The sequence below is a fragment of the Herbidospora solisilvae genome (genome assembly GCF_009901565.1).
GTDB lineage: Bacteria > Actinomycetota > Actinomycetes > Streptosporangiales > Streptosporangiaceae > Herbidospora > Herbidospora solisilvae.
Genome location: NZ_WXEW01000008.1, coordinates 392,346 through 447,859 on the forward strand (window position 1 = coordinate 392,346; position 55,514 = coordinate 447,859).

The 55,514-nt window shown below is 67.8% G+C and carries 66 protein-coding genes and 1 tRNA gene (1 of these 67 only partly in view); 61 read left to right on the plus strand and 6 right to left on the minus strand.

Annotated elements, in window-relative coordinates; genetic code table 11:
• Positions 1-222: 222 nt before the first annotated feature.
• Positions 223-1,422, minus strand: a complete 1,200-nt coding sequence (locus tag GT755_RS27795; RefSeq protein WP_161482547.1) for a pyridoxal phosphate-dependent aminotransferase — start codon at positions 1,420-1,422, stop codon at positions 223-225.
• A gap of 182 nt (positions 1,423-1,604) precedes the next feature.
• Here GT755_RS27795 and GT755_RS27800 point away from each other — a divergent pair.
• The 50 genes from GT755_RS27800 to truA all read left to right on the plus strand — a co-directional run bounded on the left by GT755_RS27800 (position 1,605) and on the right by truA (position 39,402).
• Positions 1,605-1,677 (plus strand) — tRNA-Trp (locus tag GT755_RS27800).
• A gap of 72 nt (positions 1,678-1,749) precedes the next feature.
• A complete protein-coding gene (secE, locus tag GT755_RS27805; protein WP_030451517.1) occupies positions 1,750-2,004 on the plus strand; it encodes a preprotein translocase subunit SecE in 255 nt (84 codons plus the stop codon).
• 44 nt (positions 2,005-2,048) lie between these two features.
• On the plus strand, positions 2,049-2,816 hold the full coding sequence (nusG, locus tag GT755_RS27810) for a transcription termination/antitermination protein NusG (RefSeq protein WP_161482548.1): 768 nt from the start codon (positions 2,049-2,051) through the stop codon (positions 2,814-2,816).
• A gap of 124 nt (positions 2,817-2,940) precedes the next feature.
• A complete protein-coding gene (rplK, locus tag GT755_RS27815) occupies positions 2,941-3,372 on the plus strand; it encodes a 50S ribosomal protein L11 (protein WP_030451515.1) in 432 nt (143 codons plus the stop codon).
• A gap of 180 nt (positions 3,373-3,552) precedes the next feature.
• Entirely contained in the window at positions 3,553-4,266 is a 714-nt protein-coding gene (rplA, locus tag GT755_RS27820; protein WP_161482680.1) for a 50S ribosomal protein L1, read from the plus strand.
• 142 nt (positions 4,267-4,408) lie between these two features.
• Positions 4,409-5,230, plus strand: a complete 822-nt coding sequence (locus GT755_RS27825) for an LppX_LprAFG lipoprotein (RefSeq protein WP_161482549.1) — start codon at positions 4,409-4,411, stop codon at positions 5,228-5,230.
• 241 nt (positions 5,231-5,471) lie between these two features.
• Entirely contained in the window at positions 5,472-5,996 is a 525-nt protein-coding gene (gene rplJ, locus GT755_RS27830) for a 50S ribosomal protein L10 (protein WP_161482550.1), read from the plus strand.
• An 81-nt stretch (positions 5,997-6,077) separates the two neighbouring features.
• Positions 6,078-6,470, plus strand: a complete 393-nt coding sequence (gene rplL, locus GT755_RS27835) for a 50S ribosomal protein L7/L12 (RefSeq protein ID WP_062345068.1) — start codon at positions 6,078-6,080, stop codon at positions 6,468-6,470.
• A 137-nt stretch (positions 6,471-6,607) separates the two neighbouring features.
• The gene (locus GT755_RS27840) at positions 6,608-7,117 is read left to right on the plus strand and encodes a hypothetical protein (protein WP_161482551.1); all 510 of its coding nucleotides are present in this window, start codon (positions 6,608-6,610) and stop codon (positions 7,115-7,117) included.
• On the plus strand, positions 7,117-7,623 hold the full coding sequence (locus GT755_RS27845; RefSeq protein WP_161482552.1) for a hypothetical protein: 507 nt from the start codon (positions 7,117-7,119) through the stop codon (positions 7,621-7,623). The genes GT755_RS27840 and GT755_RS27845 overlap by 1 nt, the downstream gene beginning before the upstream one ends.
• A gap of 446 nt (positions 7,624-8,069) precedes the next feature.
• The gene (gene rpoB, locus GT755_RS27850; protein WP_161482553.1) at positions 8,070-11,534 is read left to right on the plus strand and encodes a DNA-directed RNA polymerase subunit beta; all 3,465 of its coding nucleotides are present in this window, start codon (positions 8,070-8,072) and stop codon (positions 11,532-11,534) included.
• Between the two features lie 15 nt (positions 11,535-11,549).
• Positions 11,550-15,425, plus strand: a complete 3,876-nt coding sequence (locus GT755_RS27855) for a DNA-directed RNA polymerase subunit beta' (protein WP_161482554.1) — start codon at positions 11,550-11,552, stop codon at positions 15,423-15,425.
• A gap of 430 nt (positions 15,426-15,855) precedes the next feature.
• A complete protein-coding gene (gene rpsL, locus GT755_RS27860; protein ID WP_030451506.1) occupies positions 15,856-16,230 on the plus strand; it encodes a 30S ribosomal protein S12 in 375 nt (124 codons plus the stop codon).
• Entirely contained in the window at positions 16,230-16,700 is a 471-nt protein-coding gene (gene rpsG / locus GT755_RS27865; protein ID WP_030451505.1) for a 30S ribosomal protein S7, read from the plus strand. The genes rpsL and rpsG overlap by 1 nt, the downstream gene beginning before the upstream one ends.
• A 39-nt stretch (positions 16,701-16,739) precedes the next feature.
• On the plus strand, positions 16,740-18,833 hold the full coding sequence (gene fusA / locus GT755_RS27870) for an elongation factor G (RefSeq protein ID WP_285585470.1): 2,094 nt from the start codon (positions 16,740-16,742) through the stop codon (positions 18,831-18,833).
• Between the two features lie 85 nt (positions 18,834-18,918).
• Positions 18,919-20,112, plus strand: a complete 1,194-nt coding sequence (tuf, locus tag GT755_RS27875) for an elongation factor Tu (RefSeq protein ID WP_030451503.1) — start codon at positions 18,919-18,921, stop codon at positions 20,110-20,112.
• 164 nt (positions 20,113-20,276) lie between these two features.
• On the plus strand, positions 20,277-20,585 hold the full coding sequence (gene rpsJ, locus GT755_RS27880; RefSeq protein ID WP_012887830.1) for a 30S ribosomal protein S10: 309 nt from the start codon (positions 20,277-20,279) through the stop codon (positions 20,583-20,585).
• Positions 20,586-20,599: 14 nt separating this feature from the next.
• On the plus strand, positions 20,600-21,253 hold the full coding sequence (rplC, locus tag GT755_RS27885; RefSeq protein ID WP_062337781.1) for a 50S ribosomal protein L3: 654 nt from the start codon (positions 20,600-20,602) through the stop codon (positions 21,251-21,253).
• Positions 21,250-21,900, plus strand: a complete 651-nt coding sequence (gene rplD / locus GT755_RS27890) for a 50S ribosomal protein L4 (RefSeq protein WP_161482555.1) — start codon at positions 21,250-21,252, stop codon at positions 21,898-21,900. The genes rplC and rplD overlap by 4 nt, the downstream gene beginning before the upstream one ends.
• On the plus strand, positions 21,900-22,202 hold the full coding sequence (gene rplW, locus GT755_RS27895; RefSeq protein ID WP_161482556.1) for a 50S ribosomal protein L23: 303 nt from the start codon (positions 21,900-21,902) through the stop codon (positions 22,200-22,202). The genes rplD and rplW overlap by 1 nt, the downstream gene beginning before the upstream one ends.
• Before the next feature lie 186 nt (positions 22,203-22,388).
• The gene (gene rplB, locus GT755_RS27900; RefSeq protein ID WP_161482557.1) at positions 22,389-23,225 is read left to right on the plus strand and encodes a 50S ribosomal protein L2; all 837 of its coding nucleotides are present in this window, start codon (positions 22,389-22,391) and stop codon (positions 23,223-23,225) included.
• 11 nt (positions 23,226-23,236) lie between these two features.
• Positions 23,237-23,515, plus strand: a complete 279-nt coding sequence (gene rpsS / locus GT755_RS27905; RefSeq protein WP_030451498.1) for a 30S ribosomal protein S19 — start codon at positions 23,237-23,239, stop codon at positions 23,513-23,515.
• Positions 23,516-23,545: 30 nt separating this feature from the next.
• On the plus strand, positions 23,546-23,899 hold the full coding sequence (gene rplV, locus GT755_RS27910) for a 50S ribosomal protein L22 (RefSeq protein ID WP_030451497.1): 354 nt from the start codon (positions 23,546-23,548) through the stop codon (positions 23,897-23,899).
• Entirely contained in the window at positions 23,899-24,750 is an 852-nt protein-coding gene (gene rpsC, locus GT755_RS27915; RefSeq protein WP_030451496.1) for a 30S ribosomal protein S3, read from the plus strand. The genes rplV and rpsC overlap by 1 nt, the downstream gene beginning before the upstream one ends.
• A gap of 2 nt (positions 24,751-24,752) precedes the next feature.
• A complete protein-coding gene (rplP, locus tag GT755_RS27920) occupies positions 24,753-25,172 on the plus strand; it encodes a 50S ribosomal protein L16 (RefSeq protein WP_030451495.1) in 420 nt (139 codons plus the stop codon).
• Positions 25,172-25,408 carry a 50S ribosomal protein L29 gene (gene rpmC, locus GT755_RS27925; protein WP_030451494.1) on the plus strand — a complete coding sequence of 79 codons (237 nt, stop codon included), beginning with the start codon at positions 25,172-25,174 and terminating at the stop codon, positions 25,406-25,408. The genes rplP and rpmC overlap by 1 nt, the downstream gene beginning before the upstream one ends.
• A complete protein-coding gene (gene rpsQ / locus GT755_RS27930; protein ID WP_030451493.1) occupies positions 25,401-25,694 on the plus strand; it encodes a 30S ribosomal protein S17 in 294 nt (97 codons plus the stop codon). Before rpmC ends, rpsQ begins: the two co-directional genes overlap by 8 nt.
• A gap of 189 nt (positions 25,695-25,883) precedes the next feature.
• Entirely contained in the window at positions 25,884-26,252 is a 369-nt protein-coding gene (rplN, locus tag GT755_RS27935; protein ID WP_030451492.1) for a 50S ribosomal protein L14, read from the plus strand.
• Between the two features lie 9 nt (positions 26,253-26,261).
• Complete coding sequence (gene rplX, locus GT755_RS27940; RefSeq protein ID WP_202610623.1) at positions 26,262-26,525, plus strand: 50S ribosomal protein L24; 264 nt, start codon at positions 26,262-26,264, stop codon at positions 26,523-26,525.
• The gene (gene rplE, locus GT755_RS27945; protein WP_030451490.1) at positions 26,522-27,091 is read left to right on the plus strand and encodes a 50S ribosomal protein L5; all 570 of its coding nucleotides are present in this window, start codon (positions 26,522-26,524) and stop codon (positions 27,089-27,091) included. Before rplX ends, rplE begins: the two co-directional genes overlap by 4 nt.
• A 5-nt stretch (positions 27,092-27,096) precedes the next feature.
• The gene (locus GT755_RS27950; RefSeq protein WP_030451489.1) at positions 27,097-27,282 is read left to right on the plus strand and encodes a type Z 30S ribosomal protein S14; all 186 of its coding nucleotides are present in this window, start codon (positions 27,097-27,099) and stop codon (positions 27,280-27,282) included.
• 69 nt (positions 27,283-27,351) lie between these two features.
• Complete coding sequence (gene rpsH, locus GT755_RS27955; RefSeq protein ID WP_030451488.1) at positions 27,352-27,750, plus strand: 30S ribosomal protein S8; 399 nt, start codon at positions 27,352-27,354, stop codon at positions 27,748-27,750.
• 18 nt (positions 27,751-27,768) lie between these two features.
• Entirely contained in the window at positions 27,769-28,311 is a 543-nt protein-coding gene (rplF, locus tag GT755_RS27960; RefSeq protein ID WP_030451487.1) for a 50S ribosomal protein L6, read from the plus strand.
• Between the two features lie 2 nt (positions 28,312-28,313).
• Positions 28,314-28,691 carry a 50S ribosomal protein L18 gene (gene rplR, locus GT755_RS27965; protein WP_161482558.1) on the plus strand — a complete coding sequence of 126 codons (378 nt, stop codon included), beginning with the start codon at positions 28,314-28,316 and terminating at the stop codon, positions 28,689-28,691.
• 37 nt (positions 28,692-28,728) lie between these two features.
• Positions 28,729-29,361: a 30S ribosomal protein S5 gene (rpsE, locus tag GT755_RS27970; protein ID WP_030451485.1), complete on the plus strand. Its 633-nt coding sequence runs from the start codon at positions 28,729-28,731 to the stop codon at positions 29,359-29,361.
• Positions 29,362-29,363: 2 nt separating this feature from the next.
• Positions 29,364-29,546, plus strand: coding sequence for a 50S ribosomal protein L30 (rpmD, locus tag GT755_RS27975; RefSeq protein WP_030451484.1), 183 nt, complete (start codon positions 29,364-29,366; stop codon positions 29,544-29,546).
• A gap of 2 nt (positions 29,547-29,548) precedes the next feature.
• Positions 29,549-30,004, plus strand: a complete 456-nt coding sequence (gene rplO / locus GT755_RS27980) for a 50S ribosomal protein L15 (protein ID WP_030451483.1) — start codon at positions 29,549-29,551, stop codon at positions 30,002-30,004.
• Between the two features lie 215 nt (positions 30,005-30,219).
• Entirely contained in the window at positions 30,220-31,536 is a 1,317-nt protein-coding gene (secY, locus tag GT755_RS27985; RefSeq protein WP_030451482.1) for a preprotein translocase subunit SecY, read from the plus strand.
• Complete coding sequence (locus GT755_RS27990) at positions 31,536-32,210, plus strand: adenylate kinase (RefSeq protein ID WP_161482559.1); 675 nt, start codon at positions 31,536-31,538, stop codon at positions 32,208-32,210. Before secY ends, GT755_RS27990 begins: the two co-directional genes overlap by 1 nt.
• Before the next feature lie 185 nt (positions 32,211-32,395).
• A complete protein-coding gene (gene map / locus GT755_RS27995) occupies positions 32,396-33,199 on the plus strand; it encodes a type I methionyl aminopeptidase (RefSeq protein ID WP_161482560.1) in 804 nt (267 codons plus the stop codon).
• 49 nt (positions 33,200-33,248) lie between these two features.
• Complete coding sequence (locus GT755_RS28000; RefSeq protein WP_235967402.1) at positions 33,249-33,674, plus strand: DUF1707 SHOCT-like domain-containing protein; 426 nt, start codon at positions 33,249-33,251, stop codon at positions 33,672-33,674.
• 128 nt (positions 33,675-33,802) lie between these two features.
• Complete coding sequence (locus GT755_RS28005; protein WP_161482562.1) at positions 33,803-34,270, plus strand: hypothetical protein; 468 nt, start codon at positions 33,803-33,805, stop codon at positions 34,268-34,270.
• Between the two features lie 498 nt (positions 34,271-34,768).
• Positions 34,769-34,990, plus strand: a complete 222-nt coding sequence (gene infA, locus GT755_RS28010) for a translation initiation factor IF-1 (protein ID WP_030451477.1) — start codon at positions 34,769-34,771, stop codon at positions 34,988-34,990.
• Positions 34,991-35,005: 15 nt separating this feature from the next.
• On the plus strand, positions 35,006-35,119 hold the full coding sequence (rpmJ, locus tag GT755_RS28015) for a 50S ribosomal protein L36 (protein ID WP_003956441.1): 114 nt from the start codon (positions 35,006-35,008) through the stop codon (positions 35,117-35,119).
• Positions 35,120-35,331: 212 nt separating this feature from the next.
• Positions 35,332-35,712 (plus strand): 30S ribosomal protein S13, encoded by a 381-nt coding sequence (gene rpsM, locus GT755_RS28020; RefSeq protein WP_062345037.1) that lies wholly within the window; start codon positions 35,332-35,334, stop codon positions 35,710-35,712.
• A gap of 37 nt (positions 35,713-35,749) precedes the next feature.
• Positions 35,750-36,154: a 30S ribosomal protein S11 gene (gene rpsK / locus GT755_RS28025; RefSeq protein WP_020542285.1), complete on the plus strand. Its 405-nt coding sequence runs from the start codon at positions 35,750-35,752 to the stop codon at positions 36,152-36,154.
• Between the two features lie 20 nt (positions 36,155-36,174).
• Positions 36,175-36,801 carry a 30S ribosomal protein S4 gene (gene rpsD / locus GT755_RS28030; protein ID WP_030451475.1) on the plus strand — a complete coding sequence of 209 codons (627 nt, stop codon included), beginning with the start codon at positions 36,175-36,177 and terminating at the stop codon, positions 36,799-36,801.
• Positions 36,802-36,911: 110 nt separating this feature from the next.
• Entirely contained in the window at positions 36,912-37,928 is a 1,017-nt protein-coding gene (locus GT755_RS28035; protein WP_030451474.1) for a DNA-directed RNA polymerase subunit alpha, read from the plus strand.
• An 84-nt stretch (positions 37,929-38,012) separates the two neighbouring features.
• On the plus strand, positions 38,013-38,525 hold the full coding sequence (gene rplQ / locus GT755_RS28040) for a 50S ribosomal protein L17 (protein WP_161482563.1): 513 nt from the start codon (positions 38,013-38,015) through the stop codon (positions 38,523-38,525).
• Between the two features lie 73 nt (positions 38,526-38,598).
• A complete protein-coding gene (gene truA / locus GT755_RS28045; RefSeq protein ID WP_161482564.1) occupies positions 38,599-39,402 on the plus strand; it encodes a tRNA pseudouridine(38-40) synthase TruA in 804 nt (267 codons plus the stop codon).
• Here the strand turns inward: truA and GT755_RS40705 are convergent.
• The 3 genes from GT755_RS40705 to GT755_RS28060 form a co-directional block, all read right to left on the minus strand.
• Entirely contained in the window at positions 39,392-41,860 is a 2,469-nt protein-coding gene (locus GT755_RS40705) for a hypothetical protein (protein WP_161482565.1), read from the minus strand. The genes truA and GT755_RS40705 overlap by 11 nt on opposite strands.
• Before the next feature lie 61 nt (positions 41,861-41,921).
• The gene (locus tag GT755_RS28055) at positions 41,922-42,641 is read right to left on the minus strand and encodes a hypothetical protein (RefSeq protein ID WP_161482566.1); all 720 of its coding nucleotides are present in this window, start codon (positions 42,639-42,641) and stop codon (positions 41,922-41,924) included.
• Positions 42,642-42,667: 26 nt separating this feature from the next.
• On the minus strand, positions 42,668-43,252 hold the full coding sequence (locus GT755_RS28060; protein WP_161482567.1) for a CAP domain-containing protein: 585 nt from the start codon (positions 43,250-43,252) through the stop codon (positions 42,668-42,670).
• A gap of 394 nt (positions 43,253-43,646) precedes the next feature.
• Here GT755_RS28060 and rplM point away from each other — a divergent pair, with 394 nt between their 5' ends.
• The 3 genes from rplM to glmM are packed head-to-tail and all read left to right on the plus strand — an operon-like array spanning position 43,647 to position 45,976.
• Positions 43,647-44,090 carry a 50S ribosomal protein L13 gene (gene rplM / locus GT755_RS28065; RefSeq protein ID WP_030451467.1) on the plus strand — a complete coding sequence of 148 codons (444 nt, stop codon included), beginning with the start codon at positions 43,647-43,649 and terminating at the stop codon, positions 44,088-44,090.
• Positions 44,091-44,121: 31 nt separating this feature from the next.
• Positions 44,122-44,643 carry a 30S ribosomal protein S9 gene (rpsI, locus tag GT755_RS28070; protein WP_030451466.1) on the plus strand — a complete coding sequence of 174 codons (522 nt, stop codon included), beginning with the start codon at positions 44,122-44,124 and terminating at the stop codon, positions 44,641-44,643.
• A gap of 1 nt (position 44,644) precedes the next feature.
• A complete protein-coding gene (gene glmM / locus GT755_RS28075; protein ID WP_161482568.1) occupies positions 44,645-45,976 on the plus strand; it encodes a phosphoglucosamine mutase in 1,332 nt (443 codons plus the stop codon).
• Between the two features lie 23 nt (positions 45,977-45,999).
• On the opposite strand, the gene GT755_RS28080 is transcribed toward glmM, so the two are convergent.
• Positions 46,000-47,406 carry an alkaline phosphatase PhoX gene (locus GT755_RS28080; RefSeq protein WP_161482569.1) on the minus strand — a complete coding sequence of 469 codons (1,407 nt, stop codon included), beginning with the start codon at positions 47,404-47,406 and terminating at the stop codon, positions 46,000-46,002.
• Positions 47,407-47,446: 40 nt separating this feature from the next.
• Positions 47,447-49,282, minus strand: coding sequence for a glutamine--fructose-6-phosphate transaminase (isomerizing) (gene glmS / locus GT755_RS28085; protein ID WP_161482570.1), 1,836 nt, complete (start codon positions 49,280-49,282; stop codon positions 47,447-47,449).
• A 93-nt stretch (positions 49,283-49,375) separates the two neighbouring features.
• Here glmS and coaA point away from each other — a divergent pair, with 93 nt between their 5' ends.
• The 8 genes from coaA to GT755_RS28125 all read left to right on the plus strand — a co-directional run.
• Positions 49,376-50,299 carry a type I pantothenate kinase gene (gene coaA, locus GT755_RS28090; RefSeq protein WP_161482571.1) on the plus strand — a complete coding sequence of 308 codons (924 nt, stop codon included), beginning with the start codon at positions 49,376-49,378 and terminating at the stop codon, positions 50,297-50,299.
• A gap of 179 nt (positions 50,300-50,478) precedes the next feature.
• On the plus strand, positions 50,479-51,435 hold the full coding sequence (locus GT755_RS28095; protein WP_161482572.1) for a DUF389 domain-containing protein: 957 nt from the start codon (positions 50,479-50,481) through the stop codon (positions 51,433-51,435).
• A gap of 53 nt (positions 51,436-51,488) precedes the next feature.
• A complete protein-coding gene (locus GT755_RS28100) occupies positions 51,489-52,379 on the plus strand; it encodes an ABC transporter ATP-binding protein (RefSeq protein ID WP_161482573.1) in 891 nt (296 codons plus the stop codon).
• Positions 52,376-53,242 (plus strand): ABC transporter permease, encoded by an 867-nt coding sequence (locus GT755_RS28105; RefSeq protein WP_161482574.1) that lies wholly within the window; start codon positions 52,376-52,378, stop codon positions 53,240-53,242. The genes GT755_RS28100 and GT755_RS28105 overlap by 4 nt, the downstream gene beginning before the upstream one ends.
• On the plus strand, positions 53,239-54,147 hold the full coding sequence (locus GT755_RS28110; RefSeq protein ID WP_161482575.1) for an ABC transporter ATP-binding protein: 909 nt from the start codon (positions 53,239-53,241) through the stop codon (positions 54,145-54,147). Before GT755_RS28105 ends, GT755_RS28110 begins: the two co-directional genes overlap by 4 nt.
• Positions 54,144-54,860 (plus strand): ABC transporter permease, encoded by a 717-nt coding sequence (locus GT755_RS28115; RefSeq protein WP_161482576.1) that lies wholly within the window; start codon positions 54,144-54,146, stop codon positions 54,858-54,860. Before GT755_RS28110 ends, GT755_RS28115 begins: the two co-directional genes overlap by 4 nt.
• Positions 54,857-55,291, plus strand: a complete 435-nt coding sequence (locus GT755_RS28120; RefSeq protein ID WP_161482577.1) for a holo-ACP synthase — start codon at positions 54,857-54,859, stop codon at positions 55,289-55,291. The genes GT755_RS28115 and GT755_RS28120 overlap by 4 nt, the downstream gene beginning before the upstream one ends.
• Before the next feature lie 174 nt (positions 55,292-55,465).
• Positions 55,466-55,514: the 5' portion of an NAD(P)H-hydrate dehydratase gene (locus GT755_RS28125; protein WP_161482578.1), read on the plus strand. It continues 1,412 nt past the right edge of the window; only the first 49 of its 1,461 coding nucleotides appear in the window; the start codon lies at positions 55,466-55,468; its stop codon lies beyond the right edge, outside the window.

The window sequence follows — 55,514 nt, forward strand, 5'->3', positions numbered from 1 at the left end:
GAGAAGGCCTGCCGCAACTGGTCCCGGCCCCCGCCGACGACGTCGGGCTGCGCCACGTGCCCATGGACGGCCTGCGCACCCTGCTGGGGGAGGAGGCGAAAGTGCTTCGCCGACGACGAGCTTCGCGAGGTGGTCGCCGGCAGCGGGGTTCGCGCCTCTCAGGACACCCGAGCCCGGCCTCGCGATCGCGGTCATCGTCATGGGCGAGGCCGGCCTGGACTACTAGCGGGCCTCGCCGAAGAGCTTGCCCAGCCGGGTGACCCCTTCGGCGAGGTCGTCGTCGCCCAGGGCGTAGGAGAGGCGGAAGTACCCCGGCGTGCCGAACGCCTCGCCCGGGACCACCGCGACCTCGGCCTCCTCCAGCACCAGCTCGGCCAGCTCGACCGAGGACGCCGCCCGGCGTCCCCGGATCTCCTTGCCGATCAGCTCCTTGACCGACGGGTAGACGTAGAAGGCGCCGAACGGCTCGGGGCAGACCACGCCCGGGATCTCGTTGAGCATCCGGACCATGGTCCGCCGCCGCCGGTCGAACGCGGTCCGCATCTCGGCCACCGCCGACAGGTCGCCCGACACCGCCGCCAGCGCCGCCGCCTGGGCCACGTTCGACACGTTGGACGTCGAGTGGGACTGCAGGTTGGTGGCGGCCTTCACCACGTCGGAGGGGCCGATCAGCCACCCCACCCGCCAGCCGGTCATCGCGTAGGTCTTCGCCACGCCGTTCAGCACCACGACCTTGTCGGCCAGCTCGGGGACGGCCGTCGCGATGCTGGTGAAGGTGGCGGAGCCGTACACGAGATGCTCGTAGATCTCGTCGGTCACGACCCACAGGTCGTGCTCGACCGCCCAGCGGCCGATCGCCTCGACCTGCTCGGGGGAGTAGACCGCCCCCGTGGGGTTGGACGGCGACACGAACAGCAGCGCCTTGGTCCGGTCGGTCCGGGCCGCCTCCAGCTGCTCCACCGACGCCAGATAGCCGCTGTCCTCGTCGGTGACCACGTCGACCTGGACGCCCCCGGCCAGCTTGATCGCCTCGGGGTAGGTGGTCCAGTAGGGCGCCACGACCAGCACCTCGTCACCCGGGTCGAGCAGCGTCGCGAAGACCGCGTAGACGGCGTGCTTGCCGCCGTTGGTGATCAGCACCCGGCCCGCGTCGACCTCGAACCCCGAGTCGCGCAGCGTCTTGGCCGCGATGGCCTGCTTCAGCTCCGGCAGCCCTCCCGGCGGCGTGTACTTGTGGAACCGGTCCTCCGCGCAGGCCGCCACGGCCGCCTCGACGATGTAGCCGGGCGTCGGGAAGTCGGGCTCCCCGGCGCCGAACCCGATCACGGGCCGGCCGGCGGCCTTCATCGCCTTCGCCCTGGCGTCGACGGCGAGGGTGGCTGACTCGGAAATGGCGGCGACACGCGCGGAGATTCGGCTCATGCGCACATGTTTTCAGACGGGTATCCGGCCCCCCCGCCATATCCACGATGCGGACGGTGCCGCTGACCTGCGCGGTCGTACTGGTTCGACGAAGTGACCGAACCTGCGTACACTTCCACGTCTAGTGGCCCACAACGGCGGTGAACAGTTCGCCTGTTCTCCTGTAGTGTGGTGCACGGCTTAGGGCACTAGCGCAATTGGTAGCGCACCGGTCTCCAAAACCGGCGGTTGGGGGTTCGAGTCCCTCGTGCCCTGCGGAGTGCGGTCCGCGCACTAAGGGCGTATGAGCCGCCGGTTGCGATGGACACGACGGATCAGGTGAGGACTGTGGCGATCGACACGCGCGGCGAGGCCGCGGCTCAGCCGGAAAAGCCGAGTGGCGAGAAGAAGGCCAAGCGCACCACCCCTGCCCTTTTCTATCGGCAGGCAGTAGCGGAGCTCCGCAAGGTCATCTGGCCTACGCGCAAGGAGCTGATCAACTACACCATCGTGGTCCTCGTTTTCTGCCTGATCATGGTCGGAATCGTGTCCGCACTAGACTTCCTTTTGACGCAGGGTGTGCTGGCGGTCTTCGGTTCCTGACCCGCCCAGCACAGTAAAACCCGACGGAAAGAGGAATAGCCATCGTGTCCGAGTCCCCGCTGCCGGCCGACGACTCCCGCGACGAGTGGGACGACGAGGCCGTTGAAGAGGTCGACGAGGCCGCTGACGACGCTGCGGAAGCCGACGAGGCCACCGATGTCAAGGCTTCCGCCGCCGACTCAGACGACGAGAACGTCGACGAAGACGGCGACATCCTCCCCGACGTCGACCCCGTCGAGGAGTTCAAGCGCCAACTCCGCGGCCAGCTCGGCGAGTGGTATGTGATCCACTCCTACGCCGGCTACGAGAACCGCGTGAAGCAGAACATCGAGAGCCGCACCGGCAGCCTCAACATGGAGGACTACATCTTCCAGGTCGAGGTGCCGACCCACACGGTGACCGAGTTCAAGGGCGGCAAGAAGACCCCGATCAAGGAGCGCGTGCTGCCGGGCTACGTCCTGGTCCGCATGGAGCTCACCGACGAGTCCTGGGCCGCGGTCCGCAACACCCCGGGTGTCACCGGATTCGTGGGCCTGTCCAACAAGCCCAGCCCGCTGAACCTCGACGAGGTCGCCAAGCTGCTGGCGCCCGAGCCGACCGAAGAGGTCAAGAAGGCCGCCACCAAGTCGGCCGCCTCGACCGTCGAGTTCGAGATCGGCGAGTCGGTCACCGTCATGGACGGCCCGTTCGCCACGCTCCCGGCCTCGGTCAGCGAGATCAGCCCCGAGTCGCAGAAGCTCAAGGTGCTGGTGTCGATCTTCGGTCGCGAGACCCCCGTTGAGCTGTCGTTCAACCAGGTCTCGAAGATCTGAGGCGGTCGCCTACAATTAGACGTTCGGCTAGAGCCGCTCCTTCGCGAAGGGCGGCTCGCCGACATGTTCCCCCTCCGATTCGCCGGGGGAACGCTTCATCGAATAACAGGACCCGGAGAGAGTCATGCCTCCCAAGAAGAAGATCGCGGCGTTGGTGAAGGTCCAGCTTCCCGCTGGCCAGGCCACCCCCGCCCCGCCGGTCGGTACCGCCCTCGGTCCCCACGGCGTCAACATCATGGAGTTCGTCAAGCAGTACAACGCTGCGACGGAGTCCCAGCGGGGCAACATCATCCCCGTCGAGATCACCATCTTCGAAGACCGCACCTTCCAGTTCGTCACCAAGACGCCCCCGGCGCCCGAACTGATCAAGAAGGCCCTCGGTCTGAAGAGCGGCTCGAACAACCCGCTGAAGACCAAGGTCGGCCAGCTCTCCAAGGAGCAGCTGCGCGCCATCGCCGAGCAGAAGATGCCCGACCTGAACGCCAACGACATCGAGATGGCCGAGCGCATCATCGCCGGCACCGCCCGTTCGATGGGCATCACGATCGCCGAGTAATCCCGCGAGGGAGCGCCGGTTTCTGGACTGAGGAGCGCAGGGGAGCGCAGCGACCCGGAGCGACGAGGGAAGAAACCGGATCACAGCGACCGAGCCGCCGTGCCGAAGGCGCGGCAATTGTCCACAGTGGAAGGGTCGAGCGCGGCCCGCACCACGAACTCCCTCTCAGGAGAGATCGCAGTGAAGCGCAGCAAGAGCTGGAAGAACGCGGCCGCTCAGGTCGACCGCGACGCCCTGCTGGCCCCCATCGAAGGGGTCCGCCTGGCGAAGAAGACCGCGACCACCAAGTTCGACGCCACCGTCGAGGTCGCCCTGCGTCTGGGCGTCGACCCGCGCAAGGCCGACCAGATGGTCCGCGGCACCGTCAACCTCCCGCACGGCACCGGTAAGACCGCCCGGGTCCTGGTCTTCGCGACCGGTGACCGTGCCGAGGAGGCGCGCGCCGCCGGTGCCGACATCGTCGGCGCCGACGAGCTGATCGACGAGGTCGCCAAGGGCCGCCTCGACTTCGACGCGGTCGTGGCCACGCCCGACCTCATGGGCAAGGTCGGCCGCCTGGGCCGCGTGCTCGGTCCCCGTGGCCTCATGCCCAACCCGAAGACCGGCACCGTCACCCCGGCCGTCGGCAAGGCCGTCACCGACATCAAGGGCGGCAAGATCGAGTTCCGCGTGGACCGTCACGCGAACCTCCACTTCATCATCGGCAAGGCGTCCTTCGACGAGCGTCAGCTCCTCGAGAACTACGCCGCCGCCCTCGACGAGGTGCTGCGTCTCAAGCCGTCGGCCGCCAAGGGCCGCTACCTCAAGAAGGTCACCTTCGCGACGTCGATGGGCCCCGGCATCCCGGTCGACCCCAACGTCACCCGCGGGATGACCGCCGAGATCGACGCCTGATCCACTGCTTGGCCGATCAGGCCTACCCAACCCCCGTCCGGGTACCGGACGGGGGTTGTGTCTTTTCTGTGCGAATCCTGAGGACAGGAACGCGCGCCAGAACGGCCCCACGTAGGCTCGGGCCGACGAAGGGATTGACAAGATGCGCAGATTCTTAGTGGCCGCCGGGGTCGTCGCCGCCCTGGCGGTGGCCGGTTGCGGGACCACGACTGCCCAGCCGCTGGGGGACGTCAAGCTCTCCGCCGCCGAGGCCATTCAGCAGACGGCACAGAAGGCCGAGTCGATCGACTCCTACAGCGCCGACATCGTGCTCGACTTCGCCGACCCCAAGGGCCAGAAGGGCAGCGTCCAGGGCAGCATGCTGTTCCAGCAGAAGCCCACCCTCGCCTCCGACGTGACCCTGAGCCAGGTGTCCTTCGGCGGTCAGACCGTGCCGGGCGGGTTGCGGGTGATCCTGGCCGACGAGGTCGCCTACGTGAAGATGGACATGCTCAAGACCCTCCTCGGCACCGACAAGCCGTGGGTGAAGGTCGACCTCAAGGAGGTCGGGGGCGCAGAAGCCGCCGGGCAGTTCCTCGACCAGGCCCAGCAGATCGACCTGAAGACGAGCGTCACGCTGCTGACGGCGTCCAAGGACGTCAAGGCCGTCGGCACCGAGTCGGTGAACGGGGTCGACACCACCCACTACTCGGGCAGCTTCCCCGCCGACGCGGCCGTGCTGCTGCTGCCCAAGGAGACCCAGGAGCGGGTCAAGGGCCAGCTCGCCTCGCTGAAGAACGTGAAGTTCGACGCCTGGATCGACGCCGACGGGCTGCCGCGCAAGATCGGCCTCAACGGCGCCGAGAGCGGTGCCAGCTTCTCCGCCACCCTGCTGTTCAAGTCGTTCAACGAGCAGCTTCAGATCGCCGCGCCGGCCGCCGACCAGGTCGGCGAGCTGCCCAAGAACATGCCCGTGGGCGGCTGATTTGGTGTTGCGGGCTTGACACCGTACTCTTAGTCCTGCCAAAGACCGCCGGTCGTCTCCGGGTGCCTATCCCGGTGACCGAAGGTCCCACGTTTGTGGGCGACCCGCGCAGGTGTGACTTGAGAGCCTCTGACAAGCCTTTTCTGGAGCTTGCTGAGAGCCCCGTGCGCCCTGCGCCCGGGGCTCGTCTGTTTTCTTGGGGCCTTCATCCCTTCCGGCGGCGACATCTGGAAGGAGGCCCATGGCGAAGACGGAGAAGGCCGGCGCGGTCGACGAACTCAAGGCTGAGTTCGACGGCAGCAGCGCCGCCGTTCTGACCGAATACCGCGGGCTCACCGTCGCCCAGCTCAAGCAGCTGCGCGTCTCTCTCGGTGGGCATGCGAAGTTCGCCGTGGCGAAGAACACGCTGGCCAAGATCGCGGCGAACAACGCCGGGATCACGGTCCTCGACGACCTGCTCTACGGCCCGACCGCGATCGCGTTCGTCAAGGGCGACGTGGTGGAGGCCGCCAAGGGTCTGCGTGAGTTCGCCAAGGCCAACCCCCTTCTGGTGATCAAGGGCGGTGTCGTCGACGGCAAGTCGATGACGCCCGCCGAGATCTCCAAGCTCGCTGACCTCGAGTCGCGTGAGGTGCTCCTCGCGAAGCTGGCCGGCGCCCTGAAGGCCAAGCAGTCCACGGCTGCCGCCACCTTCGCCGCGCTGCCCACGCAGATGGCTCGTCTGGCCGAAGCTCTGCGCGCCAAGCGCGAGGAGTCCGGAGAGTAAGCAGGTCCGCGCGAGCGGGGGGAAACGCAAACCGCGGTCCCTTTTCACGTTATTCAGCACGATCCTTATGGAGGAACCATCATGGCGAAGCTCAGCACCGACGAGCTGCTCGACGCTTTCAAGGAGATGACCCTCCTTGAGCTGTCCGACTTCGTGAAGCTGTTCGAGGAGACCTTCGACGTCAAGGCCGCCGCCCCGGTCGCGGCCGTGGCCGTCGCCGGCCCCGGCGGCGCCGCTCCGGCCGAAGAGGCCGAGGAGCAGGACGAGTTCGACGTCATCCTCGAGGCCGCCGGCGACAAGAAGATCCAGGTCATCAAGGAGATCCGCGCGCTCACCAGCCTGGGCCTGAAGGAGGCCAAGGACCTGGTCGACGGCGCTCCGAAGGCGGTCTTCGACGGCAAGGTCAACAAGGAGCAGGCGGAGAAGGCCAAGGCTGCCCTCGAGGGCGCCGGCGCCAAGGTCACCGTCAAGTAAGTGGCTTCACCCCGCGAAGCGGTCTGCCCCAGGTGCCTGGGCGGGCCGCTTCCGGCTTTTTCCGGGGCGGTCCGGGTCTCAGACCGATTTGATCGCTTTCCGCCGGCGCCCCGGCACGGCCCACGTACAATCCGCCCGTGGCCAGGATCCGCCGTGAGGCCCCCCGCCGTCTCAACCTGGCCCTGCTGGCCCTGGTCCTCCTGCTGGGCGCCGCCGCCGGGTGGGTGTGGACGCTGAGAGCCTCGGCCTTGGCCCGGGAGGCCGACGAGGCCGACGCCGTCGCGGCCGCCTCCACCCACGCCGTCAGCCTGATGTCGCTCGACCACCGCACCTTCGACACCGCCTTCCGGGGCGTGGTGTCGACGTCGACGGGGGAGACCCGGGCCCGCTACGAGCGCGACCAGGTGGCCGCCCGCGAGGCGGTGATGAAGGACAAGGTCCTCCAGACGGGGGTGCTCCGGGGCGCCGGGCTGGCGTCCATGAACGCCGAGGGGACCCGCGCGCAGGTGCTCGTGGTCGCCGACGTCCTGGTCGACTTCACCGGACGGAAGGACGACCGGCTCGAAGACCGCTTCTACCGCTGGCGCATGGACCTGGCCAAGGAGAACGGCCGCTGGCTGGTCGCGAACGCGGAGTTGGTGTCGTGATGGCCGTCGTCCAGCGCGCGCTGCGGCTGACCTCCCTGCTCGTCGTGCTGGCCGTGCTGGCGCTGGGCGCGCTCGGGCGGCTCTACCTGGACCTGAAACGAGTCCAGGACACCGCGGCGGCCGCCGCGGAGGCGCGGCAGGCGGCCCGGGCGTACGCCGCCGACATGCTCTCCTATGATCACCGCACGATCGAGGCCGATCTCGCGCGGGCCCGTGGTCACGCCACCGGACCGCTGGCCGAGCACTACGCCAACCTGGCGGGCACGTTCGTCCCGCAGGTGCGCCGGGAGCGCAAGGTCCAGCAGGCGACGGTGGCCGCCGTGGCGGTCGAGGAGGCCAGCCCCGAACGGGTCAAAGTGCTGGTTTTCCTGAACACCACCACAAGCCGGACAGAGGGGCCGGCGGAGGTCGTGCAGAACAGGGCACGCCTGGTCATGGTGGTTACGGACGGTCGCTGGCTGGTGTCCGGGCTCTCGACGTTGATCGGCAACACGCCCATCCGCTGAGCCGCGAGACCCAATTGTTAGTCACGTTTGTGTTTTGGTTTCGCGGGCCCAGGGAATGTCCAGGGCGTTGGAAGGTCGATCAACGGTCATCGTTGGGCCTTCCGTGTGACAGAGCGTTAGCGGACTCGGGTCCAGGGTATCGACTGGGCTCGGCGGGTTGTCGATAGGGCTTCGCAACCGGCGGTCGTCTCACGGAAGGGAAAAACCCAGCGTGCTGGCCATTGGTTAGCCGAAATGTCGTCTCTCGGGCTTGACGTTTGAGCCCAGACGGGTGATGCTGCCAGCAACGTGGAGCGCAGAGCGAGAGCGGAGTGGACAGGTGTATGCCCATCGGCTACACTGCCCCTTTGCGCTGCCCTTTGACGACCGTTTCTCTGAGTAACCTCGCTTTCCTTGGTCGTCTGGCGTGCGTGTAGTCAGTCCGCGAGCCCTCGGAAGGACATCTGTTGGCAGCCTCGCGCAACGCCTCCGCCGTACCCGCCGGTCCCCGCACCGTGTCGTTCGCACGTATCCAGGAGCCTCTGGAAGTTCCTGATCTACTAGCTCTGCAGACCGAGTCCTTCGACTGGTTGCTCGGCAACGAGAAGTGGAAGGCCCGGGTCGAGGCGGCCCGCCAGGCGGGCCGCCGCGATGTGCCGGCCCAGTCGGGTCTCGAGGAGATCTTCGAGGAGATCAGTCCCATCGAGGACTTCTCCGGCACCATGTCCCTCTCGTTCCGGGATCACCGGTTCGAGCCGCCCAAGTACTCGGTCGACGAGTGCAAGGACAAGGACATGACCTACTCCGCCCCGATGTTCGTCACGGCGGAGTTCATCAACAACACCACCGGTGAGATCAAGAGCCAGACCGTGTTCATGGGCGACTTCCCGCTCATGACCTCGAAGGGCACCTTCATCATCAACGGCACCGAGCGTGTCGTGGTGTCCCAGCTCGTCCGTTCGCCCGGTGTCTACTTCGAGCGCACCGTCGACAAGACGTCCGACAAGGACCTCTACGGCGCCAAGGTCATCCCGTCGCGGGGTGCCTGGCTCGAGTTCGAGATCGACAAGCGCGACAGCGTCGGCGTCCGCATCGACCGCAAGCGCAAGCAGGCCGTCACGGTCCTGCTCAAGGCGCTCGGCTGGACGACCGACCAGATCCTGGAGCGCTTCGGCCAGTACGAGTCGATGCGCGCCACCCTGGAGAAGGACCACACCTCCGGCCAGGACGACGCGCTGCTCGACATCTACCGCAAGCTGCGTCCGGGCGAGCCCCCGACCAAGGAGTCCGCGCAGGCGCTGCTCGAGAACCTCTACTTCAACCCCAAGCGGTACGACCTCGCGAAGGTCGGCCGTTACAAGATCAATAAGAAGCTCGGCTGCGATTCCGAGATCACGCAGGGCACCCTCACCGAAGACGACATCGTCGCCGCCATCGAGTACATCGTCCGGCTCCACGCCGGCGAGGAGTCGATGGGCGACAACGGTCAGGTCATCGTCGAGATCGACGACATCGACCACTTCGGCAACCGCCGCCTGCGCACCGTCGGCGAACTGATCCAGAACCAGGTCCGCCTGGGCCTGGCCCGCATGGAGCGCGTCGTGCGCGAGCGCATGACGACCCAGGACGTCGAGGCGATCACGCCGCAGACCCTGATCAACATCCGCCCGGTCGTGGCGTCGATCAAGGAGTTCTTCGGCACCTCGCAGCTGTCGCAGTTCATGGACCAGACCAACCCCCTCGCGGGCCTGACCCACAAGCGCCGTCTGTCGGCGCTGGGTCCCGGTGGTCTGTCGCGTGAGCGGGCCGGCTTCGAGGTCCGTGACGTGCACCCGTCCCACTACGGCCGCATGTGCCCGATCGAGACGCCGGAAGGCCCGAACATCGGCCTGATCGGCTCGCTCGCGTCGTTCGGCCGGATCAACTCCTTCGGGTTCGTCGAGACGCCCTACCGCAAGGTCGTCGACGGCAAGGTCAGCGACCAGGTCGACTACCTGACGGCCGACGTCGAGGACCGCCACGTCGTGGCCCAGGCCAACACGCGCCTGAACACCGACGGCAGCTTCGCCGAAGACCGCGTGCTCGCCCGCCGCAAGGGCGGCGAGTTCGAGGCCGTGCACCCGTCCGAGGTCGACTACATGGACGTCTCGCCGCGCCAGATGGTGTCGGTCGCGACCGCCATGATCCCCTTCCTTGAGCACGACGACGCCAACCGCGCGCTCATGGGTTCGAACATGCAGCGCCAGTCGGTGCCCCTGCTGAAGAGCGAGGCTCCGCTGGTCGGCACCGGCATGGAATACCGTGCGGCGACCGACGCCGGCGACGTCATCAGCGCCGAGAAGGCCGGTGTCGTCGAGGAGGTCTCCGCCGACTACGTCACCGTGATGAACGACGACGGCACCCGCACCACCTACCGCGTCGCCAAGTTCAAGCGGTCCAACCAGGGCACCTGCTTCAACCAGAAGCCCATCGTCGCCGAGGGCGACCGGGTGGAGTCGGGTCAGGTCATCGCCGACGGCCCCTGCACCGACACCGGTGAGATGGCGCTCGGCAAGAACCTGCTCGTGGCGTTCATGCCGTGGGAGGGCCACAACTACGAGGACGCGATCATCCTGTCGCAGCGCCTCGTGCAGGACGACGTCCTGTCCTCGATCCACATCGAGGAGCACGAGGTCGACGCCCGCGACACCAAGCTCGGCCCGGAGGAGATCACTCGGGACATCCCGAACGTCTCCGAGGAGGTCCTGGCCGACCTCGACGAGCGGGGCATCATCCGGATCGGCGCCGAAGTGGTCACGGGTGACATCCTCGTCGGAAAGGTCACCCCCAAGGGTGAGACCGAGCTGACCCCCGAGGAGCGCCTGCTCCGCGCGATCTTCGGTGAGAAGGCGCGCGAGGTGCGCGACACCTCGCTGAAGGTGCCCCACGGCGAGTCGGGCAAGGTCATCGGCGTCCGCGTGTTCAGCCGCGAGGAGGGCGACGAGCTTCCTCCCGGCGTCAACGAGCTGGTCCGCGTCTACGTGGCCCAGAAGCGTAAGATCACCGACGGCGACAAGCTGGCCGGCCGCCACGGCAACAAGGGCGTCATCTCCAAGATCCTTCCGGTCGAGGACATGCCGTTCCTGGAAGACGGCACCCCGGTCGACATCGTGCTCAACCCGCTGGGCGTGCCCGGCCGAATGAACGTCGGCCAGGTGCTGGAGACACACCTCGGGTGGATCGCCGCCAGAGGCTGGGACGTCTCCGGCATCGAGGAGGCGTGGGCCGAGCGGCTGCGCGAGAAGGAGATGGGCGAGGTCAAGCCCTGGACCAAGGTCGCGACGCCGGTGTTCGACGGCGCCCACGAGGAGGAGATCGTCGGCCTCCTCAACAGCACCCTGAAGAACCGCGACGGTTCCCGGATGGTCCAGGAGAACGGCAAGGCCCGGCTCTTCGACGGCCGCTCCGGCGAGCCGTTCCCGCACCCGATCTCGGTCGGCTACATCTACATCCTCAAGCTGCTGCACCTGGTCGACGACAAGATCCACGCCCGTTCGACCGGTCCTTACTCGATGATCACCCAGCAGCCGCTGGGCGGTAAGGCGCAGTTCGGCGGCCAGCGCTTCGGCGAGATGGAAGTGTGGGCCCTGGAGGCCTACGGCGCCGCCTACGCGCTGCAGGAGCTCCTCACGATCAAGTCGGACGACGTCCTCGGCCGTGTGAAGGTCTACGAGGCCATCGTCAAGGGCGAGAACATCCCCGAGCCCGGCATCCCCGAGTCCTTCAAGGTCCTCATCAAGGAAATGCAGTCGCTGTGCCTGAACGTCGAGGTGCTCTCCAGCGACGGCATGTCCATCGAGATGCGCGACACCGACGAGGACGTCTTCCGCGCGGCGGAGGAGCTCGGTATCGATCTGTCCCGGCGTGAGCCGAGCAGCGTGGAAGAAGTCTGAGGGGGAATTTAGTACATGCTGGACGTCAACTTCTTCGACGAGCTCCGGATCGGCCTGGCCACCGCCGACGACATCCGCCAGTGGTCTCACGGCGAGGTCAAGAAGCCGGAGACGATCAACTACCGGACCCTCAAGCCCGAGAAGGACGGACTCTTCTGCGAGAAGATCTTCGGTCCGACCCGGGACTGGGAGTGCTACTGCGGCAAGTACAAGCGCGTGCGCTTCAAGGGCATCATCTGTGAGCGCTGCGGCGTCGAGGTGACCCGTGCCAAGGTGCGTCGTGAGCGGATGGGCCACATCGAGCTGGCCGCCCCGGTCACCCACATCTGGTACTTCAAGGGTGTTCCCTCGCGTCTGGGCTACCTGCTCGACCTCGCCCCGAAGGACCTGGAGAAGGTCATCTACTTCGCGGCGTACATGATCACGCATGTCGACACCGAGATGCGCGACCGCGACCTGTCCTCGCTCGAGGCCAAGATCTCGGTCGAGCGTCAGCACGTCGAGCAGCGCCGTGACGCCGACATCGAGGCCCGGCAGAAGAAGCTCGAAGCCGACCTGGCCGAGCTGGAGGCCGCCGGGGCCAAGGGCGACCAGCGCCGCAAGGTGCGTGAGGGCGCCGACCGCGAGATGCGTCAGCTCCGCGACCGGGCGCAGCGTGAGCTCGACCGGCTCGAGGAGGTCTGGAGCCGCTTCAAGAACCTCAAGGTCCAGGACCTCGAGGGTGACGAGCTGCTCTACCGCGAGATGCGCGACCGGTTCGGCCGCTACTTCCGCGGCGGCATGGGCGCGCAGGCGATCCAGGAGCGGCTGCAGAGCTTCGACCTCGACCAGGAGGCGGAGAACCTCCGCGAGACGATCCGCAGCGGCAAGGGCCAGAAGAAGGCCCGCGCCCTCAAGCGGCTCAAGGTCGTGGCGGCGTTCCTGAACACCCGCAACTCGCCCGCGGGCATGGTGCTCGACTGCATCCCGGTCATCCCGCCGGACCTGCGGCCGATGGTCCAGCTCGACGGTGGCCGCTTCGCCACCTCCGACCTGAACGACCTCTACCGGCGAGTGATCAACCGGAACAACCGCCTCAAGCGGCTTCTCGACCTCGGCGCCCCCGAGATCATCGTCAACAACGAGAAGCGCATGCTCCAGGAGGCCGTCGACGCGCTGTTCGACAACGGCCGCCGCGGCCGCCCGGTCACGGGCCCCGGCAACCGCCCGCTGAAGTCCCTCAGCGACATGCTGAAGGGCAAGCAGGGCCGGTTCCGCCAGAACCTGCTGGGCAAGCGAGTCGACTACTCCGGCCGTTCGGTCATCGTCGTCGGCCCGCAGCTGAAGCTGCACCAGTGCGGTCTGCCCAAGCAGATGGCGCTGGAGCTGTTCAAGCCGTTCGTGATGAAGCGCCTGGTCGACCTGAACCACGCGCAGAACATCAAGAGCGCCAAGCGCATGGTCGAGCGGGCCCGCCCGGTCGTGTGGGACGTGCTCGAAGAGGTCATCACCGAGCACCCCGTGCTGCTGAACCGTGCTCCGACGCTGCACCGCCTGGGCATCCAGGCCTTCGAGCCGCAGCTGGTCGAGGGCAAGGCCATCCAGATCCACCCGCTCGTCTGCACGGCGTTCAACGCCGACTTCGACGGCGACCAGATGGCCGTGCACCTGCCGCTGTCGGCCGAGGCCCAGGCCGAGGCGCGCATCCTGATGTTGTCGACCAACAACATCCTGAAGCCCGCCGACGGCAAGCCCGTGACGATGCCCACCCAGGACATGGTCATCGGCCTCTACTCGCTCACCACCCAGGCCGAAGACGCCGAGGGTGAGGGCCGGGTGTTCGCGTCGGTCTCCGAGGCCCTCATGGCCTTCGACCGTCACGAGCTCGACCTGCAGGCGAAGATCCAGGTCCGGCTCAAGGACGTCGCCCCGCCGCGCGGCTGGGAGGCGCCCGAGGGCTGGGAGGCCGGCGACCCGCTGCGCCTGGAGACCACGCTCGGCCGCTGCCTGTTCAACAACACGCTGCCCGCGAACTACCCGTTCGTGAACTACCAGGTCGGCAAGAAGCAGCTGTCCGCGATCGTGAACGAGCTGGCCGAGACCTACCCCAAGGTCGAGGTCGCCAACGCGCTCGACGCGCTCAAGGACGCCGGCTTCTACTGGGCCACCCGCGCCGGTGTGACCATCTCGATCGACGACGTCATCGCGCCCCCGAACAAGGGCACGATCATGGAGTCGTACGAGAAGCAGGCCGACAAGGTCCAGCGCGAGTACGACCGCGGTCTGATCACCGACGAGGAGCGCCGTCAGGAGCTCATCGAGATCTGGACCAAGGCCACGAGCGACGTGACCCAGGACATGCAGGACGCCTTCGGGAAGACCAACCCCATCTGGATGATGGTCCAGTCGGGCGCCCGAGGAAACCTCATGCAGGTCCGTCAGATCGCCGGCATCCGCGGCCTGGTGTCCAACACCAAGGGTGAGACGATCCCGCGTCCGATCAAGTCCTCCTTCCGCGAGGGCCTGTCGGTGCTGGAGTACTTCATCTCCACCCACGGTCAGCGGAAGGGTCTGGCCGACACCGCGCTGCGTACCGCCGACTCGGGTTACCTGACCCGTCGTCTGGTGGACGTCGCGCAGGACGTCATCGTGCGCGAGATCGACTGCGGCACCGACCGCGCGGTCCCGCTGCACGTCGGTGAGCGCGACGCCTCGGGCAACCTGGTCAAGGCGGAGAACGCCGAGTCCAACGTGCACGGCCGGATCCTGGCCGAGGACGTCGAGGTCGACGGCAAGCTCATCGCCGCGGTCGGCACCGACATCAACGACATCACGGTCACCGCGCTGGTCGAGGCCGGCATCGAGACGGTCCGCACCCGCAGCACGCTGGTGTGCGAGGCCAAGATCGGTGTCTGCGCCACCTGCTACGGCCGGTCGCTGGCCACCGGCAAGCTCGTCGACGTCGGCGAGGCGGTCGGCATCATCGCCGCCCAGTCGATTGGTGAGCCCGGCACCCAGCTGACGATGCGGACCTTCCACACCGGTGGTGTGGCGGGCGCCGACATCACCCACGGTCTGCCGCGTGTCCAGGAGCTCTTCGAGGCCCGCATCCCCAAGGGTGTGGCCCCGATCTCCGAGGTCACCGGCCGGGTCCGGATCGACGAGACCGACAAGACCCGCAAGATCGTCATCACCCCCGACGACGGCAGCGACGAGATCGCCTACCCGGTCTCGATGCGGTCGCGGCTGCAGGTCTCCGAGGGGCAGCACATCGAGGTGGGCCACCAGCTCATCGCCGGTGCCCGCAACCCCAACGAGGTGCTGCGCATCCTCGGCCCGCGCCAGGTCCAGCTGCACCTCGTCGAAGAGGTCCAGCAGGTCTACCGCTCGCAGGGTGTGTCGATCCACGACAAGCACATCGAGGTCATCGTCCGGCAGATGCTCAAGCGCGTGAACGTGCTGGAGTCGGGCGACACCGAGATGCTGCCCGGTGAGCTGGTCGAGCGTCCGAGGTTCGAGCGCATCAACCGTGAGTGCGTCGCCGAGGGCGGGCAGCCGGCCTCCGGCCGTCCGGTCCTGATGGGCATCACCAAGGCCTCGCTCGCCACCGAGTCGTGGCTGTCGGCGGCGTCCTTCCAGGAGACGACCCGGGTGCTCACCGACGCGGCGATCCACGCCAAGTCGGACAGCCTGCTCGGCCTCAAGGAGAACGTCATCATCGGTAAGCTCATCCCGGCCGGTACGGGCATGCCCCAGTACCGCAACATCCGGGTCGAGCCGACCGAGGAGGCCAAGGCCGCGATGTACACGGTCGGCGGCTACGACGGCTCCGCGGCCGACTACACCTTCGGTTCGGGCAGCGGCGAGGCCGTCCCGCTGGAGGAGTACGACTTCGGTCAGTACGGCCGCTAGTCACCAGAGGTTCATCACGGAAGCCCGGCCTCGTGCCGGGCTTCCGGCTTTTTCACTTGCCATCGCGCGGTATAGTTGACACGGACTCAATCACGGCCTGCGTTTGAAAGGTGGGCCGCGGGACTCAAGGTGCGAATCCCGACGACCCGTACTCGCGACCGTTTTGACGTGTCGCTACCGGCTGGGTAGTCTTCTCTTTCGTGCCCATGGGTTCATGGGCCCAACACGCGTGCGCGCAGCTTGCCAGCGAAGCGCGCCGTGTGCCCCTGGTTCCCGATTTCCAGGTCCGGGGTGTTGCGCCACCAGTGCGCGACACGCCCGACCGCGTGGGTCGGCGGAGAGGGAAAACCAGCAGGTCATGACACCGGCAGTACCTGCGAATAAGCATGTTCACGATTCACCGGCCAAGGCACGAAACGGAGTTGTCGTAGTGCCCACGATTCAGCAGTTGGTCCGAAAGGGCCGGCAGGACAAGGTCTCCAAGACCAAGACTCCTGCGCTCAAGGGCAGCCCTCAGCGGCGCGGTGTCTGCACCCGCGTCTACACCACCACCCCGAAGAAGCCGAACTCGGCGCTTCGTAAGGTCGCGCGTGTTCGCCTGACCAACGGCATCGAGGTCACCGCATACATCCCCGGCGTCGGCCACAACCTCCAGGAGCACAGCATCGTGCTCGTTCGTGGCGGTCGTGTGAAGGACCTCCCCGGCGTTCGCTACAAGATCATCCGCGGCTCGCTCGACACCCAGGGCGTCCGCAACCGCAAGCAGGCTCGTTCCCGCTACGGCGCCAAGAAGGAGAAGAAGTAATGCCTCGCAAGGGTTCTCCTGGCCGCCGCCAGCTCATGGCCGACCCGGTGTACAACTCGCCGCTGGTCACCGCCCTGATCAACAAGGTGCTCCTCGACGGCAAGCGCTCGATCGCCCAGTCGATCGTGTACGGCGCCCTCGAGGGCTGCAAGGACAAGACCGGCAACGACCCGGTCGTCACGCTGAAGCGCGCCCTGGACAACGTGAAGCCGACCCTCGAGGTCCGCAGCCGCCGTGTCGGTGGCGCGACCTACCAGGTCCCGGTCGAGGTCCGCGCCGCGCGCAGCACCACGCTGGCCCTCCGCTGGCTGGTGCAGTACTCGCGTGCACGCCGCGAGAAGACCATGACCGAGCGCCTCATGAACGAGCTCCTCGACGCCAGCAATGGCCTCGGGGCGAGCGTGAAGAAGCGCGAGGACACCCACAAGATGGCCGAGTCCAACAAGGCCTTCGCCCACTACCGCTGGTAGTCGGCGGAATTTCGACGAGACGACGAGGACGCGAGAGCAGTGGCGACCACGCTTGACCTGGCCAAGGTCCGCAACATCGGGATCATGGCCCACATCGACGCGGGCAAGACCACCACGACCGAGCGCATCCTGTTCTACACCGGTATCAACTACAAGATCGGTGAAGTCCACGAGGGCGCTGCCACGATGGACTGGATGGAGCAGGAGCAGGAGCGCGGCATCACGATCACGTCTGCCGCGACGACCTGTGAGTGGCTCGGCCACACCATCAACATCATCGACACGCCGGGCCACGTCGACTTCACCATCGAGGTGGAGCGCTCGCTCCGCGTGCTCGACGGTGCCGTCGCGGTGTTCGACGGTGTCGCCGGGGTGGAGCCGCAGTCGGAGACGGTCTGGCGGCAGGCCGACCGCTACGACGTTCCCCGCATCTGCTTCGTCAACAAGATGGACCGGGTCGGCGCGGAGTTCCACCGGTGCGTCGACATGATGATCAGCCGGCTGGGCGCGACCCCCGCGGTCATCCAGCTTCCCTGGGGCGTCGAGGCCGACTTCAAGGGCGTCATCGACCTGGTGAAGATGAAGGGCCTGATCTGGAGCGCCGAGGCGGCCAAGGGCGAGATGTACGACACCGTCGACATCCCCGCCGACCACGCCGAGACCGCCCGTGAGTGGCGCGACCGCCTGGTCGAGACCGTGGCCGAGAACGACGACGAGCTGATGGAGCTCTTCCTCGAGGGTGTCGAGCCCTCCGAGGAGCAGCTGGTCGCGGCCATCCGCCGCGCCACGCTGTCGAGCTCGATCAACCCGGTCCTGTGCGGCACCGCGTTCAAGAACAAGGGCGTGCAGCCCCTGCTCGACGCGATCGTCGCCTACCTCCCGGCGCCGACCGACATCCCGGCCTTCAAGGGTCACGCGGTCAACGACGAGGAGAAGGTCATCGAGCGTCGTCCCGACGCCTCGGAGCCGTTCTCCGCGCTCGCCTTCAAGATCATGAGCGACCCGCACCTCGGCAAGCTCACCTACATCCGCCTCTACTCCGGGACTCTCGAGTCCGGCACCACCGTGATCAACTCGGTGAAGGGGAAGAAGGAGCGGATCGGCAAGATCTACCAGATGCACGCCAACAAGCGTGAAGAGCGGCCCTCCGCCATCGCTGGTCAGATCGTCGCCGTGATGGGCCTGAAGGACACCACCACCGGTGACACCCTGTCCGACATCCAGAACCAGGTCGTCCTCGAGTCGATGACGTTCCCGGCGCCGGTCATCAGCGTCGCGATCGAGCCGAAGACCAAGGGCGACCAGGAGAAGCTCGGCACCGCGATCCAGCGTCTGGCGGAGGAGGACCCGTCCTTCCAGGTCCGCCGCGACGAGGAGACCGGCCAGACCGTCATCCACGGCATGGGCGAGCTTCACCTGGAGATCCTGGTCGACCGCATGCGCCGCGAGTTCAAGGTCGAGGCGAACGTCGGTCGTCCCCAGGTCGCGTACCGTGAGACGATCCGCCGCAAGGTGGAGAAGATCGACTACACGCACAAGAAGCAGACCGGTGGTTCCGGCCAGTTCGCCAAGGTCCTCATCGACCTTGAGCCGCTGGGCGAGGGCAACGACGGTTACGAGTTCGAGAACAAGGTCACCGGTGGCCGCATCCCGCGGGAGTACATCCCGTCGGTCGACGCGGGCGCCCAGCAGGCCGCCGAGTTCGGCGTCCTGGCCGGCTACCCGATGGTGGGCGTCAAGGTCACCCTTCAGGACGGCGCCTACCACGAGGTCGACTCGTCCGAAATGGCCTTCAAGATGGCCGGCTCGATGGTCTTCAAGGAGGCCGCGCGCAAGGCCGACCCCGTTCTTCTCGAGCCGATGATGGCCGTTGAGGTCACCACGCCCGAGGACTACATGGGTGACGTCATCGGCGACCTCAACGGTCGTCGCGGGCAGATCCAGGCCATGGACGAGCGGGCCGGCGCCCGGGTCGTCAAGGCCCTTGTTCCGCTCTCCGAGATGTTCGGCTACGTGGGCGACCTCCGTAGCAAGACGCAGGGGCGCGCGAGCTACAGCATGCAGTTCGACTCCTACGCGGAGGTGCCCCCGGGCATCGCCAAGGAGATCGTCGCGAAGGTCCGCGGCGAGTAACACCGTCGCTAGCCGCCGGCCCCGTCCGGGGCCGGTGGGACCGTGCGATTGAAGTCAAGTCAGAAATCTCTAAGGAGACAGAGCAGTGGCCAAGGCCAAGTTCGAGCGGACTAAGCCGCACGTGAACATCGGCACCATTGGGCACATCGACCACGGCAAGACCACTCTGACCGCGGCGATCACCAAGGTGCTTCACGACCGTTACCCGCACCTCAACGAGGCGACCCCGTTCGACAAGATCGACAAGGCTCCCGAGGAGAAGGCGCGCGGCATCACCATCTCCATCGCGCACGTCGAGTACCAGACCGAGCAGCGTCACTACGCTCACGTCGACTGCCCCGGTCACGCCGACTACGTGAAGAACATGATCACGGGTGCGGCGCAGATGGACGGCGCGATCCTGGTCGTGGCCGCCACCGACGGCCCGATGCCGCAGACGAAGGAGCACGTGCTCCTCGCCCGCCAGGTCGGCGTGCCCTACATCGTCGTGGCCCTCAACAAGGCCGACATGGTCGACGACGAGGAGATCCTGGAGCTCGTCGAGCTCGAGGTCCGCGAGCTGCTCTCGGCTCAGGAGTTCCCCGGTGACGACCTGCCCGTCGTCCGCGTCTCGGCGCTCAAGGCGCTCGAGGGCGACGAGAAGTGGGGCGACTCGATCATCGAGCTCATGACCGCCGTCGACGAGAACGTGCCGGAGCCCACCCGCGCGATCGACAAGCCGTTCCTGATGCCGATCGAGGACGTGTTCTCGATCACCGGTCGTGGCACCGTCGTGACCGGCCGTATCGAGCGCGGCATCGTCAAGGTCAACGAGACCGTCGACATCATCGGCATCAAGGAGAAGCACACCACGACGACCGTCACCGGCGTCGAGATGTTCCGCAAGCTCCTCGACGAGGGCCAGGCCGGTGACAACGTCGGTCTGCTCCTCCGTGGCATCAAGCGCGAGGACGTCGAGCGCGGCCAGTGCATCATCAAGCCGGGCACGACCACCCCGCACACCGAGTTCGAGGCCCAGGTCTACATCCTGAGCAAGGACGAGGGCGGCCGCCACACGCCGTTCTTCAACAACTACCGTCCGCAGTTCTACTTCCGTACGACTGACGTGACCGGTGTCGTGAACCTGCCCGAGGGCACCGAGATGGTCATGCCCGGTGACAACACCGAGATGACCGTCCAGCTCATCCAGCCCATCGCGATGGAGGACGGCCTCAAGTTCGCCATCCGCGAGGGTGGCCGCACCGTCGGCGCCGGCAACGTCACCAAGATCATCAAGTAGTACCCGATGGCCGGGTCCCCAAGGACCCGGCCATCACCTTGCTTCACCCGCCGTGATCCCGCAGCCGCTTCGGGCCTCCGAAGTGACTGCCGGATCACGGACACATAGCGGCAACCTGCCGCACGTTACTTGTTCAGACGACAGCGAAGGACACCGAGGCCATTATGGCGGGACAGAAGATCCGCATTCGGCTCAAGGCCTATGACCACGAGGTCATCGACAGCTCGGCCAAGAAGATCGTCGAGACGGTGACGCGTACGGGCGCCAAGGTCGCGGGCCCGGTGCCCCTGCCGACCGAGAAGAACGTGTACTGCGTGATCCGTTCGCCGCACAAGTACAAGGACAGCCGCGAGCACTTTGAGATGCGTACGCACAAGCGGCTGATTGACATCATCGACCCGACGCCCAAGACCGTCGACTCGCTCATGCGTCTCGACCTGCCTGCCGGCGTCGACATCTCGATCAAGCTCTGAGGGAACGCACTGACATGGCTAACCAGATCAAGGGCGTCCTGGGCAAGAAGCTCGGCATGACCCAGGTCTTCGACGACGGCAACCGGATCGTCCCGGTCACCGTCGTGGAGGCCGGTCCGTGCGTGGTGACCCGGGTCCGCACTCCCGAGCGTGACGGCTACTCCGCCATCCAGCTCGGCTTCGGTCAGATCGACCCGCGCAAGGTGAACAAGCCGCTGGGCGACTACCTGCGCAAGCACGACATCACCCCGCGCCGTTACTTCGTCGAGGTCCGCACCGACGACGCCTCCGAGTACACCCTCGGCCAGGAAGTCACCGCCGGCACCTTCGAGGCCGGCCAGTTCGTGGACGTCACCGGCAAGAGCAAGGGCAAGGGCTTCGCGGGTGTCATGAAGCGTCACGGCTTCAAGGGCCTGGGCGCCTCGCACGGTACCCAGCGCAAGCACCGCTCGCCCGGCTCCATCGGTGGCTGCGCCACCCCGGGCCGCGTCTTCAAGGGCCTGCGCATGGCCGGTCGGATGGGCAACGTCCGCACCACCATCCAGAGCCTGAAGGTGCACGCCGTCGACGCCGAGAAGGGCCTCATCCTGATCAAGGGTGCGATCCCCGGCGCCAACGGCAGCCTGGTCCTCATCCGCACCGCTGCCAAGAAGGGGGCTGCCAAGTGAGCACCATTGACGTCCTCGACGCGAGCGGCGCCAAGACCGGCGACACCGTCGACCTGCCCGAGAGCATCTTCGGCGCCAAGGTCAACGTGCCGCTGATCCACCAGGTCGTCGTGGCCCAGCTCGCGGCTCGCCGCCAGGGCACCCACGCCACCAAGACCCGCGGCGACGTGTCCGGCGGTGGCAAGAAGCCGTACCGCCAGAAGGGCACCGGCCGGGCCCGTCAGGGTTCGACCCGCGCGCCGCAGTTCACCGGCGGTGGCACCGTCCACGGTCCGCAGCCGCGCTCCTACGTGCAGCGCACGCCCAAGAAGATGAAGGTCGCGGCCCTGCGCCAGGCCCTGTCGGACCGGGCCGGCGGCAACCTCGTGCACGTCGTCAGCTCGCTGGTCACCGGCGACACGCCCAAGACCAAGACCGCCCTCGAGGCGCTCCGTAAGATCACCGGCTCGCGCAGCGTGCTCGTGGTCGTCACCGAGCACGACGAGCTCACCTGGCTGAGCCTGCGCAACGCCCCGGAGGTCCACCTCCTGGACGCCGGCCAGCTCAACACGTACGACGTGCTGTGCAGCGACGCCGTCGTCTTCACCAAGGAGGCCTACGACGACGTCGTGGCCCGCCTGGAGAAGAGCGGGAAGGAAGACGCCTGATGGACAAGATCACCGACCCGCGCGACATCATCATCAAGCCGATCGTCTCTGAGAAGAGCTACGGCCTGATCGACGAGCACAACAAGTACACGTTCCTGGTCAAGCAGGGTGTGAACAAGACGCAGGTGAAGATCGCCATCGAGCAGATCTTCGGTGTGAAGGTCACCGGCGTCAACACCATCAACCGCCAGGGCAAGCGCAAGCGCACCAAGTTCGGCTACGGCGAGCGCCCGGGTACCAAGCGAGCGATCGTCAGCCTTGCCGAGGGCGAGCGCATCGACATCTTCGGCCAGATCGGCTGATAAGGGCTTCACCGCGATGGTTGCGGTAAGGCCAGACGTGTAGGTGGTTGTTTGGCCGCGCGGGTGTCTGGACTGAGGAGCGCAGGGGAGCGAAGCGACCCGAAGCGACGAGGGAAGACACCCGCTGAAAGCGGCCAAACCCGCCGCGCCGGAGGCGCGGCAATTAGACAGGGATGAACGAAAAAGATGGGCATCCGTAAATACAAGCCGACGACCCCCGGTCGCCGCGGCGCGAGCGTCTCGGACTTCTCCGAGATCACGCGCAGCACGCCCGAGAAGTCGCTGCTTGCCCCCCTGCACAGCAAGGGCGGCCGTAACGTCCACGGGCGGGTCACCGCCCGGCACCAGGGTGGCGGCCACAAGCGGGCGTACCGGATCATCGACTTCCGACGCCACGACAAGGACGGGATCCCGGCCAAGGTCGCTCACATCGAGTACGACCCGAACCGCACCTCCCGCATCGCCCTGCTGCACTACGCCGACGGCGAGAAGCGCTACATCCTCGCGCCGACCGGCGTCAAGCAGGGGGACCGCATCGAGAACGGCCCCGGCGCCGACATCAAGCCGGGCAACTGCCTGCCGCTCCGCAACATCCCGACCGGTACCTTCATCCACGCGGTGGAGCTCCGTCCGGGTGGTGGCGCCAAGCTCGGCCGCAGCGCCGGCGCGCAGATCCAGCTCCTCGCCAAGGAGGGCATGTACGCCACGCTGCGTATGCCGTCCGGCGAGATGCGCCAGGTCGACATCCGCTGCCGGGCGTCGATCGGCCAGGTCGGCAACGCCGAGCAGGCCAACATCAACTGGGGTAAGGCCGGCCGTATGCGGTGGAAGGGCAAGCGCCCGACCGTCCGTGGTGTCGCCATGAACCCGGTCGACCACCCGCACGGCGGTGGTGAGGGCAAGACCTCCGGTGGTCGCCACCCGGTGAACCCGAAGGGCAAGCCCGAGGGCCGCACCCGCCAGGCCAACAAGGCCAGCGACCGCCTGATCATCCGGCGTCGGAGCAAGAGGAAGAAGCGGTAGGAGCAGCCGAAATGCCACGTAGCCTTAAGAAGGGTCCCTTCGTGGACGACCACCTTCAGAAGAAGGTGGACGCCCAGAACGAGAAGGGCACCAAGAACGTCATCAAGACGTGGTCGCGGCGCTCCATGATCGTGCCCGACATGCTCGGTCACACGATCGCCGTCCACGACGGCCGCAAGCACGTCCCGGTGTTCGTCACCGAGTCGATGATCGGCCACAAGCTCGGCGAGTTCGCGCCCACGCGGACCTTCCGCAGCCACGTCAAGGAAGACCGCCGCAGCCGGCGGTAAGCGTCCTTCGAAAAGCAATAGGAGACAGCGATGGAAGCCAGGGCACAGGCGCGGTACGCGCGCCACACGCCCCGGAAGGCCCGCCGCGTGGTGGACCTCATTCGCGGCCTGGGCGCTTCGGAGGCGCAGGCCGTGCTGCAGTTCGCGCCGCAGGCGGCGAGCGAGACCGTTTACAAGGTCCTCTCGTCCGCGATCGCGAACGCGGAGCACAACTTCAAGCTCGACCGCGAGACGCTGGTCGTGAGCCGCGCGTGGGTCGACGAGGGCCCGACGCTCAAGCGGTTCCGCCCCCGCGCCCAGGGTCGCGCCTATCGGATCAACAAGCGGACCAGCCACATCACCGTGATCGTGGAGTCCCGCGAGCCGAAGGGGAGGGCCCGCTAGTGGGTCAGAAGGTTAACCCGCACGGGTTCCGCCTCGGCATCACGACCGACTTCAAGAGCCGGTGGTACGCCGACAAGCTCTACAAGTCGTACGTCGCCGAGGACGTGGCGATCCGCCGCATGCTGCAGAAGGGCATGGAGCGGGCCGGCATTTCCAAGGTCGAGATCGAGCGCACGACCGACCGCGTCCAGGTCGACATCCACACCGCCCGGCCGGGCATCGTCATCGGCCGTCGTGGTGCGGAGGCCGACCGCATCCGCGGCGACCTGGAGAAGCTGACCAAGAAGCAGGTTCAGCTCAACATCCTCGAGGTCAAGAACCCCGAGATCGACGCGCAGCTCGTCGCGCAGGGCGTGGCCGAGCAGCTCTCCAGCCGTGTCTCGTTCCGCCGCGCCATGCGCAAGGCGATGCAGTCGGCGATGAAGAGCGGCGCCAAGGGCATCCGGGTCGCGTGCTCGGGTCGTCTGGGCGGCGCGGAGATGTCGCGCTCGGAGTTCTACCGCGAGGGCCGCGTGCCCCTGCACACGCTCCGCGCCGACATCGACTACGGCTTCTACGAGGCCAAGACGACCTTCGGCCGCATCGGCGTGAAGGTCTGGATCTACAAGGGCGAGGCCCCGACCAGCCGCGCCGAGCGTGAGGCCGCCGCTGCCGGCGCCCGCGCCGGTGGACAGCGTCGTGACAACGACCGTCGTGGCGGCGGCGCCGAGCGTCCCCGTCGTGGCGGCGGCGACCGTCCGCGCCGTGGCGCCGGTGCCGGTCGTGGCGACCGCGCCCCCCGCAATGAGGCGGCCGCCCAGGCCGCCCCCGAGACCGGCCCGGCGGAGCAGCCGGGTGCTGAAGGGAGCTGACCATGCTGATCCCGCGCAGGGTCAAGCACCGCAAGCAGCACCGGCCTGACCGCAGCGGCGCCGCCAAGGGCGGCACCCGGGTCGTGTTCGGCGAGTTCGGCATTCAGGCGCTTGAGCACTCCTACGTGACCAACCGCCAGATCGAGTCGGCTCGTATCGCCATGACCCGGCACATCCGCCGTGGCGGCAAGGTGTGGATCAACATCTACCCCGACCGTCCCCTCACCAAGAAGCCCGCGGAAACGCGAATGGGTTCCGGTAAGGGTTCGCCCGAGTGGTGGATCGCCAACGTCAAGCCCGGTCGCGTCATGTTCGAGCTGTCGGGTGTCGCCGAGCCCATCGCCCGTGAGGCGATGCGCCGCGCGATGCACAAGCTGCCCATGAAGTGCCGGTTCGTCAAGCGTGAAGTGGGTGAGGCGTGATGGCTAAGGGCCTGACCGCCGGTGAGCTGCGCGTGGAGGACGGGGAGGTGCTCGTCCAGAAGCTCAAGGAGGCGAAGGAGGAGCTGTTCAACCTCCGCTTCCAGGCTGCGACCGGTCAGTTGGAGAGCCACGGGCGGCTGCGCGCCGTCCGCCGCGAGATCGCCCGTATCTACACCGTGATGCGCGAGCGCGAGCTTGGAATCGTCACGGTCGAGAAGGAGCCGAGCGATGGCTGAAACAACTGAGAACGTCGAGACCACCGAGAAGACCGCGCGGAACTACCGCAAGACCCGTGAGGGCCTGGTCGTCAGCGACAAGATGGACAAGACCGTCGTCGTCGCCGTCGAGGACCGCGTGAAGCACCCGCTGTACGGCAAGGTCATCCGCCGTACGACCAAGTACAAGGCCCACGACGAGGAGAACACCGCCGGCGTCGGCGACCGTGTCCTCCTCATGGAGACCCGTCCGCTGTCGGCGACCAAGCGCTGGCGTGTGGTCGAGATCCTCGAGCGGGCCAAGTAATATAACGCGATCGCGCCTCGTGGGGGCCGTGCTTCGGCCCGGCCCCCATGACGGTGTCCAAGGAGCCTCTCGTATACGGGAGGTTCGCCCGCGGCGGCGGTTCGTCTGGCGCCGAGGGACAAGACATGTAGGTTCGGCCAGGCTCAGGGCCCGCCCTGAGAACCGGCACGACACATCAGGAGTTCAGCTGTGATTCAGCAGGAGTCGCGACTCAAGGTCGCCGACAACACGGGTGCCAAGGAGATCCTCTGCATCCGCGTTCTCGGTGGCTCTGGGCGTCGCTACGCCGGGATCGGCGACATCATCGTCGCCACCGTCAAGGACGCGATCCCCGGCGGCGGTGTGAAGAAGGGTGACGTCGTCAAGGCCGTCATCGTCCGCACCGTCAAGGAGCGCCGCCGTCAGGACGGGTCGTACATCAAGTTCGACGAGAACGCCGCGGTCATCATCAAGGACAGCGGCGACCCCCGGGGCACGCGTATTTTCGGCCCGGTCGGCCGCGAGCTGCGTGACAAGAAGTTCATGCGCATCATCTCGCTGGCGCCGGAGGTGCTCTAAATGGGGAAGCTGCACGTGAAGAAGGGTGACCTGGTTCAGGTCATCGCGGGCAAGGACAAGGGCGCCAAGGGCCGGGTCATCGCCGCGCTGCCGACCGAGGATCGCGTGATCGTCGCCGGCGTGAACATGATCAAGAAGCACTCGAAGGAGACCAACCAGGGTCCCCGCGGCGCCAAGGAAGGCGGCGTCACCACCCTGGAGGCCCCCATCCACGTGAGCAACGTCAAGAAGCTCAAGGATGACGAGAAGCCGAAGGACGAGGACGCCAAGTGACTGCCCAGACCGCTGAGCGGGTGACCCCCCGTCTCAAGCAGAAGTACCGCGAGGAGATCGCGGCCCAGCTGCGCGAGCAGTTCGGCATCGAGAACGTCATGCTGACCCCGGGTCTCACCAAGATCAAGGTGAACATGGGCGTCGGCGAGGCCGCTCGCGACTCCAAGCTGATCGAGGGCGCGGTTCGCGACCTCACCGCCATCACCGGACAGAAGCCGGCCGTCGTCCGCGCCCGCAAGTCCATCGCGCAGTTCAAGCTGCGTGAGGGCATGCCGATCGGCGCGCACGTCACGCTGCGCGGCGACCGCATGTGGGAGTTCCTCGACCGCCTGCTGTCGCTGGCCCTGCCGCGTATCCGCGACTTCCGTGGTCTGTCGCCCAAGCAGTTCGACGGGCACGGCAACTACACCTTCGGTCTCACCGAGCAGGTCATGTTCCACGAGATCGACCAGGACAAGGTCGACCGGCAGCGCGGTATGGACATCACGGTCGTCACGACCGCCCGCACAGACGACGAGGGCCGCGCGCTGCTGAAGCTGCTCGGTTTCCCGTTCAAGGAGGCCTGATCTAAATGGCGAAGACGTCACTGAAGGTCAAGGCGGCCCGCAAGCAGAAGTTCGAGGTCCGGGCGTACACTCGTTGTTCGCGCTGCGGCCGCCCGCGCGCCGTCTACCGCAAGTTCGGCCTGTGCCGCGTGTGCTTCCGCGAGATGGCGCACCGGGGCGAGCTGCCCGGCATCACCAAGTCCAGCTGGTAATTCCAGAGCATCACTACGCCGTAGGTCCCCTTCTTTTTTGGGAAACCGCGGCGAGGAGGGCCATCGATCATGACGATGACCGACCCGATCGCAGACATGCTGACGCGTCTGCGTAACGCGAACTCGGCGTATCACGACACCGTGACCATGCCGTACTCGAAGATCAAGGCGCACATCGCCGAGATCCTCCAGCAGGAGGGCTACATCCAGTCCTGGAGCGTCGAAGACGCCAAGGTCGGAAAGAACCTCGTGGTGGAGCTGAAGTTCGGCCCGAGCCGTGAGCGTTCGCTCGCCGGCATCCGCCGGGTTTCCAAGCCCGGCCTGCGGGTTTACGCCAAGAAGGACAACCTGCCCCGAGTCCTGGGCGGGCTGGGCGTCGCGATCATCTCGACGTCCGGCGGCCTGATGACCGACAAGCAGGCCGGCAAGCGCGGAGTGGGCGGGGAAGTCCTCGCCTACGTCTGGTAAGAGGGGAGGAACCACAGCATGTCGCGAATCGGACGGCTGCCCATCCCTGTACCGAGCGGTGTCGACATCACGATCGACGGCCGGAGTGTCCAGGTCAAGGGCCCGAAGGGCACGCTTTCTCACACCGTCGCCGAGCCCATCGAGGTTTCGCGCGGTGACGACGGCAATCTCGCCGTCACCCGTCCCAACGACGAGAACAAGGTCCGTGCGCTGCACGGCCTGTCCCGCACCCTGATCGCCAACATGGTGACCGGTGTGACCGCGGGTTACTCGAAGACGTTGGAGATCGTCGGCGTCGGCTACCGCGTTCAGGCCAAGGGCCCGACGCAGCTCGAGTTCTCGCTCGGCTTCAGCCACCCGGTGATCGTCGACGCGCCGGAGGGCATCTCCTTCCGCGTCGAGAAGCCGACCCTGTTCCACGTGGACGGGATCGACAAGCAGAAGGTCGGCGAGGTCTCGGCCAACATCCGCAAGCTGCGCAAGCCCGACCCGTACAAGGGCAAGGGCGTGCGCTACCAGGGCGAAGTCGTCCGCAAGAAGGTCGGAAAGGCTGGTAAGTAGTAATGGCTGCGAAGTACGGCAAGCACAGCGCCGCTCGCGCCATTTCGCGAGCCCGCCGCCACCGCCGTGTGCGGAAGAACGTCGTCGGCACGCAGGAGCGTCCGCGCCTGGTCGTGAACCGGTCCGCGCGGCACCTGTTCGTGCAGATCGTCGACGACGGCAAGGGTCACACGATCGTGAGCGCGTCCACCATGGACTCCTCGCTGCGTTCCCTTGAGGCCGACAAGACCGAGAAGGCGAAGAAGGTCGGCGAGCTTCTCGCTCAGCGGGCCAAGGACGCCGGGATCACTTCGGTCGTCTTCGACCGCGGTGGCAACCGCTACGCGGGTCGCATCGCGGCCCTGGCGGACAGCGCCCGTGAAGGCGGGTTGAGCTTCTGATGACCCGTCCTATGAGCAATGAGAAGAGGAACCACTGATGGCTGGAGCTCCGCGTCGGGGTGCCGGCGGCGGTGGCGAGCGGCGGGAACGTCGTGACGATCGCCGCGGTGGCGCCCAGGAGAAGGGCGTCTCGTACATCGAGCGCGTCGTGAAGATCAACCGCGTGGCCAAGGTCGTCAAGGGTGGTCGGCGCTTCAGTTTCACCGCGCTGGTCATCGTCGGCGACGGCAACGGCCTCGTCGGGGTCGGCTACGGCAAGGCCAAGGAGGTGCCCGCGGCGATCGCCAAGGGTGTCGAGGAGGCCAAGAAGCACTTCTTCAAGGTGCCGCGCATCCAGGGCACCATCCCGCACACCGTGCAGGGGGAGGACGCCGCCGGCGTCGTCCTGCTGCGTCCGGCCTCGCCCGGTACCGGTGTCATCGCGGGTGGCCCGGTGCGCGCGGTGCTGGAGTGCGCCGGGATCCACGACGTGCTGTCCAAGTCGCTCGGCTCGGACAACCCGATCAACATCGTGCACGCCACCGTGGCGGCTCTGAAGGGCCTCTCGCGCCCCGAGGAGATCGCCGCCCGCCGTGGTCTGCCGATCGAGGACGTCGCCCCCAAGGCGATGCTCAAGGCGCGCGCCGAGGGTCTCGCCGAGGCCGCCGCCGCTGCGAAGGCGGGGAGCTGAACATGGCCCGCCTGAAGATCACGCAGACCCGGTCCAAGATCGGCGGCAAGCAGAACCAGCGTGACTCGCTGCGTTCGCTTGGCCTGAAGCGAATCGGCGACGTCGTCGTGAAGGAGGACCGTCCCGAGATCCGCGGGATGGTCGCCGTCGTGACGCACCTCGTCGAGGTTGAAGAGGTCGACTAGTCATGACTGAGAACGCACCGCTGAAGATTCATGACCTTCGTCCCGCCCCGGGTGCCAACAAGGCCAAGGTCCGCAAGGGCCGCGGCGAGGGCTCCAAGGGCAAGACGTCCGGTCGTGGTACGAAGGGTTCCCACTCCCGTACCACCGTGCCTCTCGGCTTCGAAGGTGGCCAGGTTCCGCTCCAGCGGCGGCTGCCGAAGCTGAAGGGCTTCTCCAACTCGCTGTTCAAGACGACCTACCAGGTCGTCAACCTTGACAAGCTGGGCGAGGTCTTCTCCTCCGGTGGCGACGTGACCGTCGCCGACCTGGTGGCGAACGGTCTGGTCCGGAAGAACGAACTGGTCAAGGTTCTCGGAACCGGCGAGATCTCCGTGGCGTTGAACGTGCAGGCGCACGCCTTCTCCGCCAGCGCCAAGGAGAAGATCGCCGCGGCCGGCGGCTCCACCACGGAGCTGTAGGCCTCACGCATCACGAGGCGCGGGGGCTCGTTATGAGCCTCCGCGCCCGTAGTGCGTTAGAGTTCGCTGGACAGTTAGCCGAGTCTCACTGTCAAACCGCTCGTTTGTCATTTGTAAGACCCGCTGTTTTGGTAAGACCCGCAAGAAGACCTGCCGATGGACGACCCCCGCACCATCGCTCACCGTTACCGCGTCTCTGGCGCGCAGGAGGGACCGTGCTAACCGCTCTTACCCGGGCATTCCGGACGCCGGACCTGCGCAAGAAGCTGCTTTTCACCCTGGGTATCATTGTGATTTTCCGCCTGGGCTCGGTGCTGCCGACGCCCGGTGTGAACACCGAGAACGCCCGTAAGGCTCTGGAAGCGGCTCAATCTAGCGAACTCAGCAGCATCTACGGGATGGTCCAGCTCTTCAGTGGCGGCGCGTTGCTGAAGCTTTCAGTGTTCGCGCTGGGCATCATGCCCTACATCACGGCCAGCATCATCCTGCAGCTGCTGACTGTCGTGATCCCCCGCCTCGAAGCCCTCAAGAAGGAGGGCCAGGCGGGCACTGCGAAGATCACACAGTACACCCGGTATCTCACCATCGGACTGGCGGTTCTCCAGTCGACGGCCTTCGTCGCGCTGGCTCGGTCCGGACAGTTGTTCGGCACCTCCGCCAACGATCTCCCGATCCTGCTCAACGACGACATCTTCACCGTCGTCGTGATGGTCATCACGATGACCGCGGGTACCGCCGTCATCATGTGGCTCGGTGAGCTCATCACCGACCGCGGCGTCGGCAACGGCATGTCGATCCTGATCTTCACTCAGATCATCGCGGTCTTCCCGTCGGAACTGATGAACATCTTCCGGCAGAAGGGCGCCTTCACCTTCACGATCGTCATGATCGTCGGCATCTTCATGATCGCCGCGGTCGTCTTCGTGGAGCAGGCTCAGCGCCGCATCCCGGTGCAGTACGCCAAGCGCATGGTCGGCCGCCGGATGTACGGCGGCACCTCGACCTACATCCCGCTGAAGGTCAACCAGGCCGGCATCATCCCGGTCATCTTCGCCTCCTCGCTGCTCTACCTGCCGCAGCTGCTGGTGACGCTGTTCGCCAACAGCCAGGAGAGCAACGTCGTGGTCGAGTGGATCGCCCAGAACTTCGGTTCCGGCGACACCCCGATCTACATGGCGACCTTCTTCCTCCTGATCGTCTTCTTCACGTACTTCTACGTGTCCATCACCTTCAACCCCGTTGAAGTCGCCGACAACATGAAGAAGTACGGTGGGTTCATTCCGGGCATCCGTCCGGGCCGGCCGACCGCCGAGTACCTGAACTACGTGCTCACCCGGTTGACCGCGCCAGGGTCGCTGTATCTGGGTCTCATCTCCATGGTCCCGATCTTCGCCCTCACGCTGGCCGGCGCTACCCAGAACTTCCCGTTCGGAGGAACGAGCATTCTGATCATGGTGGGTGTCGGTCTCGACACGGTGAAGCAGATCGAGAGCCAGCTCCAGCAGCGCAACTACGAGGGCTTCCTGAGATAGTGCGTCTCGTCCTGGTCGGGCCCCCCGGAGCGGGCAAGGGGACGCAGGCCCAGTTCATCGCATCACATCTGTCGATCCCGAAAATCTCGACAGGTGACATTTTCCGCGCCAACGTGTCGGGTGGCACGGAGCTCGGAAAGCTGGCCAAGACCTACATGGACCGCGGGGACCTGGTTCCCGACGAGGTCACGATCGCGATGGTCCGCGGTCGCCTCGCGGAAGACGACGCGCAGGACGGTTTCCTGCTCGACGGTTTCCCGCGGAACGTGGCGCAGGCCGAGGTCCTCAAGAAGATGCTGGCTGACCTGGGCTCCGGGCTCGACCTGGTGCTGGAACTCGTGGTCGACGACGACGAGGTGGTCCGCCGCCTCGCCGGCCGTCGCACCTGCCGCTCGTGTGGCAAGGTCTGGCACGTCGACTTCGACCCGCCCAAGAAGGACGGCGTCTGCGACGCCTGCGGCGGCGAGTTGTTCCAGCGTGACGACGACCGTGAGGAGACCATCAGGCACCGCCTGGAGGTCTACCAGGAGCAGACGTCGCCGCTGATCAACTTCTACGCCGACGAGGGCATCCTCCGCGGCGTCGACGCGACCGGCCCCGTCGAAGAGGTCACCGCTCGCGCGATGGGCGAACTGCGCAGGTTCACGCGCGATCAAGCCGAAGACGAAAGCTAGATCGTAAGACCCAATCGGAACGCCACCTCACGGATCTACGTGGGGTGGCGTTCCTGCTGCCGGGCAGATTCCATGGCGCGAGACGCAGTCGGCCTCCGGCCGCCCGCGTCTCGCTTCGTAGGGGACAATGTATTGAATCGGGCATATGCCCCTGAAAGTTGATCCACCCAAGGGGTGCCTAAGGGATGTTTCGGAAGAACAAGCACGGGATTCAGATCAAGTCGCCCGAGCAGATCGCCAAGATGCGTGCGGCCGGCCTCGTCGTCGGGCGCACCCTCGATCTGCTGAGGCGGTCGGTCGAACCCGGTATGACGCCGCTCGACCTCGACGCCATCGCCGAGAAGGCGATCAGGGACGAGGGCGCGATCCCCTCGTTCAAGGGCTACCAGGGCTTTCCGGCGACGATCTGCGCGTCGGTCAACCAGGAGGTCGTGCACGGCATCCCCACCGACGCCCGGCCGCTTCGTGAGGGCGACATCATCTCCATCGACTGCGGCGCGATCCTCGACGGCTGGCACGGCGACTCGGCCGTCACCGTCCCGGTGGGGGAGGTCGACCCGAAGCTGCTGGAGCTGATCCGGGTCACCGAGGAGTCGATGTGGGCCGGCATCCGGGCCCTGAAGGTCGGCGCCCACCTGTCGGACATCGGCCACCAGGTCGAGCGCTACGTGCGCTCCCAGGGCCGCTACGGCATCCCCACGGAGTACGGCGGCCACGGCATCGGCACCGAGATGCACATGGACCCGTGGGTGGCCAACCACGGCAAGCCGGGCCGGGGGCCGAAGCTGGAGGTCGGCATGTGCCTGGCGATCGAGCCGATGGTCAACCTCGGCACCGACCAGACCCGCGTGCTGGCCGACGACTGGACGGTCGTCACCCAGGACGGCAAGGCGTCGGCGCATTTCGAGCACAGCGTGGCGGTCACCGCGGAAGGCCCGCTCGTTTTGACGGCTCTCGACGGCGGCAAAGAACGGCTTGCCACTACATAATTGGTAAAAAGACGCATTTGGAGGTTCGGCCATGGCATTCAGTCCGGAGATGCGTGCCTCTGACGCCGACCGGGAGAAGGTCGCGGCCGCCCTTCGTGAGCACATGGTCGAAGGGCGCCTGAACGCCGAGGAGTTCGGCGAGCGACTGGAGGCGGCCTATGCCGCCAAGACGTTCGGTGAGCTCCGGGTGCTGACGCGAGACCTGCCGGACATCGACCTGAAGAAGCTCCCGGCGCGTCCTGAGCCGGTGAAACCGCAGGCCCCGGGGGCGCCGGCGAACCTGAAGGCGGCGTGGGGCGGCTGGCTCGTCGTCGGCGGGATCAACTGGGCGATCTGGCTCATCTTGTGGATCTCGCAGGGCGAACTGGTCTATCCGTGGCCGTTGTGGGTGATGGGGCCGTGGGGGATCGGGCTGCTCATCGCCACACTCACCCAAAGTCAGAATGGCGATAAAAAGCGGGAATTGGGGTCCTGAATGTGTCGTTGTGCACGCTCGCGGTCGAGTGTGCATTCGTCCACAGAACAGCGGGTTGTGCGTTCCTAATGTGAGCGGTGTCCGGAGATGAGCAGCATCCCCGGAAGGTCTCACTGGAGGACAGACAAATGCGCAAGCTCCCCCGCGTTCTCGCCGGCACCGCCCTCGCCGCCGGTCTCATGGCCGGCGCCATGGCCGCCCCCGCCGCCGCCAGCGCGACGGCTGCGACCGGTTCCGCCGCGGCGGCCTCGTCCAAGCACTTCTTCGGCCCCTACTACTCGCACTGGGGCGACAAGTTCGAGAAGAGCCACCGCTCCTACTTCAAGGGCTACTGGACCAAGAGCGGCAACCAGTACTGGTTCTACGGCGACCTGTTCGACACCGACCGCGACCGCCAGTGGTCGTACGTCTGGTACCGCTACACCGACCGCTTCGGCAAGAGCCACACGAAGTGGTTCAAGAACACCTCCTTCGGCCACGGCGACTTCGACAAGTTCTTCGGCTTCAAGAAGGGCTTCGTGAAGGACGTGGACTTCCGGGTCTGCGAGGGCACCAGCCGGTTCGACGACTGCGGCGGCTGGAACGACGCCTTCTAAGCCGTGCGGCACCTGAGATGCGGGCCCGTCCTGACAAGGACGGGCCCTGTCTGTTCTGGTCTATTGGGCAGATTCCCGGCGCAAGCTGCGGTTCGCTTTTCGTCTTCATGCGGATTCTTTGCCCTACGGGCTCGTTGACCGGGTTGTCGCCGGGTAGGTGATCTTTGTCGGCCGGGTGGGAGTCCCTCGGCCACCGGGCGTCCCGGCTGAGCGGGCCGCCCGGGCGCGAAGCCACCGGGCCCACCCGATCCGGCATGTCGGCGGTGCCGGACGGGTGGGCCCGGTTTTGCGCTATCCTGGAATGCGGTTGTGTACGAGGGCCCGTTCTGCGTGATCGTTTCGCGTTCCGCACCGGGTTGCCGTACACTCCTTTGTCGGTTCACTATGACCTTTTGCGTGGCGGCCTTGCCGCCGCCGCTCTCTGTACGCCTGAAGGTCGCGGCTGATTAGTGTTCCGAAGCCTCAGACGACCGAGCATCAGTGAAACGTGAGGAACTTTTGGCCAAGAAAGACGGCGCCATCGAGATCGAGGGCACTGTGGTCGAGTCGCTCCCGAACGCCATGTTCCGGGTGCAGCTCGACAACGGCCATAAGGTCCTGGCCCACATCAGCGGCAGGATGCGCATGCACTACATCCGCATCCTCCCGGACGACCGGGTCGTCGTGGAGCTTAGCCCCTACGACCTCACTCGCGGCCGGATCGTCTACCGGTACAAGTAGGAACGATTAAGGACTATGAAGGTCAAGCCGAGCGTCAAGAAGATCTGTGACAAGTGCAAGGTGATCCGCCGGCACGGTCGAGTCATGGTGATCTGCGACAACCTGCGCCACAAGCAGCGTCAGGGCTAGTCGCCACCGGCCCCCGCTGAGTCCGTCCAGGGTGACGGACTCGACGCATGTGCGGGGCCGGGACTGTAATCGCGCGCCACACTCGCGAAGGCGCCCCTTTCCGGGGTGAACCACGCGGGAGACCCCCGGTCGGAGGCCGGGGCCCTCACCCCGGGCATTGGGGAGGGGCGTGGGGCGCAGGACCTCCGCGAAACGAAGGAGAATGCCCGACCATGGCTCGCCTGGTTGGCGTCGACCTCCCCCGCGACAAGCGGCTGGAGATCGCTCTCACCTACATTTACGGCATCGGCCGTACCCGCGCGCTTGAGATCCTGAACGCCACCGGCGTCTCCGGCGACCTGCGCGTGCACCAGCTCTCCGACACCGAGCTCGTGCCCATGCGTGACTACATCGAGGCGAACTTCAAGATCGAGGGTGACCTCCGCCGCGAAGTTCAGGCCGACATTCGTCGCAAGATCGAAATCGGCTGCTACCAGGGCATCCGGCACCGCAAGGGCCTGCCCGTCCACGGTCAGCGGACGCAGACGAACGCGCGTACCCGCAAGGGCAAGAAGAAGACCGTGGCCGGCAAGAAGAAGCCGGGCAAGAAGTAGTCCTTAGCTGCAGCCCATTTCAGGAGATAGCGCTTAAATGCCGCCGAAGAGCCGCCAGGGCGCACCCAAGAAGGTGCGCCGCAAGGAAAAGAAGAACGTCGCTCACGGGCACGCCCACATCAAGAGCACGTTCAACAACACGATCGTCTCGATCACCGACCCGAACGGGAACGTGATCTCCTGGGCCAGCGCCGGCCACGTCGGGTTCAAGGGCTCCCGTAAGTCCACCCCGTTCGCCGCCCAGATGGCCGCCGAGAACGCCGCCCGCCGCGCCATGGAGCACGGCATGCGCAAGGTCGACGTCTTCGTCAAGGGCCCCGGTTCCGGCCGGGAGACCGCGATCCGTTCGCTCCAGGCGACCGGGCTCGAGGTCGGGTCCATCCAGGACGTGACGCCGGTCCCGCACAACGGTTGCCGTCCGCCGAAGCGCCGCCGCGTCTGACGTCCAGGAGATAAGAAAAAATGGCTCGTTACACGGGTGCGGACTGCAAGCTCTGCCGCCGCGAGAAGACCAAGCTCTTCCTCAAGGGCAAGAAGTGTGAGTCCGCGAAGTGCCCCATCGAGATCCGTCCTTACCCGCCGGGTGAGCACGGTCGCGGTCGGCCGAAGGAGTCTGAGTACCAGCTCCAGCTTCGTGAGAAGCAGAAGACCCGCCGCATCTACGGCATCCTCGAGAAGCAGTTCCGCAACTACTACGAGGAAGCCAACCGCAAGAGCGGCAAGACCGGCGAGAACCTCCTCCAGATCCTGGAGAGCCGTCTCGACAACGTGGTCTACCGCGCCGGTTTCGCCGAGTCGCGTGACGCCGCCCGCCAGCAGGTCCGCCACGGTCACGTGACCGTGAACGGCAAGAAGGTGGACATCCCGTCCTACCGCGTCCGCGAGCACGACATCGTGGAGATCCGCGAGAAGTCGCGCAACCTCATGCCCTACGAGGTGGCCCGCGCCACCGCCGGTGACAAGACCGTCCCGGCGTGGCTGGGTGTCGCCCCCGAGGCCATGCGGGTGCTCGTGCACCAGCTCCCGGTCCGCCAGCAGATCGACACGCTGGTCCAGGAGCAGCTCATCGTCGAGCTCTACTCCAAGTAAGTAGTGCTCCTTGATGCCGCATGGTCCGGTTTGACCGGATCGTGCGGCATCATGGTTGTTGCCGAGCGGCGTCAAATAGCGGGCGCCGCCGTCTGTGAAGGGAACCACGCATGCTCATCGCACAGCGTCCCAGTCTCGTCGAGGAGTCCCTCGAGGAGCACCGGTCCAAGTTCGTCATCGAGCCGCTGGAGCCGGGCTTCGGTTACACCATCGGCAACTCCGTGCGGCGCACGCTGCTGTCGTCCATTCCGGGCGCGGCCGTGACCTCCATCCGCATCGAGGGTGTGCTCCACGAGTTCTCGACCGTTCCCGGGGTCAAGGAAGACGTCACCGACATCATCCTGAACCTCAAGAACCTGGTCGTCTCCTCCGAGCACGACGAGCCGGTGGTCATGTACCTGCGCAAGCAGGGCCCCGGTGAGGTCACCGCCGCCGACATCGCGCCCCCGGCCGGTGTCGAGGTGCACAACCCCGACCTCCACATCGCCACGCTGAACGGCAAGGCGAAGCTGGAGATGGAGCTGACCGTCGAGCGCGGTCGCGGCTACGTCTCCGCCGCCCAGAACAAGCAGCCCGGCCAGGAGATCGGCCGCATCCCGATCGACTCCATCTACTCGCCGGTGCTCAAGGTCACCTACAAGGTCGAGGCGACGCGTGTCGAGCAGCGCACCGACTTCGACCGGCTGATCCTCGACGTCGAGACCAAGCCGTGCATGAAGCCCCGCGACGCGGTGGCCTCGGCCGGCAAGACCCTCGTCGAGCTCTTCGGCCTGGCCCGTGAGCTCAACGTCGAGGCCGAGGGCATCGACATCGGCCCGTCGCCGACCGACGCCGCCCTGGCGGCCGACCTGGCGCTGCCGATCGAGGAGCTCAACCTCACGGTCCGGTCCTACAACTGCCTCAAGCGCGAGGGCATCCACACCGTGGGCGAGCTCGTCGCGCGCAGCGAGCAGGACCTGCTGGACATCCGCAACTTCGGTGCGAAGTCCATCGAAGAGGTCAAGCAGAAGCTGCACGAGATGGGTCTCGCGCTCAAGGACAGCCCGCCCGGATTCGACCCGTCCGCTGTCGCCGGTGGCGGCTACGACGACGAGGACGGCGGCTTCATCGAGACCGAGCAGTACTGAGTTTTCCCAGATAGAACGATCATTCAGATCGGCCCGACCCCGGTACCTGATACGGCCGGGGCGGGTTATCCAAAGGAGCATGTCATGCCCAAGCCCACCAAAGGCGCCCGTCTCGGTGGTTCCCCGGCGCACGAGAAGCTGATCCTGTCGAACCTCGCGACGCAGCTTTTCCAGCACGGGAAGATCAAGACCACTGAGGCCAAGGCCAAGCGCCTGCGCCCGCTGGCTGAGCGGCTGATCACCAAGGCGAAGAAGGGCGACATCCACAACCGTCGCCAGGTGCTGACCGTCGTCCGCGACAAGGGCGTCGTCCACCACCTCTTCACCGAGATCGCCCCCAGCTTCGCGGAGCGTCCCGGTGGCTACACCCGCATCACCAAGATCGGTCAGCGTAAGGGTGACGCCGCTCCCATGGCCGTCATCGAGCTCGTCACCGAGCCGCTGAACGCCGTCACCACGACCCGCAAGGCCCCCGAGCCCGCCGCCGCCCCGGCGTCGGAGCCCAAGGCCGCGGAGGTCGAGGAGACGAAGGCGGAGGCGTCCGCCGACGAGGCCGAGGTCACCGAGACCGAGGCCAAGAAGGACGACGAGGCCTGATCCTTCGGGTTTTCTGGGTCCGGTGTCCCACGGGACGCCGGACCCGTTTCTTTTTCACCAAAGGGGTGTGTCGATGCGGCTGCGGCTCGATCTGGGCTATGACGGGACCGACTTCTCGGGCTGGGCCAAGCAGCCCGGCAGGCGTACCGTCCAGGGAGAGCTCGAAGCCGCCCTGGGACGCATCCTGCGCCTGCCCGAACCCCCGTCCCTGACCGTGGCGGGCCGCACCGACGCGGGTGTGCACGCCCGGGGCCAGGTCGCCCACGTCGACCTGGCCGACGACGTCGAGGAGCCCGCCATGCTGCTGCGGCGGCTCGCCGGGGTGCTGCCTCCGGACGTGCGGGTGAACCGGGTCAGCGTCGCCCCTCCCGGCTTCGACGCCCGCTTCTCGGCCCTGTCCCGCCGGTACGGCTACCGCGTGAGCGACAACCCCGGGGGAGTCGACCCGCTGCGGCGCAAGGACGTCCTGTGGTATCAGCGCCACCTCGACGTCGGCCTCCTCAACGCGGGCTCGGCGGCCCTGCTCGGCGAACACGACTTCGCGGCGTTCTGCAAGAAGCGCGAGGGCGCGACCACGATCCGCGAACTCCAGCGGCTGTCGTGGGAGCGCGGCGAGACGTTCCTGACGGCGACGGTCGTCGCCGACGCCTTCTGCCACTCGATGGTCCGGGCGCTGGTGGGGTCACTGCTGATGGTCGGCGACGGGCGGCAGCCCATCGAATGGCCGGGCGAGGTGCTCCGCCGGGCGGTGCGCGACTCGGGCGTGCACGTGGCGCCGGCGGTCGGGCTGACCCTGGAGGAGGTCAGCTACCCGGCCGACGCCGAGCTCGCCGGCCGGGCGGAGCTGACCCGCCGGGTGCGCACGCTCAGCTCGTGACGCGCTTCTCGATGATCTCGGCCGTCTGGTCGCGGAAGGCCCCGCTGACCGGGCCGAGATCCTTCTCCTTCTCGCCTGGGGTGTGGCCGTCGGCGTAGGTGGCGTAGCTGAAGACGATGTAGCGGCCCCAGACCATGCCCGCGGCGTAGCCGCCGCTGATGGCCACCCGGTCGGCGCCCGAGTCGGGGTCGCCGTTGAGGCCGCGGAACCACAGGTTGCTGCCGAGGTTCTTGGTCTGGTCGACGGCCAGGGCGGCGTCTTTGGTGGGCAGCACGGCGATGCCGGTGGTGACGGCGTACTGCTTCTTGCCGTCGACGTAGGTGGCGCGGAGCACCCGGCGGCAGTCGTTCTCCGACAGGGACCGGGCGAAGGCGCCGGCGGCGGCCGAGGCGCAGTCGTCGGTCATGTCGACCTTGACGCGTTTGAAGGTGCGGCCGTTCACGCTGACCTTCACGTCGGGGAAGGCCTCGTTGAGGGTCAGTTTGCGGGGGTCGGTCGTCTCCGAGTCGAGCATCGCCGCTTCGACCGTCGGCGCCGGGTCGGCCTCGCCGCCGGGGGCGGCCGGGGCGTTGGTCACCGGGGGAGCCGCGACCTCGCCGGCCGGGTCTTCCTCGCCCGAATAGGCCATGTAGGCCGACGCCCCGATGGCCGCGATCACGACGAGGGCGCCGCTGGCCAGCAGCACCTTCCTGGCGCCGCCGCCCTTCTTCTTGGCGGGCACCTCGGTGATCGGGGCGGCCTCGGCCGGGCGGTAGCCCTTGGGCAGCGGCGGGTGGACGATCCCCTCGGCCACCGGCGCGGCGCCCAGGCTCTCGAACCCTCGCCCCGGGGACGCCGGCGCGGCCGGCGGCACGGGGGGAGTGAACAGGTTCTCCTGGGTCTGCTCCGGCTTGGGGTCGACCTTCTGCAACGGCATCTCCGGGTCGGTGGGGACGTCGGCGCCGTTCACCGCGCCGAACGATTGCTGGGCCTCCTGGAAGGCCGGCTGCTCCTCGCGCGGGATCGTCGTCTCGGCGGGCTCCTCGCCGGGGATCGCGGCCGACGGCCACGGGGTGCCGGTGTCACTGGCCCACTGCTGGGCGGGCGGCCACGGCGTCCCCTCCGGGCGGTCGCCCGGGACGGTGGCCGCTCCCGTGTCGGGCTCGTCGGGCTCGTCGGCCTGTTGGGCGGCCGCGGGCCAGTGGCGCGGGTAGACGGGCGGGTCGTCGTGGGACTCGACCGGCTCGGCGGGGGCGACGGCGGACTCCTCGCCCGGTAGGCGCGGCGGCCAGACGGCGATGTCACCGGGCTCACCCGGGCGCTCGGCCTCGGCGGCGGGCCATTCGGGAAGAGGGGGGAGACCGGAGGTGGTGGCGTCGGCGACCGGGGGCTCCTCCACCGGCGCCGGCGGCTCCGCGGTGGGGGCGGCGGGCCAGCCGGGCCACTGCTGCGCCGGCGCGGGCGGCCACGACCCGGCCTTCCCGTGGTCGCGGGTCTCTTCGGTCTCGGGGTCGTAGGCGGGGACCGGCCAGGCCGCGTCGCGGTCGCGGGTCTCCTCAGTGTCGGGGGAGTAGACAGGCGGCGGCCAGGCGGCGCGGGCGTCGTCTTCCTGCGGTGGTTGCCAGGCGGATGCGGTCTCGGGGGTCTCGTGCTCGGTCTTCGGCGGCCAGGCAGCCCGGGTGTCGCGGGTGTCGTCTTCCTGCGGTGGTTGCCAGGCGGACGCGGTCTCGGGGGTCTCAGGCTCGGCTTTCGGCGGCCACGCGGCCCGGGTGTCGCGCGTCTCCTCGGTTCCCGGGTCGTAGACGGGGGCCGGCCAGGCGGCCCGGGTGCCGCGGGTGTCGTTTTCCTGCGGTGGTTGCCAGGCGGACGCGGTCTCGGGGGTCTCGGGCTCGGCCTTCGGCGGCCAGGCGGCCCGGGTGTCGCGCGTCTCCTCGGTCTGCGGGTCGTACGCCGGCCACGCGGACGGGGGCGTCTGGTCCGCCTCGGGCCCGGGGGTGGCGGGGATCGGCCACGGGGCCCTCGGGTCGCGGGTCTCCTCGGTCTGCGGGTCGTAGACCGGAGGGGGCCAGGCGGAGCCCTGGACGGGGTCGGAGGAGGCCTTCGGGAAGCCGAAGTGGCCCGTCGGGGGAGCCTCGGGGGTGTGCTCGGTCACCGGCGCGGGCGGCTGCCACGAGTGGGGCGTCGGCCACGTCGGGCCGGGTTCCTCGGAGCGTTCCGTGTCTTCGGGGGTGAACCAGCCGCCGGACTCGGCGGGCTCGCGAGCCGGGGCCGGGGGCCACGTCGGGGGCTCGGCGGGTTGGGCGGCGGGAGCGGGTGGCCACTCCGGCTGGGCAGGGCGGTTCGTCGTGACGGCGAACCAGCCGTTGCCGGAGCCCTCTCCGGGCTGCGGGTAGTTCTCGTCACGAGCCGACTGCCCGAAACTGGGCGGGGGCACCTTGCCCTCGTGGTCGTGCTCGGAGGCGGAATCCTGGCCACGCATACCCGGAAGCGTATCGGCGCACGCGAGATCGTCGTGCCGCTATGGGCGTTTACGCATCGTGCTAGCCTCGGCCGCCCCGCACTGACCTGGTGTCGAGCGCGGTGAACACGGTGGCGTCGGTGATGTCGACGGCGGCCTGGTAAAGGCGCTTGAGCTCGGCTTTCTTCGGTGCGTGGCCGTCTTTGAACTGGAACCAGAGCAGAATCGCATAATGCCCGTGGGTCCAGCCGCCGGCATAGGCCTCGCCGTCGCCGAGCTCCTTGGTGTGGTCGTCGTCGCCCGCGAGGGGCTTCAGGTAGTCCTTGCGCTCCTTGCCGGCGCCGGCCCCGGCGACGCTCTTGGCGCCCTTGCTGGTCTTCAGGTTGGCGACGCCGACGGTGCCGATCACGGTGCCCTTGGCGTCGTGGAAGCTGGCGCGGGCGAGCTGGTTGCAGCCGGCCGCCTTCAGGGCCTTCTGCAGCTTCTCGCCGGTGACCGCGTCCTTGCAGTCCTTCTTCTCCATCTCCCGGACGGTCATCTTGTAGGACCTGCCGTTGCTCTTGAACCGGCTCCGGCCGAAGATCTCGTTCAGGGTGAGGGGATCGGGGTCGGTCTCGCGCGAGGCGGCGTAGCCGAACGTGCCCCCGGGGGCGACGGGCAGGCTGGGCTTGGGCGCGGCCGAGGTGGTGGCGGCGGGGGCGCCGCCGTCGTCGGAGCAGCCGGTGACCAGGCCGATGACCAGGGTGGCGACCAGACCGGCGGGGACGGCGCCGGCGAACCGGCGTCTGGCGGGGGAACCCATGACCTCGAGATTAACCGCAGACCGGGTCAGGAATACCCGAAGTCCTGCGTCCACCACGGCCCACCGGGTTCGAGGGTGACGCCGACCCCGGTCACGGTGAGCTGGCAGTTGAGGATGTTGCGCCGGTGGGAGGGGCTGTTCAGCCAGCTCTTCACCGCGTCGGCGGCGTTCCGGTAGCCCTTGGCGATGTTCTCGGCGCCGCCCAGCCGATATCCGGCGCGGGTCATGCGGTCCCAGGGGCTCGCGCCGTCGGGCGACTCGTGTACGAACCTGCCGGTCGCCGCCATCTCGGCGGAGTGTTGCCGGGCCGAGGCCACCAGGCGGTGGTCGATCCGCAGCTTGGGGCATCCGGCGTCGACGCGGGCCTCGTTGACGAAGAACACCACGTTCTCTTCGAGCTCGGCCACGTGGCTGCTCACCGGGGGCAGTCTGGTGCCGGCCTCGCCGTGCGAGGAGGAGGTCACCGTCTCCTCGCCGCCCACGGGGGCTACCGGGACCAGCCCGGGCCGGTGGCGGGGCGGCGGCGACGGGGTCGCCTTGGCGGCCGGCTGGTTGTCGCGCAGGTAGACCTCACTGGAGCCGTTGCCCAGCACGGTGATCCGGCCGATCACGATGCCGAGGACTAAGACCGCCAGGACGCATGCCAGAACGCCCAGCAGCGTCCCGCGTCGGGCGCTTGGCTGGGAATGCCGGTTGTGAGGGTTCTGCCACATACCGCAGCCAAATATAGGGATCCGAGAGCCTGTTGAAAATGAGAATGGAGAGACCGGACGGGTAGCGGACCCGCAGATCAGGGCAGCGGAGTAAGCGCTCCGTTTTGGACCGTTGCGTTTTGCTCAAGTCAACGGGACCGGGTATGGTGGTGGATCGTTGTGTGTGCTTCAGTCCTTCGCTGACTGAACACGGCGCGTCCGGCGTCATCTCCCGTATGTGTGGAGACGGATGGTTGAGCGTCGTGGGCCCGCGCGACCTCCGACTGTTCACCATCCGACAGAAGGCACTGCCGTGAGCACGTTCACCCCGAAGCCCAACGACGTCGAACGTCAGTGGTACGTCATCGACGCCACCGACGTCGTGCTCGGCCGGCTGGCCAGCCACGTCGCGGTCCTGCTCCGTGGCAAGCACAAGCCGATCTTCGCGAACCACGTCGACACCGGCGACTTCGTGATCATCGTCAATGCCGACAAGATCGCTCTGTCCGGCAACAAGCTGGAGCAGAAGAAGGCCTACCGCCACTCCGGCTATCCGGGCGGTCTGCGCTCGGTCACCTATGGCGAGCTGATGGAGAAGCGTCCCGACCGGGCCGTCGAGAAGGCCGTCAAGGGCATGCTGCCCAAGAACGCCCTCGGCCGGAAGATGGCCAAGAAGCTCAAGGTCTACGCCGGTCCGGAGCACCCGCACCAGGCGCAGAGCCCGGTGCCCTTCGAGATCACTCAGATCGCCCAGTAACGCCGAGCCAGAAAAAGTTAAGAGGAGAACCGTGGCTGAGACCATCGGTACCGAGACGCTCGTCGAGGGCGACGTCGAGGAATTCGCGGGCGAGGAGTTCCCGTCCGAGTACACCACCGAGTCGGCCCCCGCTGCCGACGCCCCCGTGCGCAAGCCCGTCACCACGGGCAACTCGTACGGCACCGGCCGCCGCAAGGAGGCCGTGGCCCGTGTCCGGATCGTCCCGGGCACCGGCAAGTGGACCATCAACGGTCGTAGCATCGACGTCTACTTCCCGAACAAGGTCCACCAGCAGATCGTCAACGAGCCCTTCGTGGTGCTCGGCGCCGAGGAGCAGTTCGACGTCATCGCCCGCATCGACGGCGGCGGCGTGACCGGCCAGGCCGGCGCCCTGCGCATGGGCCTGTCCCGCGCGCTGGCGATCCTCGACGCGGAGACCAACCGGCCGCCGCTGAAGAAGGCCGGCTTCCTCACCCGTGACGCCCGCGCCACGGAGCGGAAGAAGTACGGCCTCAAGAAGGCCCGCAAGGCTCCGCAGTACAGCAAGCGTTAAGTTGGGCCGCCTCTTCGGCACCGACGGGGTACGTGGGGTCGCGGGTCGCGACCTCACCGCCGAGCTGGCCATGGACCTGTCCGTGGCCGCCGCGCACGTCCTGCGCGATGCCGGGAGGAGCCGCCCGCTCGCCGTCGTAGGCCGGGACCCGCGCGCTTCGGGGGAATTCCTCGAAGCCGCTGTGGTCGCCGGCCTCGCGTCGTCTGGCATGGACGTGCTCCGTCTCGGCGTGCTGCCCACCCCGGCGGTCGCTTACCTGACCCCTGAGCTGGGAGCCGACCTCGGTGTCATGCTCTCGGCCTCGCACAACCCGGCGCCCGACAACGGCATCAAGTTCCTCACCCGGCAGGGCTTCAAGCTGCCCGACGCGGTGGAGAACGAGATCGAACGGCGTCTCGGGGAGAAGTGGGAACGTCCCGTCGGCGCGGCCGTTGGCCGGGTCCGGGAGGCGTACGGCGAGACCGAACGCTATGTCTCCCACGTCCTGAGCTCCTTGCCGCACCGTCTCGACGGTCTGCGGGTCGTCGTCGACTGCGCCCACGGCGCCGCCCACATGGTGGCTCCCGAGGCGCTGCTGCGCGCCGGGGCCGAGGTCGAGACGATCGGCACCGCCCCCGACGGCCTCAACATCAACGACGGCGTGGGCTCCACCCACCTGGGCCCGCTGCGTGAGGCGGTGCTGGCGAGCGGAGCCGACGTGGGCATCGCCTACGACGGCGACGCCGACCGCTGCCTCGCGGTGACCGCCGACGGCGCCGAGATCGACGGCGACCAGATCATGGCGATCCTCGCGATGGAGATGCGCGCCGAAGGCCGCCTGGCCAAGGACACGGTCGTCGCCACGGTGATGTCCAACCTGGGCTTCAAGCTGGCCATGCGCGAGGCGGGGGTGACGGTCGTCGAGACGGCCGTCGGCGACCGCTACGTGCTGGAGCGCATGCGGGAGGACGGCTTCACCTTCGGCGGCGAGCAGTCCGGGCATGTCATCATGCTCGACCACGCGACCACCGGCGACGGCCTGCTGACCTCGCTCCACCTGCTGGCGGCGGTGGCCCGCTCCGGCAAGCCGCTGGCCGAGCTGGCGTCGGTGATGACGAAGTTGCCGCAGGTCCTCGTCAACGTGAAGAACGTCGACAAGAACCGCGCCGGCGAGGCCGCCCTGCTGGCGGCGGTCGCGCAGGCCGAACTGGAGCTCGGCGACACCGGCCGGGTGCTGATCCGGCCGAGCGGCACCGAGCCGATGATCCGCGTCATGGTCGAGGCGGCCTCGCACGACCAGGCGACGGAGATGGCAGATCGACTGGCCGAGGTCGTCCGAGTCACCTGCGGATGAACTCGAGGGCGGTTTCTGCTCTGTCAGAAGCCGCCCTTCTGCCATGGTCCCCAGATGGCGAACGACAGGCCCTGGGACGACTGCACGTTGACGTACAGGGTGTGACCACCAGGCCCGAACGAGGCTCCCGCGAACTCCGCGCCCCCGTCGGTGCTGACCAGCCGGGAGAAGTCGAAGATCTGGCCGCGCCGGGTGAGCCCGCGCAGGTAGTTGCCGCCGTCGCCGTCCTCGCAGAGCACCAGCGTGCCGTGCCTGCTCGTGGTGATGTTGTCGGGCAGGTCGAGCGCCAGCGCCGAGGGCGACTCGTAGATCAGGCGCAGCCGTCCGGAGCGGGTGTCGTAGGCGAAGACCTGGCCGCGGCCCTTGCCGAACCCCGACGGGGGCGTGTCGCCGGGTGCGGTCGCGCCGCCCTGGGTGGAGACGAAGTAGACGACCCCGTCGTCGTACACGGCCCCTTCGAGGCGGGAGAACAGCGCCGCGCCCTGGTCGCGGCCCTGGTTGCCGACGTACTGGATGGCCTGGTCGTTGGTGGGTTTCACGGTGAACGTCGGGTCGGGGTCGTCGATGTCGACCCAGGTGGTCTCCCACGTCGAGCCCGGCGTGAGCCCGACCGACAGGTCCTTGCGGGGGCTGCGCTTCACGGCGAGCATCTGGAGCCGGCCGCCGTCGAGGATGCGGCCCGCCCGTCCGGGGTGCTTGGGCGCCAGGTAGCGGTAGAAGCCCGACGGGAAGCCGAAGTTGTCCTCGGTCAGGTAGATCGCGCCGCTGCCCGGGTCGAAGGCCGCCGACTCGTGGGCGAACCGACCGGCCTTCCTGATGGGTGTACGCGACACGTCGCGCCGCAGCGGCACCTCGAAGATGTAGCCGTGCTTCTGCTTGAGCAGCGTGTTGTCGGCGCCGGTGAAGTCGTTGCCGACGTCGGGCCCGTTGACGGTCTCCTCGCAGGTCACCCAGGCTCCCCACGGCATGGGGCCGCCGGAGCAGTTCATCTGGGTGCCGTTCAGCGACACGCCCGAGCTGACGACCTCGCCGAAGCGGGTGACGGTGAGCGTGGCGCAGCCGCCGCCGGCCGCCGGGTCGTAGGCGGCGGCCACGTCGCCGAAGGCGCCGACCGGGCCGTTGACCTCGTGGTTGCGCACCAGGATCGCGGTGCCGCGCGGCCCCGCGAAGGCGGCCATGCCGTCGTGCCGCCCCGGGGTGACGCCGCCCTGGGTGAAGTCGCTGCCCGCGGGGTTGAACGACCGGTAGGCGAACCCCTTCGGGAGCTCCAATCGGACCACGCCGTCGCGCAGGTCGGCGACGGGGGCCAGCGGGCCGTAGTCGGCTCCGTGGACCCGCGTGGCGCGGGCGCCGGCCGCGGCGACTCCCGCGAACGGGCCGCCTAACAGGGCGAGGCCGGCGCTGCCGGCGATGAACGAACGTCGATCCATGAGGGCTCCCTGGTCACTCGTCGTTCATGTCACATTAATCTCATTCCACGGTCACGGACTTGGCGAGGTTGCGGGGCTGGTCGACGTCCAGGCCCTTGGCGGTGGCGAGCTCGCAGGCGAAGACCTGCAGCGGGACCGTCGTGACCAGCGGCTGGAGGAGCGTCGGGACGGCCGGGACGCGGATCAGAGCGTCGGCGTAGGGTTCGACGGCGGTGTCGCCGTCCTCGCAGACCACGATGGTCATCGCGCCGCGGGCGCGGATCTCCTGGATGTTGGACACGATCTTGCCGTGCAGGGTCGGTTCGCCTTTGGGCGACGGGACCACGACGACGACCGGCAGGCCTTCCTCGATGAGGGCGATCGGGCCGTGCTTCAGCTCCCCGGCCGCGAAGCCCTCGGCGTGCATGTACGCCAGCTCCTTGAGCTTCAGCGCGCCCTCCATGGCGACGGGGTAGCCCACGTGGCGGCCGAGGAACAGGACGCAGCGCTGGTTCTTCAGCGTGCGGGCGAGCTCGCGGACCGGCTCGACGGTGGTCAGCACCGCCTCCACGTCGGCCGGGGCCTTGGACAGGCGCGCCAGGATGCCCCTGATCTCCTCGTCGGGCAGGGTCCGGCGGCGCTGGGCCAGGTAGAGGGCCATCAGGTAGCAGGCGACGAGCTGGGTCAGGAACGCCTTGGTCGAGGCGACCGCGATCTCCGGCCCGGCGTGGGTGTAGATCACCGCGTCGGCCTCGCGCGGGATGGTGGAGCCGTTCACGTTGCAGATCGCCAGGACGGCCGAGCCCTGTTCGCGGGCGTGCCGCAGGGCCATGAGGGTGTCCATGGTCTCGCCCGACTGGGAGATCACCACGATCAGCGTGCCGGAGCTCAGGATGGGGTCGCGGTAGCGGAACTCGCTGGCCAGCTCGACCTCGCAGGGCAGCCCGGCCCAGCGTTCGACCGCGTGCTTGGCGATCAGCCCGGCGTGGTAGCTGGTGCCGCAGGCCACGATGATCATCTTGTCGACCGTGCCGAGTGGCAGCCTGACCTCGTCGAGCCGCAACCGGCCCTGTTCGTCGACCCGGCCCAGCAGCGTGTCGGCGACCGCGCGGGGCTGCTCGGCGATCTCCTTGAGCATGAAGTGGTCGTGGCCGCCCTTCTCGGCGGCCGTGGCGTCCCAGTCGACGACGAACTCGCGGCAGGAGACCGGGATGCCGTCGAAGTCGGTGATCGTCACGTCGTGGGCACGCAGCTCGACGACCTGGTCCTGACCCAGTTCGATGGCGCGGCGGGTGTGCGCGATGAAGGCGGACACGTCGGAGCCCAGGAAGTTCTCGCCGACGCCCCTGCCGACGACGAGCGGCGAGTTGCGGCGGGCCCCGACGACCAGGTCGGGCTCGGCGGTGTCCACGGCGAGCAGGGTGAACGCGCCCTCCAGCCGCCGGCAGACGCGGCGCATCGCCTCGGCCAGGCCCGCGCCGGTGGCCCGTTCGTCCTCGATGAGGTGGGCGACGACCTCCGTGTCGGTGTCGGAGGCCAGGATGTGCCCCTTCTCGGCCAGGCCGGCCCTGAGGGCGGCGAAGTTCTCGATGATTCCGTTGTGGATGACCGCGACCTGCGCGGGACAGTCGGTGTGCGGGTGGGCGTTCTGGTCGGTCGGGGCCCCGTGGGTGGCCCAGCGGGTGTGGCCGATCCCGACGGTGGCCTCGACGAGCGCGGTCTCGGCCAGTGCGGCCCGCAGATTGGCGAGCTTTCCGGCTCTCTTCTGTACGCTCAGCTTGCCGTTGACCAGGGCGATCCCCGCCGAGTCGTAGCCCCGGTACTCCAGCCGGGCCAGGCCGTCGACGACGACGTCGATGGCGAGACGTGATCCGACGTATCCGACGATCCCGCACATAGTTCGCCCCCAATCACGTATGGGACAGAACATTCCATTTCGCCGGTCCTGGAAACTCCACCGGCGGTCAAGATCGGGGTAGGGTTGGGCGTCGTGGCGGATCGGGACGCGTACGTCGAGCTGAGCCGGGCCCAGTGGGGCGAGCTGCGGCGCAATACGCCGATGACGCTCACCGAGGCCGAACTCGAAGAGCTCAGAGGGGTTGACGACCCCATCGATCTCGCCGAAGTGACCGATATCTACCTGCCGCTGACCCGGCTCCTGAACCTCCACTTCACCGGAGCCCGGCAGCGAGGAGCGGCCGTCAGCACCTTCCTCGGCGACGACGCCGCGCCGCCGCCCTACATCCTGGGCATCGCCGGCAGCGTCGCGGTCGGCAAGTCGACGACCGCGCGGCTGCTGCACACCCTGCTCGCCCGCTGGCCCGAGCACCCGCGCGTCGACCTGATCACCACCGACAGCTTCCTCTACCCGAACGCGGTGCTCGCCGAGCGCGACATCATGCACCGCAAGGGCTTCCCCGAGAGCTACGACCGGCGGGCCCTGGTCAAGTTCGTGGCCGACGTGAAGCGCGGCAAGCCCGAGGTGCACGCCCCGGTCTACTCCCACCTCGAATACGACGTCGTGCCGGGCGCGCGGCAGGTGGTCAAGCGCCCCGACATCCTGATCGTGGAGGGCCTGAACGTCCTGCAGCCCGCCCCGCCCACGGCGCTGGCGGTGAACGACTACTTCGACTTCTCGATCTACGTCGACGCCCGGGTGGAGGACATCCGCGGCTGGTACGTCGACCGTTTCCACAAGCTCCGGCGCACCGCCTTCTCCGACCCGAAGTCCTATTTCAAGCACATCGCCGAGTTGTCGGAGGACGAGGCGACCGTGTTCGCGCGGAACGTGTGGCGCGACATCAACGAGCGCAACCTGGTGGAGAACATCGCCCCCACCCGCGGCCGGGCCGGGCTCATCCTCCAGAAGGGGCCCGACCACTCGATCCGGCGAATCCGGCTGCGCCGCGTCTGACCTGCCCGCCGCCGGGCGTGGCGGGTGCTGGGAGTGGTGCCGGGGTGGGCGGAGCCGTAACGGAGCACGCTTCGCCGGGTATGTGCGGGTAAGTCGGAACCCCCTTTTCCTGTGCGGGTTTTCCACAGGTTCAGTGAGATGCGAAACCGCGTTCGACGCCTACGGCCATAATCGGTCGCGTGCTGCACATTCGGGTGATCAGCCCCACCTCGGCCACCGACGGGGTCGTCGGCTGCCTGCGCGAGGCGACCGGGGTCACCAACCTGGTCGTCTTCCCGGGGGTCGCGCGATGCCCTGAGGGTGATCTCGTCGAGTTCGACGTCGCCCGGGAGGCCGCCAACGGGGTCATCGAGAGCCTGCGCGGGCTCGGGATCGAGACCAGCGGGTCGATCGCGGTCGAGAAGATCGACATCGCCATCTCCGAGGCCGCCGACCGGGCCCGCGCGGAGGCGCCCGGCGAGGGCGACGACGCGGTGGTGTGGGAGGAGCTCGCCGCACGGGTGGCCGACGACAGCCGCATGACCTGGGCGTTCATCGTCTTCCTCGCCATCGCCACGCAGCTCGCCGCGATCGGCGTGCTGCTCAACTCGCCGATCCTGATCGTCGGGGCGATGGTGCTCGGGCCCGAGTTCGGTCCGATCGCGGCCGTCTGCTTCGGGCTCCTGCAGCGGGAGTCCGGGTTGATCGGGGCGGCGGTCCGCAACCTGGTCATCGGGTTCGCCGCGGCCATCGTGGTCACCTTGGCCTGCGCGCTCGTCGCCCGGGGGCTCGGCTGGATCGAACCGTCCATGATCGCCGAGGGCAACACCGAAGAGGTGAACTTCATCGTCAAGCCCGACCGGTGGTCGTTCATCGTCGCGCTGCTGGCGGGGGTGGCGGGGGTGTTGTCGATCACGGCCGGCAAGTCGTCGTCGCTGGTCGGCGTGTTCATCTCGGTCACCACCGTGCCGGCCGCCGGATACGCCGCCGTCGCGGTCGCCCTCGGCGACTGGACCGAGGTCGGCCACGCCGGGCTGCAGCTCGGCGTGAACATCCTCGGCATGGTCATCGCGGGCACGCTCACCCTGCTGGTCCAGCGGCTCCTCTGGGGGAAGTACGGCGAACGCGTCGGCCCGCGACCACGGTCTGACCGATGACTCGTTCTTATGGGCGACGACCCGTCGACAGGTGAAGGAGTACTGTCCCGATCATGACCATCCTCGCCACCGAGGCGCTCACCAAGCGATATCCCCGGGTCACCGCGCTCGACCGGCTCACGGTCGAGGTCGGCGCCGGGGTGACCGGGCTGGTGGGCGCCAACGGCGCGGGCAAGTCCACACTGATCAAGATCCTTCTCGGGCTGGTCCCGGCGAGCGAGGGCTCGGCCCGGGTGCTCGGCCTCGACCCGGCCACGCAGGGGCAGGAGATCAGGCGCTCCGTCGGCTACATGCCGGAGCACGACTGCCTGCCGCCCGACCAGTCCGCGACCGAGTTCATCGTCCACATGGCCCGGATGTCCGGGCTGCCGCGCATCGCCGCCCGTGAACGGGCCGCCGACACCCTGCGCCACGTCGGGCTCCAGGAAGAGCGCTACCGGCCGATCGGGGGCTACTCGACCGGCATGAAGCAGCGGGTCAAGCTGGCCCAGGCGCTCGTCCACGACCCGAAGGTGATCTTCCTCGACGAGCCGACCAACGGCCTCGACCCACAGGGCCGCGACGAGATGCTCCGCCTGGTCCACCGGATCGGCACCGAGTTCGGCATCAGCGTCCTGGTCTGCTCCCACCTGCTGGGCGAGCTCGAACGCATCTGCGACCACGTGATCGTCATCGACGCCGGGCAGTTGCTGCGCTCCTCGGCGATCGGCGAGCTCACGCAGGCCTCGCAGGTGATCTCCGTGGAGGTCGAGGAGGGGCTGGAGAAACTGGCCGCCCGGCTGACCGAGACCGGCGAGACCGTCGTCGTCGAGGGCCGCTCCCTGACGGTGCAGGTGCGCGCCGACGAGACCTACGACCTGCTCAGAGACGCGGTCGTCGACCTCGATCTCAACCTGGTGCGCCTGGAGCAGCGCCACGCCCGCATTGAGGATGTGTTCCGATGAGCCAGCCCACCGGAGTCATCCACGACATCGGTTACCGCCACTACGACGGGCCCCGGCTCGGGCGGGGCGCCGGCGCCGTCGCGCTGTTCGTCTACAGCCTGCGCGGCACCTTCGGGCTCGGCCGCACGTTCAAGTCGAAGATCATGCCGTTCCTGCTGTTCGGGGCCATGATGCTGCCGGCCGTGGTGTCGATCGCGATCATGGCGCTGCTGAAGCAGGCGCCGATGAGCTACACCGACTACGCGGTCTTCATGCAGCCGGTCATCGCGATCTTCCTGGCCGCGCAGTCGCCCGTGCTCGTCGCGCCCGACCTGCGCCACCGGGTGATCCCGCTCTACCTGTCGCGGCCCGTCACGATCGTCGACTACATCGGGGCCAAGTTCGCGGCGATGATCGCGGCGCTGCTGATCCTCATGGTCGTGCCGCTCACCGTGCAGTTCGTCGGCGAGCTGCTGATCGACCTGCCGATGCCGCTGCACACCCACGAATACCTGGCCGCGCTCGGCGGCTCGCTGCTCAACGCGGTGCTGCTGGCCTCGATCGGGCTGGCGCTGGCGTCGTTCACGCCGCGCCGGGGGCTCGGGGTGGCGTCGGTGATCGCCTTCTACATGTTCACGCTGGCCGCCTCGGCGGTGCTGACCGGCGTGCTCGAGAGCGAGGGCCACCGCGACGCGTCGTCGTGGAGCATCCTGCTCAACCCGTTCTTCCTGGTCAACGCCGTGCAGACCAATCTGTTCGGGACCCAGCCGGTCGAGGGCCTGCCCTTCCCGTCGGAGGCGGGCCCGGCGCTGATCCTCCTCGCCGTGGTGGCCTTGGCCCTGGCCGGCCTCTACGCCCGCTACCGGAAGGCGCTGGCCGCATGAGCGTGATCGAGATCCGGCAGGTCAGCCGCTGGTACGGCAACGTCGTCGCGGTCAACGACGTGACGATGACGATCGGCCCCGGCGTCACCGGCCTGCTCGGCCCCAACGGCGCCGGGAAGTCGACCCTGCTCCACCTGATGGCCGGTTTCCTCCAGCCGTCGGGCGGCACGGCCACCCTCGACGCCAAGCCGATCTGGAAGAACCACGACGTCTACCGCACGATCGGCCTGGTGCCCGAGAAGGAGGGCGTCTACGGCTTCCTCACCGGCTGGCAGTTCGTGCAGTCGGCCGCCCGCCTCCACGGGCTCGGCGACGACGCGGCCGAACGGGCCATCGCCCAGGTCGACATGGCCGCCGCGCAGGACCGGCGGATCGAGACCTACTCCAAGGGCATGCGGCAGCGCATCAAGGTCGCCGGGGCGCTCGTCCACGAACCGTCGGTGCTGCTGCTCGACGAGCCGTTCAACGGCATGGACCCGCGCCAGCGGCTCCACCTGATGGACCTGGTCCGTCAGCTTGGCGCGTCCGGCCGGACCGTCGTGTTCAGTTCCCACATCCTCGAAGAGGTCGAGCGGGTCGCCCAGCAGATCGAGGTCATGGTCGCCGGGCGTCACGCCGCCTCCGGCGACTACCGCGAGATCCGGCGGCGGATGACCGACCGGCCACACCTGTTCCGGGTGCGCTCCTCCGACGACCGGCGGCTGGCGGCCGCGCTGATCGCCGACACCGCGTCGGGCGGGGTGTCGTTCACGCCGCAGGGCCTGGAGGTCCGCACCGTCGACTTCCGGCGCTTCACCCACCAGCTCCCGAGGCTCGCCCGCGACCTGGGCGTGCGCCTGTGGCAGGTGTCCCCGACCGACGAAGACCTGGAAAGCGTCTTCTCCTACCTGAGCGGCCGATCATGAACACCGTCGTCGCGTCCATCACCTACCGGGCCATGCTGGGCCGCAAGCGGATCTGGCTGCTGGCCCTGCTACCCATCGCGCTGATCGCCTTCGCCCTCCTGTTCCGCTTCATCGGGGGCGGCGACGAGAGCGTCGCCGTCGAACTCATGAAGGTCTTCGCGATCGGCACCATGCTGCCCCTGCTCGGCCTGATCGCCGGGACGGGGGTGATCGCGCCGGAGATCGAAGACGGCACGATCATCCACCTGATGTCCAAGCCGATCTCCCGTCCGGTGATCGCGTTCACCAAGTTCGTCGTCGCCGCCTCGCTGATGGTGGCCTTCTCGGTGATCCCGACCTACGTGGCGGCCTACATCCTGATCGGCACCGAGTCGGGCATCGCGAGCGGCTTCGCGCTGGGCGCCCTGTTCGCCGGGATCGCCTACGCCGCCGTGTTCCTCCTCCTCGGCGTCGTCTCCCGGCACGCCGTCACCATCGGCGTGATCTACGCCCTGGTGTGGGAGGGCCTCATCGGCGGGTATGTGCCCGGAGCGCGGCGTTTCTCCATCCAGCAGTGGGCCCAGTCGATCGCCGACCAGATGACGACCACGGCCTTCCTGAAGTCGGAGGTGGCGCTGAGCTTCGCCGTCCCGGCCATGGTCATCGTCGTGGTGGGGTCGGTGCTGTGGGCCGGTCAGCGGCTACGGGTGCTCTCACTCACGGGGGACGAGTGATCGTCGGTATCGGGGTCGACCTGGTGGACGTCGCGCGGTTCGCGGCCACCCTGGAACGCCGGCCCGCCCTGCGCGAACGCCTCTTCACCGAGGCCGAACTCCAGGGCCGCTCGGTCTCGACCGGCCTGGTCTCCGGCAACGCCGGCACCGAACTCTGGGGCGAGACCTTCGCCGACGGCGGCCGCGAGGTCCCGGTGGCCTCCCTGGCGGCCCGCTTCGCCGCCAAGGAGGCGGTGGCGAAGTCGCTGGGCGGCCCGCCGGGCCTGGCCCACCGCGAGGCCGAGGTCGTCGTCGGCGACCACGGCCGTCCGATGCTGACGGTCGGCGGCCGCGCCGGGGAGGTCGCGGAGGAACTCGGGGTGCGCAGGTGGCACCTGTCGCTCAGCCACGACGGTGGCTTCGCGGTCGCCTACGTGATCGCCGAGGGCTGACCTCTTCAGGCTCCGTTACGGCTCCGCCCACCCCGGCACCGCCCTCCGCCCCGGGTGACGGGCGGCCGACCGGCGCTCCTCGGCCGCTCAAGGGAAGCGCCGCGACGGCTCCCGCCCGAGATTCCGGCATCCGGGCCGAGTGATCGTGGGAGGCGCCGGGATAGCGTCGACCTCATGTGGACTGCTTTCACCAGCGATCAGGTCAGGCAGGCCGAGCACGCCC

Excerpts from the sequence above, each read along its gene's own strand:
- GT755_RS27795 (WP_161482547.1), bottom strand. The coding sequence starts at position 1,422 with ATGAGCCGAATCTCCGCGCGTGTCGCCGCCATTTCCGAGTCAGCCACC.
- rplK (WP_030451515.1), top strand. The coding sequence starts at position 2,941 with ATGCCTCCCAAGAAGAAGATCGCGGCGTTGGTGAAGGTCCAGCTTCCC.
- GT755_RS27825 (WP_161482549.1), top strand. The coding sequence starts at position 4,409 with ATGCGCAGATTCTTAGTGGCCGCCGGGGTCGTCGCCGCCCTGGCGGTG.
- rplJ (WP_161482550.1), top strand. The coding sequence starts at position 5,472 with ATGGCGAAGACGGAGAAGGCCGGCGCGGTCGACGAACTCAAGGCTGAG.
- rplL (WP_062345068.1), top strand. The coding sequence starts at position 6,078 with ATGGCGAAGCTCAGCACCGACGAGCTGCTCGACGCTTTCAAGGAGATG.
- GT755_RS27845 (WP_161482552.1), top strand. The coding sequence starts at position 7,117 with ATGGCCGTCGTCCAGCGCGCGCTGCGGCTGACCTCCCTGCTCGTCGTG.
- GT755_RS27855 (WP_161482554.1), top strand. The coding sequence starts at position 11,550 with ATGCTGGACGTCAACTTCTTCGACGAGCTCCGGATCGGCCTGGCCACC.
- rpsG (WP_030451505.1), top strand. The coding sequence starts at position 16,230 with ATGCCTCGCAAGGGTTCTCCTGGCCGCCGCCAGCTCATGGCCGACCCG.
- rpsJ (WP_012887830.1), top strand. The coding sequence starts at position 20,277 with ATGGCGGGACAGAAGATCCGCATTCGGCTCAAGGCCTATGACCACGAG.
- rplC (WP_062337781.1), top strand. The coding sequence starts at position 20,600 with ATGGCTAACCAGATCAAGGGCGTCCTGGGCAAGAAGCTCGGCATGACC.
- rplW (WP_161482556.1), top strand. The coding sequence starts at position 21,900 with ATGGACAAGATCACCGACCCGCGCGACATCATCATCAAGCCGATCGTC.
- rplB (WP_161482557.1), top strand. The coding sequence starts at position 22,389 with ATGGGCATCCGTAAATACAAGCCGACGACCCCCGGTCGCCGCGGCGCG.
- rpsS (WP_030451498.1), top strand. The coding sequence starts at position 23,237 with ATGCCACGTAGCCTTAAGAAGGGTCCCTTCGTGGACGACCACCTTCAG.
- rplV (WP_030451497.1), top strand. The coding sequence starts at position 23,546 with ATGGAAGCCAGGGCACAGGCGCGGTACGCGCGCCACACGCCCCGGAAG.
- rplP (WP_030451495.1), top strand. The coding sequence starts at position 24,753 with ATGCTGATCCCGCGCAGGGTCAAGCACCGCAAGCAGCACCGGCCTGAC.
- rpmC (WP_030451494.1), top strand. The coding sequence starts at position 25,172 with ATGGCTAAGGGCCTGACCGCCGGTGAGCTGCGCGTGGAGGACGGGGAG.
- rpsQ (WP_030451493.1), top strand. The coding sequence starts at position 25,401 with ATGGCTGAAACAACTGAGAACGTCGAGACCACCGAGAAGACCGCGCGG.
- GT755_RS27950 (WP_030451489.1), top strand. The coding sequence starts at position 27,097 with ATGGCGAAGACGTCACTGAAGGTCAAGGCGGCCCGCAAGCAGAAGTTC.
- rpsH (WP_030451488.1), top strand. The coding sequence starts at position 27,352 with ATGACGATGACCGACCCGATCGCAGACATGCTGACGCGTCTGCGTAAC.
- rplF (WP_030451487.1), top strand. The coding sequence starts at position 27,769 with ATGTCGCGAATCGGACGGCTGCCCATCCCTGTACCGAGCGGTGTCGAC.
- rplR (WP_161482558.1), top strand. The coding sequence starts at position 28,314 with ATGGCTGCGAAGTACGGCAAGCACAGCGCCGCTCGCGCCATTTCGCGA.
- rpsE (WP_030451485.1), top strand. The coding sequence starts at position 28,729 with ATGGCTGGAGCTCCGCGTCGGGGTGCCGGCGGCGGTGGCGAGCGGCGG.
- rpmD (WP_030451484.1), top strand. The coding sequence starts at position 29,364 with ATGGCCCGCCTGAAGATCACGCAGACCCGGTCCAAGATCGGCGGCAAG.
- rplO (WP_030451483.1), top strand. The coding sequence starts at position 29,549 with ATGACTGAGAACGCACCGCTGAAGATTCATGACCTTCGTCCCGCCCCG.
- map (WP_161482560.1), top strand. The coding sequence starts at position 32,396 with ATGTTTCGGAAGAACAAGCACGGGATTCAGATCAAGTCGCCCGAGCAG.
- GT755_RS28000 (WP_235967402.1), top strand. The coding sequence starts at position 33,249 with ATGCGTGCCTCTGACGCCGACCGGGAGAAGGTCGCGGCCGCCCTTCGT.
- GT755_RS28005 (WP_161482562.1), top strand. The coding sequence starts at position 33,803 with ATGCGCAAGCTCCCCCGCGTTCTCGCCGGCACCGCCCTCGCCGCCGGT.
- rpmJ (WP_003956441.1), top strand. The coding sequence starts at position 35,006 with ATGAAGGTCAAGCCGAGCGTCAAGAAGATCTGTGACAAGTGCAAGGTG.
- rpsM (WP_062345037.1), top strand. The coding sequence starts at position 35,332 with ATGGCTCGCCTGGTTGGCGTCGACCTCCCCCGCGACAAGCGGCTGGAG.
- rpsK (WP_020542285.1), top strand. The coding sequence starts at position 35,750 with ATGCCGCCGAAGAGCCGCCAGGGCGCACCCAAGAAGGTGCGCCGCAAG.
- rpsD (WP_030451475.1), top strand. The coding sequence starts at position 36,175 with ATGGCTCGTTACACGGGTGCGGACTGCAAGCTCTGCCGCCGCGAGAAG.
- GT755_RS28035 (WP_030451474.1), top strand. The coding sequence starts at position 36,912 with ATGCTCATCGCACAGCGTCCCAGTCTCGTCGAGGAGTCCCTCGAGGAG.
- rplQ (WP_161482563.1), top strand. The coding sequence starts at position 38,013 with ATGCCCAAGCCCACCAAAGGCGCCCGTCTCGGTGGTTCCCCGGCGCAC.
- truA (WP_161482564.1), top strand. The coding sequence starts at position 38,599 with ATGCGGCTGCGGCTCGATCTGGGCTATGACGGGACCGACTTCTCGGGC.
- GT755_RS40705 (WP_161482565.1), bottom strand. The coding sequence starts at position 41,860 with ATGCGTGGCCAGGATTCCGCCTCCGAGCACGACCACGAGGGCAAGGTG.
- GT755_RS28055 (WP_161482566.1), bottom strand. The coding sequence starts at position 42,641 with ATGGGTTCCCCCGCCAGACGCCGGTTCGCCGGCGCCGTCCCCGCCGGT.
- GT755_RS28080 (WP_161482569.1), bottom strand. The coding sequence starts at position 47,406 with ATGGATCGACGTTCGTTCATCGCCGGCAGCGCCGGCCTCGCCCTGTTA.
- glmS (WP_161482570.1), bottom strand. The coding sequence starts at position 49,282 with ATGTGCGGGATCGTCGGATACGTCGGATCACGTCTCGCCATCGACGTC.
- GT755_RS28100 (WP_161482573.1), top strand. The coding sequence starts at position 51,489 with ATGACCATCCTCGCCACCGAGGCGCTCACCAAGCGATATCCCCGGGTC.
- GT755_RS28105 (WP_161482574.1), top strand. The coding sequence starts at position 52,376 with ATGAGCCAGCCCACCGGAGTCATCCACGACATCGGTTACCGCCACTAC.
- GT755_RS28110 (WP_161482575.1), top strand. The coding sequence starts at position 53,239 with ATGAGCGTGATCGAGATCCGGCAGGTCAGCCGCTGGTACGGCAACGTC.
- GT755_RS28115 (WP_161482576.1), top strand. The coding sequence starts at position 54,144 with ATGAACACCGTCGTCGCGTCCATCACCTACCGGGCCATGCTGGGCCGC.